Raw genomic sequence first — 56,835 nt, 5'->3', positions numbered from 1 at the left:
TAGGTCGGTTTTGAGACCTAATTAATCGTTCGGTATTAGCTGCTACGGCCGTCTTTATATGTGTAACGGTAGTCAACTTTTACGTTCGCTTGGTAGTGGGTGTCGCCGCTCATGTTAGTGATTTTCTTCACTTCCATATTCGCATCATCAATCTTGAACGAATCGTATTTGGTTGTTTGTTGGAACTGTGGCAGTTTTCTTGAAAGCTCAAAAGGTGTTTTTGCGCTTAACTCATCCATAAGGTTCGTGCCTGCATCGTATGCTTCCGCTTCAGTAACAAATGTATCAGATTTTAGCGTTGTTTCTTGAATCGTTGTTTTAGTTGCTGCAAACGCTGTAGTGCTGAGGACAAGAGTTGACGCAAGTATGATTAATTTTTTCATAGGAGTACCTTACTTTATTGAAGTACCTGTGTTCCGGTACAGAACCAACTTACCAATTAAGTGGTTGGATGAGTGTCAGAGGAAAATACGATTTTGTTAGTGTTCGGTAAGGAGTTTTGAGAAATGTCAGGTATCGGTTGGCGTTATTTTAATCAGCTGTGGCTGGCGAATATTTATGTGTAGCGCATATCAAGCAAGGTGACACTGATATATATCTTCAATACACTGTATGGGTAACCATCGTTAAACATAGGGTAAAAGTATGGCCAATTGGGAAGGGGTAAGTGAGTTTGTTGCCGTGGCGGAGCGTGAAAGCTTTACGGGAGCGGCGCAGAAGCTTGCTACGTCAGTTGCTCAAATCAGCCGAAGAGTGGCTAACTTAGAAGAGCGCCTAGCGGTCAAACTATTGAATCGAACTACACGTAAAGTCTCTCTAACTGAAGCCGGACAACTTTATTACCAACAATGTAAATTATTGGTTGAAGGATTAGAAATTGCTGAGCTTGCTGTTACTCAAATGCAATCCACCCCAAAAGGGCTTTTGAAAGTCACGGCACCAGTGACTTATGGTGAACGTCAACTGGCTCCGATTCTGCATAAGTTTTTAAAACTGTATCCGCAAGTTGAACTAGAACTTATGTTAACAAACCAAAAGCTTGATCTTATCGACTCAGGTGTTGATGTAGCAATTCGTCTCGGTCGATTAGAAGATTCTAGCCTCGTAGCCAAAAAGCTATCTCAACGACAACTTTATGTGTGTGCTAGCCCTGAGTACATCGAACGCTATGGTGAGCCTCATACACTCTCGGAGTTGAGTAACCACCAATGTCTAGTGGGTGGCTTTGAGCATTGGCGTTTTAAAGAAAACAAACGCCCACGAGCAGTGCGAGTTAATGGACGTATCAAGTGCAATAGTGGTTTGGCTTTGCTAGATGCAGCCAAGCAAAGCATCGGTTTAGTGCAATTACCAGAATATTATGTGAGTGAAGACCTTGAGTCTGGTGAGTTGGTTGAAGTGTTATCTGATTATCGTGATGACAAAGAGGGTATCTGGGCACTTTATCCACAGAACCGTAACTTATCTTCTAAGGTGCGCTTGCTGGTGGACTTCCTTTCTGAGCAGTTGGATTAGTTTATGACTTAAAGCTTCCACCGATAAAAAAAACGGACTTCAGAATAGAGATTCTGAAGCCCGATTACTTTAGAGAGGGTAGCTTTGAACGTTGAGGAGTGTTCACCTGCTCGACATTAGACTGTGAAGCGATCCACCAAGTGGTAGAGCTCATTGGCACGACTGTTGAGGTTTTGGCTACCTGCACGGTTTTGATTAGCTAATGAAGCCGATTGTGAGCTTTGATCCGAAATCACCACAATGCGCTGAGATATTTCTTGGCCAACAATATTTTGTTGCTCTGTCGCCGTCGCAATCAGTGAGTTCATGTCCATGATCGTATCAATCGATTCTTGGATCTTCGCCAGTGCTGTGGCTGCGGCATTCGCTTCTTCTACGGTTTGAGCACTTCTATTCTGGCTCGAGTCCATTGCTTTTACGGCTGCGTCTGAGGCGGCTTTTAGTTGCTGAATCATTTTGTGGATGTCACCCGTGCTTTCTTGAGTTCGGCTAGCAAGCTTACGAACCTCATCGGCTACTACCGCAAATCCACGCCCTTGCTCACCTGCACGTGCAGCTTCAATCGCGGCATTCAGGGCTAGCAAATTCGTTTGTTCTGCAATGTCTTGAATGACCGTCAGTGAAGACGAGATGTTTTGTACATCACCTTCTAGTTTTGATACCACAGTGTTTGCTTCTGATACTTCGCTAGCGAGACCAGCAACAGAATTAGCCGCGGCATTAACAATTTGTTGAGCTTCTTTCGCGTTGTTTTCTGCTTGCTTCGCAGAGTCTGCCGCCTGGCTTGCATTGCTTGAGATCTCTTGTGCTGTTGTGGTCATCTCGGTCATTGCCGTTGCAACCTGTTCTGTTTCTTCACGTTGGCCTGTGGCGATCTCATCGACCTGAGCAGCGCGAGAAGACATGCTGCTGGTTTCTGCGACGACTTGCTGACCTACATCGCTCACGCTGCGGATGATGGTTTGTAGGCTAGCAACGAAGGCGTTGAAGTTATCGCTGAGCCTAGTGAACTCAGGGGCTTTGAAGTGTTCCATGCGAGCGGTTAAGTCAGCTTCGCCACTCGCGAATGCACTAATCGAACGGTCAAACTGCTCAAGTGGCTGCATGATGGTACGGTTCACAGCAACAGCAAACGCTGCGACAATAAGGGCAATCAATCCGCAGAAAATCGCGATAGCAGTCAGGGAACTTTGTAGTGCTGCATTTGAGCTCTCTTTCATTTCTGCAATAACAGCGTCGATGTCATCGGTGTAGAAGCCAGTACCAAGCATTAAGTCCCACTGCGGAACAAATACTGAGTAGCTGAGTTTTGGTAACGCGACAGATTGGCCCGGTTTCGGGAAATAGTAAGTCGTAAATTCACCCAATTTTGAGTTCTTGATCAGGTCTCGGATTAGGTAATTACCTTGCTTGTCTTGGAGGTCATAGTAGTTTTTACCAATACCATCGTTACTTTGCCCGACAACGACTCGAACACCTTTCGAGTCATAACCAAAAATATAACCAGACTCTCCATATTCAAGCGTTCTTAATGTTGGCAAAGCTTCTTCTAATGACGCGCCTCTATCCAAAAATGGGCTGATCGAAGAGTAAGCCATTTGTAGGTATGCTTTGAGTTCCTTTTCTTTCATCGCCATCATATTGCTGCGCGTCGATTCTACTTGTTGTGCGGTTAGCTCAGTGCTCTTCATATAAGTCACGCTCATCATCCCAATTGCCATCAGCAACAAAGGAATGAAAGAGAGAATATAAAGGCGGTTTTTGATGGTTAGGGTCATGTCACGCTTCCTGTGTGATTGTCTCATGCAATTTTCAATACATTATTAATGTGGTTTCAAAATGTAAATGGCCTTGTTGTTTAATTGTTACTATAAAACGTTTTTGTTTTATAAATATGATGACGGTTAGGTTTTTTCAGCGCGAAGCCTTGCAACTAGGGGCTTAAAAGCACAATGGAACCATTTGTTTCGACGCTTTTGAATTCGACGTTGCTTTGGTAGAATGCGACGCTTTGTAGCACCCAGCTATGTCTATTCGTTAAGTGAGAAAGATTCATGAACAAAAGCCATGTGACTATTGGTTTAACTAACCCAAAGAGCCCGACAAATGTTGGTGCTGTTATGCGCGCAGCTGGTTGTTATCAAGTCAACGAAGTTAAATACACAGGGCAACGCTACGAAAAAGCCGCTAAATTCCACACTGATACCAAGAGTGCAGCACGCACTATCCCGCTTACAGGTGTCGAGTCGTTTTTAGATAACCTTGACGAAGAAACTAAGATTGTATGTGTGGAGCTGGCTGAAGGTGCAACACCACTGCCGCACTTTAAACACCCTGAAAATGCTATCTATATCTTCGGCCCTGAAGATGGTTCTATTTCTCAAGATGTCGCCGATAGAGCGGATCACGTCGTGTACGTACCAACAGTTGGTTGCATGAACTTGGCTGCGACGGTTAACGTGTTGCTTTATGATCGCCTTGCGAAATCCGATGAAATGGATGAAAGCAACGAGTTAATTAAAAAGAGCCGTGATAATCGTAATCACCTGCTAATCAAAGAAAAGTAATTCTCTGCTTCTAGTGTTATCTATCCCGTACGCAATCGGATATTATCTTGAGTTCATCACCAGATAATTGAAGGGTTAGATAACACCATGGAAGACAAGCAATTACTTGCCGCGCTGCAGCAACACCCTGTCCTCGATCTATATCAGTTATTCCAAGCAGTTGGTCAAAACCGCTCCCTGTACGTATTGTTAGAGAGATTATCTTCCCTTAAAGAACACCACCAACTGAGTACACGTCTCAGTCCTTTTAAGCCTCATATCGAAGGGTTGTTGGCTCAATTTGATAGCACCACACCGGACAGTGACATCCTCAAGGCAGTCGCTCTTCAGTCTGAGATTCAACAACGAGGCCACAGCATGAGTCGTTACATCATGACATCTGACAACCATCGTCATTTTTCTCCAAACGCAGATTTAGTGATGTTTGGTGACTCGATCACCGAGTGGGCTCCGTGGGCAGATATTTTCCGTGATGTCTCAATGGTCAATCGTGGCCTAGCAGGCGATACCACAACGGGGATGTTGCGCCGCATTGATACCACGTTGAATGTGAAGCCAAAGCTGGTGTGCTTTATGGCTGGGATAAACGATTTGGCTCAGGGGTATGATGTTGAACATATCTACCAGAACTACATTGATATGCTTGAAGTGTGGCAAGAAAACGATATTCGAATCTTGGTGCAATCAACGCTTTATGTTGGCTCTAAACTGCAAGGGTTAAACCCGTTAGTGGGACTGCTCAATAGCAAAATAAGCGAGTACTGCGATCAGCAAGGTATCGCGTTCCTAGATGTGAATTCAGTATTGTCGCCGCATGGACTTCTTTCTAATGAATACTCGTGTGATGATTTGCATTTGAATGCCAAGGCTTATCAAGCTTGGGCTGAGGTATTAACACCGATGCTAGATAAGTGCCTCCATGAATAGCTTAATGTCAGTTCGTACATACTGTTGATACTAAAAAGCTCCCTTTATTTGGGAGCTTTTTGAAGTATAGGACGACCAAGCTATTCAGGCTGACACACTTCAATGAGAATGTTGTCGTGTTGAAGGTTTTTAGCTAGCGTGTTCGGTAATGCTTTGTCGGTAAATAGCGTTGTTGCTTCGCGAATATGGCAAAGTGCTATTGATCCTTTGGGTACGAATTTGGTTGAGTCAAGTCCAACGTACATGTGTCGAGCAGACTTCATGACAGTTTGTACTAACTCTGTTTCATTGAGATCATACTCGAGCAGAGTACCGTCGGTATCGAGTGACCCTGCACTGGTTAGTAGATAGTCAAAACGGAACTTCGAGATAAAATCGATAGCCTCTGTGCCGACAATCCCCCCATTTGACGCCTTTACTTTACCGCTTGGTATCAACACATCAAATGATGGATTTGAGTGTAGGATATTCGCAACACGTAAGCTATTCGTAATGACCTGTAAGTTATTCTTCTTTAATAGATGATTAGCGATAGTTTCAGCTGTTGTACCAATAGTGATGAAGATAGTCGAATTATCTGGGACTAACTCAGCAATACATTTCGCAATTGCGTTTTTCTCGTCAGTTTCAGCGCTTCGGCGTAGCTCGTAGTCCAAGTTTGTTTTACTTGCTGGTGAACTTGCACCGCCGTGATGACGAATCAACAGCTTATCATCACTGAGCTTTTTGATGTCTCGGCGAATAGTTTGGGTAGAGACATTTAGGCTTTCCGCTAAATCTTCAACGGTGTAGTAGCCTTCATCGATAACTAACTTTAGTAATTTATCTTGTCTAGGATTAGTCATACTAAACCTTCTTATTATTCATTTATGTGTTTATTCACTGCTGAGCGAGTTGGTATTCCTTCTCGACCACCCAATTTAGTACATTTGATTGCAGCGACAATATTTGAGAATTTGACCGCAGCACGAGTATCCATCTCTTCAGCGACAGCCACTACCAAAGCTCCGTGGAAAGTGTCACCCGCTCCCGTTGTGTCTACAGCATCAATCACTGGGGCTGCTTCATGCTGAAGCTCGTTGTTTTCTAACCAATAACAGCCGTGTTTTCCTACAGTGACGTATACTTTGCCAGAAGTTTCTTGTTTTGCTAAGCGTAATCCTGCTTCAACCTCTGAATTTTTTACAAAAGTAGACAGCCCTTCCTCTGAAAATGCGACATGATCGGCTAATTTGACCAATTCATCGATTGGATCTGGTGATAAATCAGCGTCTAGAACCGACGGTATCCCATGCTCTTTTGCCTTTTCTAATAGGTACTTAGCTCCTTCTGGCCAACGTACGTCACACAGTACTGCATCAAATTGACTAAAATCAACATCCTGCAACACACTAATATCACGGCTTAGCATTGGGTCTTGGTGATTGATGATCATACGTTCACCTTCATCATCAACAAGAACACTAGAGAAAGATGAAGATGCATTGTTTATATGAACAATATGATTTGTTTTAACGCCGTAACTGCTGAGTTCTTCGATCATTGTATTGGCTACACTATCACTCCCAACACGACCTATAAACTCTACTTCATGCCCTAACTTAGAAACGGCGACAGCCGCTGTTGCTGCTGGGCCTCCACCAATTTCAAAGTAGTCCTTTGATACATACTTTCCCCCTGCTGTTGGCAGTTTTTTTATAAGTTGAACACGATCAAGAACAGTAATACCTAGGCAAGCAATTTTCATCTTTCTTCCTTTTAGCCAATACAGCTATCTAAATATAAGTACAGAGTAAATTATATTTCTTGTGCCACCTAATACTTCGATAACGCTCACAAACTTACAATAAACAACAAAAATAGACAAAGTGTGACATGGTCAACAGTTCAAATTGGTCATTTGTTTATAGTTAACCCACTCAAAGTGTGTTGGTATTTATATAAGGAAAGAGTTATGAGTCGTGTTGGTTTTATTGGTCTTGGTCAAATGGGAAGCCCAATGGCTTCAAACATTTTAAAAGGTGACCATGAGGTGAAGGTTTTTGACTTGAATGCAGATGCAGTAAAAGGGCTGGTTGAGTTGGGAGCAACAGCTGCGGAATCAGCACTAGACGCTGCAAAAGATGTCGATTTTATTATCACGATGCTACCGAATGGCGACTTAGTTCGTAATGTACTTTTTGGCGAGCAGGGTATTGCACAAGTAATGACGCCTGAAACTTTGTTGATTGATATGTCTACTATTCATCCATTCCAAACGGACCAACTGGTTTCTGACATGGACCAACGAGGTCTGCAGATGATGGAAGCACCTGTAGGCCGCACTTCAGATCATGCGGTTAAAGGGGAGCTATTGATACTTGCTGGCGGTAGTAAAGCACAAATAGAGAGCGCACAGCCTTTGTTTGATTGCATGGGCTCTGAAACCGTGGATTGCGGCGGTGCGGGTAAAGGTATTCGTGTAAAAATCATTAATAACTACATGAGTATTGCACTTAATGCGTTGTCGGCAGAAGCCGCCACTTTGTCTGAAGCGATTGGCCTTGAATTCGAAACTGCATTGCAAGTGATGAGTGGTACGCCAGCGGGCAAAGGGCACTTTACGACAACTTGGCCAGGAAAAGTACTTGCCGGTGATTTGTCTCCGGCATTCATGGTGGATTTAGCGCATAAAGATCTGGGTATCGCTTTGGACTTAGCCAACCAGGTGAATGTGCCAATGCCTTGTGGTGCTGCATCTCGTGAGCTTTACAGCATTACTCGAGCTGCTGGGCGTGGTCGTCAAGACTGGACATCAGTCTTTGAACAACTTCGTGTCACGTCAGGCTTAGAACCAAAAGTAAAATAATAATTAGAATAGAGACAATAACGTGAAACTAGATGTCGAAAACTGGGGGCAAGTAAATGGTCAAGCGATGCCCGTTAAGCTATTCACCCTGGAAAATAGTCAAGGTATGAAAATACAGCTGACCAATTTTGGCTGCATTGTTACTTCGATAGAAACACCGGATCGAGGAGGCAATAATGCTGACGTGGTATTGGGTTATGAGACCTTAGATAAATACCTTGCTGGTCATCCTTTCTTTGGTGCGGTAGCAGGACGTTTTGCCAATCGCATTAAAGGTGGGCGTTATGATCTTGATGGTGAAGTCTTCCAACTTGATACCAATGAGCAGTCGCTTACACACCTGCATGGTGGCATCCGAGGGTTTGACAAATATGTATGGAACTATGCGATCGAGCAGAAACCCGAGGCGGTTTATATCCATCTAAGCCGAACCTCACCTGATGGTGAAGCTGGTTATGGTGGCACGATGGATGTCACGCATACCATTGGTTTAGATGAATTGAATCAGATTCACTATAACTTCAAAGCAACCACTGACAAGCCTACGGTGGTTAACCTAGTTAATCATGGTTACTACAATCTTGGTGGTCACGATTCGGGCTCAGTCGATAACCATTGTCTCACGTTATTCTCTCAATTTTATACACCGGTGACTGAAGATATGATCCCGACAGGGGAAGTGTTGAGTGTCAAAGGTACGGGTTTAGATTTTACGTCTTCGACGGTCATCGGTGACAACAAAAAGAAAGTGCTCGATGGAGCTTATGACCATAACTTTATTCTCGACCAGTCTAATAATGAAGGTGAGTACCATTATGCTGCGGAGCTTTACGACCCAAAAAGCGGCCGAGTAATGACAGTGTTAACTACGCAACCTGCAGTTCAGTTCTACAACGCTTCGAAGTTATCTAACAATACTTGGTTAGGTCGAAATGGTCATCAATATCAATCATTTGAAGGAGTGTGCTTAGAAACGCAACACTTTCCAGACAGCCCAAATCAGCCACACTTTCCAAGTGTGCGACTAGACCCTGGTGATGTGTTTGAAGAGAAAACACTCCATCGCTTCTCTGTGAATTAAGACCTTCTTTCAATAACCATGTTAGGGCGAACTCTCGCTCTTCATTAGGACACTATTATGGATATGACTGTCATATTGGTTTCCCTGATCATTGCATTAGGGGCCTTTACACAAGGCTTGACCGGATTTGGCCTAGCTCTTGTTTCTGTTCCATTACTCTCGCTTGTTGTCGATGCAAAGATGGCGGTGCCGATTGCGGGGATTTTTGGTTGGTTAGTGACGTTCCCAATTGTGTGGAAAATGCGTCACTCGATTCAGTATAAAGCAGGGCTGATTCTTGTAGCTGGTTCGTTACCTGCATCATTTGTGGGTGCTAAGTTATTGGCTAGCCTGCCATCTCAATATATTTTGATAACCATGGGTATCGTGCTGATTTTATCGAGCGTTCACTCGATGCGTAGCACTAAACCTGCGTTCTCCAAAACTTCAGTGCCTGTCACTATGGGAACTGGCTTTGCTTCTGGGGTACTTGGAGCAAGTGTTGGTGAAGCGGGTCCCCCGGTTATCGCTTATACATCGATGCAGCCTTGGACGGCAGATCAGGCCAAATCGACATTGGTGTTCTTTTTTATGCTGCAGATGATCGGTGCGATAGCCAGTTTTTGGACTGAGGGGCTTATTACATCAGAGGTTGGTAGCTTAGTGGGATCGGCAATGCCTGCATTTTTAGCCGGAATGACTAGCGGAATGGTCGGTTACCATTTTCTACAGAAGTACAAGATCAACTACCACCATATCGTGCATGGCTTATTACTAGTCATTGGCTGTGTATTGGTGATTAAAAATGTCCACTTTTGATTGATAGTGTAACAAGTGGACTTAGCAAGCAGAATTCAAATCCGCTGACTGATAATTTCGGCAGCAATAAAAAATAATAATGAGGAAAATTCATATGAAATGGATCAATACTAAATCCCATAACTCTTGGTTGGAAACTGAAACCGATCGTATTTTTGAATTTGGAAGAAAATCTGTCGTACCTAACGGGTTTGGTTGGGTAGGCAATAACGGTAACATCCGCGATGAAATGGGAACCCGTCTTTGGATTACCGCGCGCATGCTGCACTGTTATTCGCTAGCTGCTTTAATGGGCAAGCCAGGAGCCTATGACCTTGTTGAGCATGGTATTTCTGCCTTAGAAGGTCCACTCAAAGACAATAAACACGGTGGTTGGTACGCGACTATAGATAATGAAGGTGAAGGTATAGTTGATGCGTCTAAGCAAGGGTATCAACACGCATTCGTACTGTTAGCTGCTGCGAGTGCAGCGACAACGGGCCACCCTCGTGCTCAAGCACTATTAGATGAAGCGATAAACGTGTATGAAAATCATTTCTGGTGTGAAGAAAAGCAGATGTGTTTTGAGTCATGGGACGAAACATTCTCTGAGACTGAAGACTACCGTGGTGGCAATGCAGCAATGCACTCGGTTGAAGCATTTCTGATTGTTTACGATGTAACGAAAGATAAAAAGTGGTTAGAACGCGCGCTTAATATTACTGAATTTATGATCAATAAGACGGCAAAAGGCCTTCACTACCGCGTAAACGAACACTTTGATTCGGAGTGGAACCCGCTGCCAGATTATAACAAAGAAACCCCTGCGAGCCATTTCCGAGCTTACGGTGGTACGCCGGGTCACTGGATCGAGTGGGGGCGTTTAATCTGCCACCTTCGTGCTACTTTATTAGAGATTGGTGCGAACACCCCGGACTGGCTGCTTGAGGATGCGATAGGCTTATTCGATGCAACTGTACGTGATGCATGGTCTGTCGATGGTGCACCAGGTTTTGTTTATTCCGTTGATTGGGACGGAAAGCCAGTGGTTCGTGAGCGTATTCGATGGGCACCAGTAGAAGCAATCGGTACAGCTTATGCGCTGTATACAGTGACGGGTGACAAAAAATACGAAGAGTTTTACCAAACTTGGTGGGATTACTGCCGTACATACCTGATTGATTACGAGGGATGCTCATGGTGGCAAGAACTGGACACAAACAATCAAGCTGGGACCAGCAAGGTGTGGGATGGTAAGCAAGATATTTATCATTTAATGCACTGCTTAGTGATCCCTAGGCTTCCATTAACACCTGGCTTAGCACCGGCTCTCGCTGCTGGCTTACTTGACCATGGTGTCAACTAGAGAGAGGTCTAGCGTTTAGGCTTACTAGAGAACTTTTAGAAGGTGATGGCTTTTGGCTGTCACCTTTTTTTTGCTCAAAGACTTTTCACTCATTTTCATTTTACTTGATCATTTAATATGTGGCTTAGGACTCATTTTGTTTATTTTTGTCCGTTTGTGTTGAAAAGTGATACATAACTAACAGAAATGAAAGCTGGTGGCTGATAATTTAACTACAACAACGAACAAACAAATGAATAAAAAAGGAACAACCTAATGCCTTACGTGTCTGGAAAAACAATGATCAAAGAAGCGTGGAACAATGGCTACGCTATCGGTGCATTTACAGCTCATAACTTAGAAACGATTAAAGCGGTATTGCTGGCAGCTCAAGAAGAGCAGTCACCAATCATGGTTCAGATTGGTCAAAAAGCAATTAACGAAATGGGCATGAAACCATTACGTGATGCAGTAGATTCTCTGATCCAACACCATCAAATTTCTGTTCCAATCTGTATTCACTTAGACCACAGCCGCAAATTCGACCAGTGTATGGAAGCGGCGACACGTGACTTCCAATCGTTAATGTTTGACGGTTCAGCGCTTCCATTCGAAGAAAATATCCGTATCACTAAAGCGGTTGTTGATGTTGCTAATGCGTTGGGCCTTGGGGCTGAAGGCGAGATCGGTAAGATTGGTGGAACAGAAGATGACATCACAGTTGACGAAAAAGATGCGATGATCACTACGGTCGAAGAAGCATTAGATTTCTCTGAGCGTACAGGTGTTGATTACTTAGCTGTCTCTATTGGTACTGCTCACGGTGTATATAAAACAACACCAGAGCTTAAGTTTGATCGTTTGTCAGAAATTAAAGAAGCCGTGAAAAAACCAATCGTATTACACGGTGGTTCAGGAGTACCTGATGACCAAGTAATGGAAGCGGTTAAGCGTGGTGTAGCAAAAATAAATGTCGATACTGAATTACGCCAAGGCTTTATCCACGGTGTTCAAGCACATTGGAAAGACAATGAAAAAGACTACATTCTTGCTGACGTTATGAACACTGGTATCTCTTCAATGAAAGAAGTTGTACAACACAAAATTCGTCTGTTTGGTTCAAACGGCAAGGCATAGATTGTCACTTATGTGACATAAACCCTACAAAAACGACACATTATTTATCTGTGTGAAAAATATCACGGTTCTAAATAATTAACTGAGTTATCAATACACACTCAATAAACCGTGTGTCGTTTTATAACTAGACCAATAATAATTATTATGGTGATTCTATGTTAAGAGCCATTGAAAAAGCATTGAATACGATAACAACTCCTCTAGCTAAGTTGCTCCGTCATACGGCCGGTATCTTATTGCTTTTGATGACTGTGATTGTAGTAGCGCAAGTGCTGTTCCGTTATGTATTCAATGTTCCATTAAGTTGGACGGATGAATCTTCTCGATTCCTGATGATCTATATGACTTATCTGTGCCTGCCATTCGTGTACCTAACCGATAAAAATATTGCGATGACTTTTGTGACTGAAATTGTCGAGAAGAAGTCCCCTCGTTTCTTCGCTCTGTTGTCTCTTTTAGGGCATATCGCAGCGATTCTTGTGTTCTCCGTTTGGATTAAATTCGGTTGGACGTTTTTCAACACAGGTTCGGTAATGGCAGACAGTTTGCCTATCCAAATGTACTTCGTGTATATCGCACCGCCGGTCATGATGGTTGTGACTATGTTGTACGCGCTACAAAAAAGTGTTGCTTGCGTGCGCGCCATTCTGGGTGACTTTGAAGATGTATCTCAGACAAGTAAAACCGCAGAGATGCTGGAATCTTGTCGAACTGAAGATGATTCAGCTGATCAAGAAGAACAGTTTGAATTGAAATCTGCGTCATAAGGAGTAGGACATGGTTTCCCCAATTTTCTTAGTATATTTTCTCGCGTTATTGATTGTAGGTGTCCCTGTTCTGTTCACTCTAGGACTGTCACCAATCATCACACTGTTTCAAAATGATCAAATGCTGTTTGCTAACATGCTCTATCAGCGTTTGTATTCGGGGCTAGACAGCTTTTTACTTTTAGCACTACCATTTTTTATGTTAGCTGGCGAATGCATGACGGCCGGTGGCATAACACCACGTATCATTGCTTTCGCTCAAACCATGGTCCAGCACCTTCGTGGTGGCTTAGGGCATGTGGTGATCCTTGCTGCAACTATTTTCGGTGCGCTAACTGGTTCTGCGGTAGCGGCAACGTCTGCGATTGGCGGAATGCTAATTCCAGAAATGAAAAAATATAACTACGACACCGGCTATTCAGCAGCACTGACTGCGGCAGCAACTGTATTAGGCAATATCATCCCGCCTTCTGGCATTATGCTTATCTACGCGTTTGTGATGAACACATCGGTTGCTGCGATGTTCCTAGCGGGTGTGACTCCAGGCATCATTTTCTGTATTGGTTTGATGCTGATGAATCGCTACCAGATTCGGAAGTACCCGGCGGTACAGCCAATGGAGCGTGCACCGGCAATGGAGCGTCATCAAGCGTTCAAACTCGCGATTCTTCCATTGATGACACCGGTTATTATTTTAGGCGGTATTTATGGAGGCATATTCACTCCAACAGAAGCGGCAGCAGTTGCAGTGGCTTATGCTATCTGCGTGTCTCTGTTTATCATTCGAGTAACCAATGTAAAAGCAACATACGCACTGTTTGCTAAAGTCGCGGTAAACGCAGCGTCTATCTTAATTATTGTTGCGGCCGCGAGTGGCTTTGCTTCACTCATCAGCTTGTCTGGTGTATCGAACATGGTTGCAGATTTTATGAACGGTATTACGGACAATCCGTACTTACTCTTCGCAATTATTAACGTTCTATTGTTCGCTATCGGTATGTTCTTAGATGCGGGCCCTGCAATTCTAATTTTCGCTCCGATATTTGCGCCAATTATGATCAGCGCGGGTATCGACCCAGTTCACTTTGGCGTTGTGATGTGTGCAAACCTGTCAATCGGTTTAGCGACACCACCAATGGGCTTGGTTTTGTTTGTCGCATCTGGCGTTTCAAAAGTTTCAGTTTCTGAAATTTCTAAGAAGATAATTCCATTCCTAGTTGTAGAGATGGCTCTTATTTTTGTTATCTCATGCTTCCCTCAATTAGTAATAGGTCTCCCTCAATTATTTGGGATTATGTGATATCCAAGAATAGAACAAACATTTTTAATAAAACTACTAACCAATAACAATATAAATGCAGCGCTTACTGATGCTGTAAATAAACCCTACACTGGTACATATTATGAAGAAAACAATAATCAACTTAGCAACTGCCGCTGCATTATTAACATCAGGTGCAGCATATTCAGCAACTGAATTTAATGTGGTTCACCTTACTTCTCCTGAAAGCTATAACCACCAATCATTATTGGTACTTAAAAATCACCTAGAGACACGTTCAAATGGTGAAATTAAAGTAAAAATTTATGGGTCAGGTCAATTATGTGGTTCAGGTAAAGAGTGTATCGCGGGCGTACAAGCTGGCATGTTTGACTACTTCCCGACGACAGTTTCTGAGATTGCTTATTACTGGAAACCGGCTGAGTCATTTGACCTTCCATACCTACTACCGAATGACCGCGTGGCTGAGTGTGTTTACGGTAATGATAAGTTCATCTCAGACGTTCGCGGTAACGTTCTTAAAAAGGCTCCAAACGTACGCCTGATGATGGTTGCGAACTCTGGTGGCTGGCGTAACTTTGCGACAACGAAGAAGCCAATCAAAACCCCTGAAGATGTAAAAGGCATGAAGATTCGTACGGTTCCTGCAAAAGTACAGCAAGATTTGGTTAAGCAGCTTGACGGCTCACCAACACCAATCGCATGGCCAGAAGTATACACAGCACTATCAACGGGTGTTGTAGAAGGTACTAAGAACGGTATTGTTGATATTATTCAAAGTCGATTCCATGAAAGCCTAGATTACCTAACATTGGACGGTCACGCCTACATGGGCGGTGCATGGCTAATGTCAGATATGAAGTTTAAATCACTTTCTCCTGAATTAAAGAAAGTTGTACTTGATGGTATTCAAGCACAGCAGCAATATCTGATGTCTTACCCTAAACATAATGAATACACGTCTTACGAAGAGTTCAAGAAAGCGGATGGCGAGATCTATAACCCAACCGCTGCGGAAAAACAGGCGTTCAAAGATGCGACTCAACCGGTTGTTGATAACTGGGCAAACAATGCAGATGCTGAAGGCAAACAGTGGCTAGAACGTTTCCAATCTGAAATCCAGACTTGTGAAGCTCAGATCAATGCTTCTTATGAAGTTTCGATGAAGTAACCCCAGTTTAATTTAATAAATATCTTATAGAGCGATACTTGGCTTCTATGTGAAGTATTGCTCTTAAATCATGTCGTTTTAACTGTGAGATTAATATGATCAGAGATAAAGGTAACCTGACAGCCAAAGCAAATAAGATAATTTCAGGTCTTGGTGGTGTCGATAATATCGTCGAAGGGCATATTGATAATTGTGCTACTCGATTACGTATACAAGTGAAAGATATTGAAACAGTTAATGAAAGCTTATTGCGACGACAAGGTGCTCTCGGTTTTATCCGACTACCAGATAATCATATCCAAGTTGTATTTTTGAATGTTCATGTTATTGCCGATGAAATAAGAAAAATATCAGGGCAGTAATACATTAACTAGTTATTAAAAACTAAATAAATAGACAGGCGGTAGTTTAATGCTTATGCCTGGCAGTAAAGTCATACCTAAAATAAGCTCAAAAATAAAAATAGAGCGCCATAAGTAAAAAGGAAGAACAATGAGCGACAACTACGGAATCCCTAAAGTAGGTTTAGGGTTGTGGAAGATTGAAAAAGATCAATGTGCCGAAACGGTTTATAACGCGATTAAAATTGGTTATCGATTACTTGATAGCGCATGTGACTATGGTAACGAGAAAGAAGTGGGCCAGGGTATTAAGCGCGCGATTGAAGATGGCATAGTGAAGCGTGAGGATCTTTGGATAACGTCAAAGCTTTGGAATACCTACCATAAGAAAGAACACGTGCGTCCAGCTTTAGAGCGCACACTTCAAGATCTTGGAGTGGATTACTTAGATTCTTATCTTGTGCATTTTCCAATCGCACAGCCCTATGTTCCATTTGAAACTCGTTACCCGCCAGAGTGGATCTTTGATCCTCAAGCGGATGAGCCGAAGATGATGATTGAGCCAGTGCCTTTGTTCGAAACTTGGCAAGCAATGGAAGAACTGGCTGAAGCCGGGCTAGTAAAGAATATTGGCGTATGTAACTACAATTCAGGTTTGCTTAATGACTTAATGGCTTACGCAAAGATTAAGCCTAGTGAATTACAAATTGAGTCTCACCCATACTTAACGCAAGAGCGTTTGATCAAGCTTGCGAAAGGCTATGGTATCTCGGTAACAACCTTCTCTCCACTTGGCGCTTTATCCTACTTAGAGCTCAATATGGCAGACAAACTGGAATCTGTTTTAGAGCAAGAAGTTGTAGTCAATGCGGCAAAAGAGCATGGAAAAACACCCGCTCAGGTTGCGTTACGTTGGGGAGTGCAGCGTGGTTGCACCATCATACCTAAAAGCTCAAAAGTGGAGCGCTTGAAAGAGAATATTTCTATTTTTGATTTCGAGCTAACTGAGCGCGAAATGGAGTCAATTTCAGCGTTGAACATTAACCGCCGATTCAATGATCCTGGCGATTTCTGCGAAGCTGCGTTTAACCACTTTTCACCAATTTACGATTAAGGGACTAATCATGGGCGTACTAAATAAAATCACAGAAACACTAGAGTTTGAAGTAAGCAATTTTCCAACGATCATTGAAAATGATGGCTCAGTGACAACACTGGCAGAAGCGAAAGCATGGATTGAAGAGCACCGTGAGCACTTGGAAGCGGAGCTGCTTTGCACTGGGGCTATTCTATTTCGTGGTTTCCCTGTTGTGGATGCTGAAAGCTATGATGCATTTTTTGCCTCGTTCGGTTACGAGAATTTTACCTATAAAGAGTCATTGTCGAACGCAGTGCGTATCAACTTTACAGATCTTGTCTTCACAGCTAATGAAGGACCTAAAGAAGTTGCGATTAACTTGCACAACGAAATGGCACAAACACCTATTTATCCAAACCGTATTTCACTATTTTGTGAGAGCCCAGCAGAGCAGGGTGGGGCAACTGTATTATGTCGTTCAGATATGATCTATAACGAGCTAATCAAAGCTGAGCCTGAACTAACAAATAAGCTAGAAGAAGTTGGAATTAAGTACACGACGACTATGCCGGGGGGTGATAGTGCAGAGTCAGCACAAGGTCGTAGTTGGCTAAGTACCCTAAGCGTGGAAAACGAGCAACAAGCTGAAGAGAAATTGAAAGAGCTAGGTTACACGTGGACGTGGCAAGATAATGGTGATTTGCTGGCTCAAACGGGGGCTTTAGCGGGGATCAAAACTGTCGCTGATGGTCGCAAGGTGTTCTTCAATCAAATTATTGCTGCATTCGAGGGTTGGGAAGGCGTTAAAGAGAACCCTGTAAAGGCTTTGTGCTTTGGAGATGATTCTGAAATGCCTAAGTCATTTTTAGAGACGATTTCTAAGATCTCCGAAGAGTTGTCATTTGATCTTAACTGGCAGGCTGGTGATGTAGCGCTAGTTGATAATAACCTTGCTATGCATGGTCGTCGTCCTTTCTCTGGAGATAAAAAACGTAAAGTGATGGTTGTTTTGGGGAAATAACCCTTACTTTACTGAGAGGATTTTAAATAAAAATCGCATGGGTGGGGGCCTATGCGATTTTTTGTATTTGGTGTCATTCTATCTGGATGCATACTTGCTATATGCTAGTATCTCTAGCTGCTTAATCTAGCTTGTGAATCCAAAGGATACTGATTTGAACCTAAGACAGTTGGAAGTCTTTTACGCCATTATGCAGACCGGAACCGTATCTGGAGCCGCGCGCAGTTTGCATGTATCGCAACCTAACGTGACCCGTATTTTGGCGCACACTGAGCAACAACTCGGGTTTGGTTTATTCGAACGAGTTAAAGGGCGCTTAGTACCAACGGTTGAAGCGAAAACCTTGCTGCCGGAAGCGGAAAAGGTCTATCAGCAACTGGGTCAATTTCGTTCTTTGACCAACAAAGTCAAGCAAGGACATCAGCATTTACGCATTGGTGCGCCACCGATTCTGGCGACTAAATTGCTGACTCCGGTGATCGCCCAAATGTCTCGCGAGCAAGAACTCTCTTTTGAACTACTGACAGCCAACCGTGACGAACTATGTGCTGGGCTATTAAAGCATGAGCTTGATATTGCTATAGCGTTTGGCGATGAAACGCCGCCCGCGATATTAAGTGAAGTGTTGTTGGTTCAATCTCTTAAGGTGCTAGCTCCTGCAGGTATGGTTGAATCGTTATCTGAAGCGCCGACCCTCGAAGAACTTATCGAACACCCTTTGCCTATCATTGGGCTTGATAGCAGGGACCCTATTGGTTTGCTTCTCCATCAGAATCTTTCTGCTCGTGATAGCCGATATCATCACCCTATTTCAGTTCGTAGCTACAGCGCAGCGGCAGAGCTCGTCAAGCATCAAGCGGGGTTTGCGATTGTCGACCCTTGGACTGCGGAGCACTATCAAAACGATGAGTCGATTTGTGTGTTGCCATTACAACCGGATATTCAATTTTCGGTTTCGATGCTTTGCGCAGAGCACACCCCTCAGTCGATTTCCTTTAAACAATTTATTGCTTCATTAAAGAGCCATGCTCAACCTATAACCTAAGGTTATAGGGTGTCGATAAATAGGTATTCGGCAGCCTTTAACTTCTTAATTAAAGTAATTCCATATAAGGACTTATTAATTAGGAATGCTCATGTCTATCGCTCAACCTTACCTTCTTTTTCTTGGGGATGTTACTGACCCATTGGCCGCAAAAACAGCCCGTGGTATTCACCAATGGCGACCAGAAATCTGTCTAGGCCAACTGCGTTTAACAGACGAAACTGTTTCTCTTGGCTTAACCGATATGACTTTGCAAGAGGCACAAACGCAGGGTGCTAAAACTCTAGTGATTGGTACTGCGAACCCTGGCGGTGTTATTCCTGATTCATGGCAGCCAACCATATTGGCAGCAGCAGAAATGGGTTTTGAGATTGCATCTGGAATGCACCAACGACTGAGTGAATTTTCACCGCTTGCTGACATGCAACAGCGAGGATTGACTAAGCTTCATGATGTACGCCATTTTGATGGTGACCTGAACGTGGGTAATGGTAAACCTCGTCAAGGTAAGCGTCTTCTAACGGTAGGAACGGATTGCTCAGTAGGGAAAATGTTTTCGGCGTTGGCCATTGAAAAGTCGCTTAAAGAAGCGGGCACATCAGCTCAGTTTAAAGCGACAGGCCAGACGGGTATCTTGATTGAAGGCAGTGGTATTTCGATTGATGCAGTCGTTGCCGATTTTATTTCCGGCGCGGTTGAAGCGATAAGCCCTGAATTTACCGATCACGAGTGGGACATCATTGAAGGCCAAGGTTCGTTGTTCAATCCATCTTTTGCGGGCGTGAGTTTAGGTTTATTACATGGCGCACAAGCTGATGCTTTGGTTTTGTGTCATGAAGTCGGGCGACCACATATTCGCAACCTTCCTCATGCTCAATTGCCAAGCATAGAGCAGACCATTGAAGCGAACTTACAAGCGGCGCGACTGACAAATCCAGATGTGAAGCTGGTGGGTATCTGCCTGAACACATCGGCGATTAGCATTGAAGATGCTGAGATATTGTGCCAAGAATGGACCACACTTTATCAAGTACCAGTGACGGATCCAGTTCGTTTTGGTGTACAACATATTACTGATCATTTGCGACATTCACTTTAACGGTTTCATCATTTCTACGTTTCCATTTGTTAAAGCGAACATCAACCGAGTGAAATTATGAAGATTACAGCAGAACCCATTACTATCGCGATGCAAACGCCTTTTCGCATCTCTCGAGGCAGCCGTACTGAGTGTCACGTTGTTCGTGTTTACATTGAACATGATGGCAAACAAGCGCAAGGCGAGTGTACGCCTTACCCACGCTATGGCGAGTCATCGGAGTCTGTGCTGGCGCAAATCCAACAGGCGTCTAGCGCACTTGAAGCCATGTTTGAGCGAGGCATGACTGATCCCGCAGCGCTAAGAGAGCACCTTCTGTCTTTGTTACCTGGAGGGGCGGCGCGTAATGCTGTCGATTGTGCGCTTTGGGAATTTGAAGCACAGCAAAATGACCAGATGTTCCCAAATAGTTTGTTTGAGTTGCCAGAGCAAATGGTTACCGCAATGACTGTCTCGATAGGCACGCCAGAAGCAATGGCAATACAAGCGCATGATTATGTCGAGAATGGCGCAAAGTTACTGAAAGTAAAGCTGGATGGTGAGCAGGTGATTGAACGTGTTCGTGCGGTACGAGAAGCTGCCGAAGGTGTTCAAATTGTACTTGATGCCAATGAAGCGTGGACAGGGCTCAACCTTGAAGAGCTGTTTAATCAACTGGCTGAGTTTGACATTGTGATGATCGAACAGCCTTTACCACAGCAGCATGATGCCTCGCTGGCACACATCAAGCATCCGATTCCGTTGTGTGCTGATGAAAGCTGCCATACCACTTCACAACTGCCATCGTTGGTAGGTAAGTATGAAATGGTCAACATCAAGCTAGATAAAACGGGCGGTTTAACAGAGGCATTAGCACTCGCAGAAGAAGCCAAAAAGCTCGGTTTCACTCTGATGTCGGGTTGTATGCTCGGGACCTCATTAGCCATGCGTGCTGCACTGCCTATCGCGGTTCAATCTGAAGTTGTCGACCTCGACGGCCCTGTATTACTTGGCCAAGATGTTTCGCCAGCACTGAACTATCGAGATGGGATGATCATTCTTTAACTCGTTGAGTCTCGACCATCAAATTGACGTGATACTGATGAAATCGCATAGGTCAAAGCCTATGCGATTTTTTGTATTGATAGAGTAATCACGTTTCTGTCGGTGACGTCACTTTCTTCTCTCTCAAAACAGACAGTCTAGGGTTTATAAAATAATTGTTATGGTGTTTTATGTGAAATGTTAATGATTACTCTTGTTTTCATAGTTTCTCTAAAACTATTTGAAGTGGCTTTAAGTCAGGTTGACCACCTAACTGATTGAATCATTGACCTTTCCTGTTGGTTTTTTGATGAGAAAAAGGTGGGGCGAGTGAGTAGTCGTGTCTCAGAGGTGATAGATAGTAAGGATCGTTTTGAACGTCCATTTCCGATCAAGATTCCGCGTCGTAAGTGGTTTGGTTGGAAAGGCATTGAACTGCGCTTGGTGTTGGCATTGGCCATGTTATCGATGACCACCATCTTCCTTTCGGTTGTTTCCAGCTTCACCTTTGACAACCTAAATCAAAGGCTTGTCGAATTAAAAGAGAGTGAAATCCCTGCCTTAGATAACGCTGCACGCTTGAACGACATGGTGCGAGTGATTATCACCACCTCATCACAACTCAGTGACGCAGAATCCAATTTAGAGCGCAAACAGGCGATGCTTAAAATTGAAGAGGCTATATCAGTAATGAATAGCGTTATGGTTCAATTCCCTGATTATCACTCCTACTTTAAAGATCTTATCGCCCAAGTTAATAATAGTCTGAGCCTGTTGTATCAAAGTGAGATTGAGTCAGAACAACTCAATCAAGAACTTCGAAATCTACTCGAAGGCTTTTACCCGCTATTGCAGCAAGCCAGTGATTCACTCGATAGCTTGCCTGATTCAGCCAAAGATCAGGTCCAATACTCGCAGTTAAAATCCCTGTTGTACTACCAATTAGGCTTGGTTGAAAAACTGTATAACGACTCGAGCTTTAATGAGTTGGATTACACCAGTTACCGCTTAGAGCAAGTAGGGGAAGAATGGTGGCAGCTTTGGGTAAGTGGCGATTTAAGAAGTGCCTTTCCAGAGCTGGATCATCAGCTCACCGTAATTTACAACCTAGCCTCAAGTGATAGCAGCTTGTATGGGCTGAAAAACAAAGCGCTCGATCACCTCTATCAAGAGCAGTATTTCTTACAAAACAGCCGTGAACATTTGAATCAGTTAACGGTACAAATCGAACGTAACACTAGTCAAGTGAACCGCAATATTGATCAGTCGATTCAGCAGGCGCAACACTCTTTGCAATCCAACCAACGTTTGTCACTTTTTCTCTCTCTTTTTAGTGTGTTAGCTGCCGCGGCTATCTCATGGTTCTATGTGCGCAAGAGTATTTTAGAAAGGCTATTACAGCTTAAAGACAACATGTTCGCGATTTCTACTGGCCATTTAGATACCGAAGTCGCGATTCGTGGCAAAGATGAAGTGACGCAAATGGCTAAGTACTTAAAGGTATTTCAGACCACGGCCAAAGTCGTTAAACAAACCAACCGTAAGTTGGAGGCTGAGGTGGAAGAGCGCACTTTAGCTGAAGCCAAGCTGCGTGTTACCCAAGATGAGCTCATCCAAGCAGGAAAACTGGCCGCGTTGGGGCAATTAAGTGTTGGAATCACTCACGAGATCAATCAACCATTAACTGCGGTAAACAGCCATGTTCGAAGCGCTCAATTGTGGTTAGGTAAGCAAAGACCAGATAGAGCCGAAGATAATCTTCAAAAGATTGAAGTGCTGCTAGATAAGGTGGCGGCAATCACCCGTCACTTGAAAGCCTTCTCACGTAAGAGCGATGGCAAGATTGATAACGTAAAACTGGTAAAGGTGATTAGTGATGCTATCGACTTGTTTGAAACTAGGCAAAGTAGGGTCTCGATTCAGTATTCCCCACAGAGTGACCAAATGGTTCGTGCTAACAGTATTCGCTTGGAGCAGGTACTGGTGAATTTGATCAGCAATGCTTTAGACGCCGTTGAACATAGGGAGCAGCCTCTGCTCAGCATCTCCACCCAAGAGCATCCGAACACTATTCAAATTGCAGTTAAGGACAATGGATTAGGGATACCCGAAGAGGACATCCCTTATCTGTTCGACCCATTTTATACCCGTAAGGCAACAGGTAAGGGGCTCGGGCTCGGTTTGTCTATCGCATACAGCATAATTAAAGACTTTGGCGGCTCGATTCACGTGGAGTCAGTTGAACACCAAGGCACCACCTTTATCGTCACTCTACCAAAAGGCACAGACTCATGAATTCAGAAAAACACATAGTTCTTATCGACGATGAAACAGACGTTGTTGAAGCAGTGAGTGAAATGTTGGAGCTCGAAGGGTTTAGTGTCACTAGCTTTACCGACCCAAACCTTGGCCTTAAATCACTCAAAGCAAACAGTCAGTCGGTGGTGTTGTGTGATGTGAGAATGCCACAAGTAGACGGCTTGACTCTACTTAGCTCAATCCAGCATAGGGCAGCTAACGTTCCTGTGTTGCTGATGAGCGGGCATGGTGATATTCCGATGGCGATAGAGGCGATGAAGTTGGGTGCTTTCGATTTTCTGGAAAAGCCGCTTAATGCCAGAGAGTTGGTGGAGAAGTTAGATTTGGCGTTGACACAATGTCAGCACAACAGCCCTGCAACGTTAGACGACGATCAGGATACAGAACTACCCATTGAATCTGTGGTTATCGGCCAATCCCAAGCGATGGACACCATACGTAAGCAGGTGCTCGCGCTGTCTCATACTGGGGTTGATACCATTATTAATGGTGAGACTGGAACAGGAAAAGAGGTGATTGCTCGTGCGTTGCACCAATTTAGCCGTCGCAAGGCAAAGCCGTTTGTCGCGATAAACTGCGGTGGCATGACCGAGAGTATTATTGAGAGTGAACTCTTTGGTCACGAAGCGGGTTCGTTTACCAGTGCCAACAAAAAACGCATCGGCAAAATAGAACAAGCCAATGGCGGGACTCTGTTTCTCGATGAAATTGAAAGCATGCCGATTGCCGTGCAGATCAAATTGTTACGTGTGATTCAAGAACGAGTGATCGAACGTGTTGGCGGCAACGAACTAATACCTGTCGACATTGTAGTTGTAGCGGCCAGCAAAGCTGATCTCGCGAGCTTGAGTGAATCGGGTGAGTTCAGGGCCGATCTCTTCTATCGCCTTAATATTGCTAGCTTAAACCTTCCCGCATTGCGTCAACGTAAAGAAGACATTCAGGTGTTGTTCCGTCATTTTGTGATTCAAGCGAGCCACAAATACAAGACACGCCCATCAACGATTTACCCTGAGCAGATTCAGCAACTATGTCGACACGAATGGCCCGGTAACGTGCGTGAATTACGCAATGTCGCCGACCGATTTGTACTTGGCATTGTCGGTGATGGCTTCGATCTCCAATCACCAATTTGTGAATCAATAGGAGAAGAGTTCGCCTTTGAAAAACAGATGGAGCAGTACGAAAGGAATGTACTGACTGAAGCGTTGATAGAGAGTGCAGGCAATATCAATGAGGTCTCGAGCAAGCTGAATCTACCACGTAAAACGCTTTATCGAAAAATGAAGAAGCATCAATTGGATAAAGAGAGTTTCAAGGCTTAACTCGCGCAGTTAGTTACCAAGCTGCAAACCAAAGCCAAAAGAGAAAACCGAAAAAAAAAAGCACAAGACAATAATGACCCATTTATCATTTAGTTGAATGACTAACGGTTTCAAGTGATTGTAATAAAAGAGTTTTAATATTTGGCATAAAGCGTGCAATCCCTACATTGTGGCATCAGCCCACATGAGGTCATCTTAGAGAAAATCGGAATGACCGAATTAAGGAAGTTAGAAAAATAATTGCTTGTTGCAAGGAGATACAAACATGAAGCAAATACTGAAAGGCTCGATTGCTCTGATAATTGGCGTTAGCTCAATGACAGCATGGGCAGCTACAGAGTCAGCAAACCTAGGACCTCGTCCCCTCTTTTTAGTCAACAATATGGATGAGAGCCCTTTGAAAACCAAGCTGCTGAGTTGTAGCGAAGGGCCTTTTCATCGCAGCGATTTTTCTATTGGGCACCGCGGAGCTGCAATGCAGTTTCCTGAGCACACTAAGGAATCCTACTTAGCTGCCATTCAGATGGGGGCGGGTGTCGTTGAGTGTGATGTCACTTTTACTAAAGATAAAGCGTTGGTATGCCGTCACTCGCAAAGTGATCTGCACACCACAACAGATGTCTTGGCACACCCTGATCTTGCTAAGAAATGTTCAGTTCCATTTAAACCAGCGAACCCAGCGACAGGTGAAGATGCTCAGGTTGAGTGTCGTACTTCTGATTTCACGTTGGCAGAGTTTAAGACGCTCAAAGGGAAAATGGATGGCGCGAATCCGAAAGCGACCACTGTCGAAGAGTACATGAATGGCACACCGGGTTGGAGAACTGACCTTTACAGCCAAACTGGGACACTGATGACGCACGCAGAAAGTGCAGCACTATTTAAAGAGCACGGCGTGAAGGTAACGCCTGAATTGAAATCAGCAGCGGTCGAAATGCCTTTCAATGGTTTCAGCCAAGAGATGTACGCGCAAAAGTTGGTGGATGAACTCAAAGAGGCGGGTTTCAAGCCTTCGGAGACTTACTTGCAGTCATTTAATCTGGATGATGTGAAGTACTGGATCAAAGAAACACCGAAGTTCGGAAAACAAGCGGTTTATCTTGATGACCGTGTTTATGAGCAAGCGGACTTTGTCGCGTCTGTTGAAAACATGAAAGAGCTGCGCGATGCGGGTGTGAACATCATTGCGCCACCTCTGTTTGCTTTGGTTGAGCTAGGTGAGAACAACGAACTGGTTGCGTCTAACTACGCCAAGCTTGCCAAAGGTGCGGACCTCGACATTATTGCATGGACGCTTGAGCGTTCTGGCCCATTAGCGCAAGGCGGTGGTTGGTATTACAAGAGTGTAAAAGACGGCATCAACAATGATGGCGACATGATGAAAATGCTCGATGTGTTAGCACAAGATGTAGGTGTGATGGGCGTATTCAGCGATTGGCCTGCAACGGTAACTTATTACGCTAACTGCATGGACAGCGACGCCTAAGTTATCTGGATTATTGAAGAATAATAAGAGAAAAAGCAGTGAACCAAAGAGCCTTCGGGCTCTTTTTTTACCACTGAAATTGGTAGGACATAAATGACCCAAACACCTACTTCTAGGTTGGACATGAATGACTCAAAACTTATTGCTGAATTTGGTTTTTCATTTAAGTTGTTGAAATTATTTAAATAAAAATCTGGCACAAAGACTGCAATAGTGAAGGTGACTTTCAACAATAAGTAAAAGTAAGGTTTGAATATGAAAATCAGTGTTAAAGGACTGTTAATCGCTAGCTCATTACTACTTCCTTCAATGGCTATGGCAAGCGACTGCTCTAGCCGTGGTGTGTTAGACGATCGATACTGTGATGAAAACCAAGATTTGGTGGCCGATTCACCAAAGAACCCAGACGAGTGGAATGACCCAAGCACGCTTGTGTTTACTTACACGCCAGTAGAAGACCCTGCGTTGTACAAAGATGCGTTTGCCGACTTCCAAGCTCACCTAAGTAAAATTACAGGTAAGCGAGTGATTTACTACACAGTTCACTCGAACTCAGCGCAAGTAGAAGCGATGCGTTCTGGTCGACTGCACGTTGCTGGTTTCTCTACGGGTCCAACAGGCTACGCAGTTAACCTAGCAGGTTACGTTCCAATTGCAGTGAAAGGTGATGAGTCTGGTTTCCAAGGCTACAACCTGATCACCATTGTGCGCAAAGACAGCGGTATCAATACTATGGCTGATCTAAAAGGCAAAAAGGTTGCACACACTTCTGCATCATCAAACTCTGGCAACCTAGCTCCTCGTGCACTATTCCCTGCTAAAGGGTTAGTGCCAGATGAAGACTACAAAGTACTTTACTCGGGTAAGCATGACCAGTCGATTCTCGGTGTATTCAACGGAGACTATGATGCAGCACCTGTGGCATCTGATGTATACGATCGTATGGTGGCTGCTGGTCGTGTCGACGATTCTGAGCTGAAGATCATCTACCGTAGCCCGCGTTTTCCAACGTCTGCTTTCGGTTACGCTTATAATTTAAAGCCAGAGCTAGTAGAGAAGATCAACGAAGCCTTCTTTAGCTACCGCTTTACTCCAGAGATGAGTGCATCATTCAAAGGTGCAGACCGTTTCTCGCCAATCAGCTACAAAGAAGAGTGGGACGTGATTCGTGACATTGCCCACGCGACAGGTACGGCTTATACCAAAGCAGGTCTGAAAAAACTGGCTGAAAAAGACGCCGCTAAACGTGCAAAGAAAAAAGCCGCTGAGCTAGCGAAACAAGCAAACAACGGTTAATTCTTCTCTCTGTTAAAAGATTAAGTTTTAGAAAGGCTTAGTCCTTTAAAAACACTTACCTCAACTAAAATCTATGCCCTCGCGGGTAGGGCATAGATCATTCTAAAATTCGCACAAGGAAATGCAGTATGGCCGTAGCAAGCTATGAAGGAATAAAGATAAACAACCTTTTCCACGAGTATGTGGCAGGCAAGCCAATCCTTAAAGGCATTAATATAGATATCGATGAGCCGGGTATTATCGCGATCATTGGTCCATCTGGTACTGGTAAAAGTACGCTTCTGCGCTGTATCAACCGACTTAACGATCCAAGCCAAGGCGAAATCATTTTTGATGGCGCAGACCTGACTCAATTAAAAGGCCAAGCACTTCGTAAACAGCGCCGTCATATCGGCATGGTATTTCAAGAGTACAACTTGGTAGAGCGTTTAACGGTTATCGAGAACGTGTTGAGTGGTCGTCTGGGTTACATGACCGCTTGGAATGCGTGGCGTCGTAATTACTCAGCTGAAGATTTAGCAAAAGCTTTTGAACTACTGGAATTTGTTGGTCTGCAAGACTTTGCAAACCAACGTGCAGACAGTTTATCGGGCGGGCAAAGACAGCGTGTCGGTATCGCTCGTGCGGTGATGCAAGACCCTTACATTCTTCTTGCTGACGAACCGACGTCATCACTCGACCCGAAAACCGCGGTTGAGATCATGGAGTTGATGGAAACTTTCGCTGAGCAGAAAAATATTCCTGTATTGGTGAACATTCACGATGTGAACTTAGCCAAGCGTTACGCCAAGCGCATCATCGGTATGTGTAATGGCAAAGTACATTACGACGGTAGCCCTGAAGGTATTTCTGAGGAAGATCTAAAAATCATCTATGGGGGTGAATCATGGCTGGATTAAACCCAAGCTCATCGCCAAGCGTACCGTCAAATCAGGCGTCAGCGAAGCATGAAAACCCATTCAAGGTGTCATGGACCAATCGTGCGATAATCGCCGGGATCGTGGCTTATCTGTTTTACAGCTTCTCGACGCTAGGGCTTACCTTTGAGCGTTTGATTATCGGCTTTGGTGAAAGCGAGCGGTTACTATCTCGAATGTTTCCGCCTGATTTCTCGCGTACCAACCTACTACTGAGTGGGCTAGCGGAAAGCTTACAAATTGCGATTATCTCAAGTTTCTTTGGCATCGTTATTTCACTGTTTCTAGGCTTACTGGCCGCACGAAATATGATGCCTTCAATCGTATCAACGCCCATTCGTGGCTTTATCGCGTTGTGTCGCTCTTTTCACCCAGTGATAATCGCAATCTTGTTTGTGAAAGCAGTAGGTTTTGGTGCTCTGGCTGGGATATTGACCTTGGTATTCGCATCCATTGGTTTCATCGCCAAGCTGTTCGCTGAAGCGATTGAGGAGATCTCTTTTAAACCAGTTGAAGCGATTAAAGTGACCGGTGCGAGCTTCATCAGCGTAATTTTGTATGCGGTAATGCCTCAGGTATTCACGCGTTTTATTGGCTTTGCTAGCTACCAGTTGGATTCAAATTTGCGCAACTCAACCATGGTGGGCATCGTTGGCGCGGGCGGCCTTGGTGGGACGTTATTCTCGGCATTCCAACGCTTTGACTACGACTTTGTCGCTGCTATTTTGATAACGATCATCGCACTGATTCTTGTAGGCGAATTCCTTTCCAACATTGTTAGGAGAATCTTCTAATGACAACTGCATCTATTGATAGAGAGTGGCAGCGTTTTACACCCAACGAACGTGTGGCTCGATTTGCCGTTTACCTTAGCCTTGTGTGTGCCATCGTGTGGTCTTGGCAGACGGTTGAAGTGATTCCTGAGTTCCTATACGACGCGCCAGCACAGTTTGCTGACATGTTTGAGCGCATGGTGCCAATGGACTACGCGTTCTACCCTGAGTCGATCCACGCTGCAATGATTGAAACCTTGCACATCGCGACATTGGGCACACTGTTTACTTTGGTGTTTGCGATTCCTTTGGCGTTGTTGAACGCACCGAACATTACACCTAATAAAGCGTTAAACTGGGTTGCTCAATTCTTCCTTGTGTCTTCACGTTCAGTGAACTCATTGGTTTGGGCACTGTTGTTTATCGCACTGTTTGGCCCCGGTGTTCTCGCAGGCATCATGGCGATTGCCATTCGTAGTATCGGCTTTGTAGGGAAGCTGTTAGCGGAAGCAATTGCCGAAGTGAACATGGGGCCTATCGAAGCACTGCGTGCAACTGGTGCTTCTTGGATGAGTATTTTGCTTAAAGGTTATTGGCCACAAGTGATGCCAGCATTCTACTCAATCGTATTGTTCCGTTGGGACATCAATGTGCGTGAATCTGCGGTATTGGGTTTGGTTGGTGCTGGTGGTATTGGTGTGGTGCTAAACGATGCACAGAACCTTTTTGAGTGGCAAAAAGTTTCGATGGTATTGGTGAGTATTTTTGCTGTGGTTATCGTTGCAGAAGCGGTGGTGATCCACATCCGTAACAAGCTTATTTAGACAGATGGTGCAATGCAGCGTGTTTTGTGTGATGTGTCAAAGTTAAGAGCTTATCTAGCATTTTGAAGCTCAAACGACCCTAGGTACTTCGGTCTACCTAGCGGTCGTTTTTTTATGTCTATTGAGTGACCTGAAACCTTGTTAGAAGGGCGTAACTCGTTTTTAAGGGGCTAGCTTTTAACTGCCAACAGCGCATCCACAAATTCTGCAAACCCATAGCCACCAGGCTGCGACATGACCTTGCTTGGATGATGCTCTAGCTTATCCCAATAATGTTGAATGTTTGCCACGCCAACGGTAAGTGGAAGTGATTCGAACATCTGCTGATCATTCATTGAATCGCCGACATAGCAGGCTTGATTGTGGATTTGTTCGAGCGATAAGCCTTTACTAGTAAGAAATCGGTGCACTGCGCTTTTCTTTGAGTGCTCGCCATACCAAGCGTTGATATGAATCGAACTTGCCGTTGCGTGTGCACCTAAAGCGTGTATTCTTTCGAGTACCGCTTGCACTATTTCAGGATCAACAGGCTTACGGTTTTGCCCGATATCAATCGCGACCTCGCACAAGCGGTAAGATTGATCCAGAGTTAGGGATAGGTCTGGGTAACTCAGCAAGATAGCTTCAACTTGTTGTTTGAGTTTGGCTTGATTCTGGCGTACTTGCTCTAGCGGCGTTTCAGATGAGAGCTGCAATGCATTATCTTGTTTCTCTAGTAAGAAAGCCCCATTTTCTCCAAGCACAGCATCGACAGGCCAAAGCTGCGCAATATGATCACACCAACCTGCACAGGCGCCCGTCACTGCGACCACCTTAATTCCATTATCTCGTAGTTTTTGTAATGCAATTAGGGTTTCTGGAGGCAATGAGCCTTGCCAAGTAAGGGTGTCGTCAACGTCGGTTAATACCCATTCGATACGTTTCCAGTCATTACTTAGTTGGTGTTCCATCCTCAAACTCACTTATTCGGGGTTATTGTGTTGCGTGGAGTGCTCAGTTCGTCGTTGCACGCCTTTCACTTAGTGTCGTCAATTAACGCTTAGTAGTGTTTAGAAAACACAATGCTTAGCAAAATCACCGGCTTCATTGGCAGTCCAGTCACCTTTCGGCTTTTCTTTCATATCGGCACACCAAGCTTCACTGCCCACTTCTGTACAAGCCATTAGTTGAGTTGCCAGAAATACAATTAGCGCGATTTTTTTCATAATAAACACTCCGTTGTGGTCTAAATTTCAGTTTATAACTGTATCAAATACTACAAGTGATTGTTATAGCTGCTAAGAACTTAACGGAGTCAAAAATGATGTGGGTTTGCTCTAAGTTCGAGAGGAGCAAAGAGGGAAGAATTATTTGGCTTTTAGATCGAAAAAGCCAGCAACATGTGCTGGCTTTGAAATTCTTAATAAGCTTCTATTCGTTAGTGCGCTTCAACTACTTATTGAGTTATACCAATTTCATCTCTTGGATGATGTCCGAAGCAATCTCAGGCTTCGTGCTTGTTGGTTTCTCGTGTAGGTCTGCTTTCAATTGTCCCTTACGGTTACTTAGGCCAGCTTCAAGTTTCTTGAGTGCTGAAGCGATGGCTGGATACATAACGTCATCTGTAGCTTTTGCGTTTACACGTACACCTTCGTAGTTGGTGAATACTTCAACCTGATGTTGGCTGTGCTCTTTTGTTATGATGATGTCGCAGCTGATCAGTGATGGAAAATGGTTTGATATCTTCTCGAATTTACCTTCGATGTCTTTACGTGAGTCGTCGTTAATTGATACGTGATGTGTTTGAACGTTTATTTTCATAAATCATACCTTTCCAATGACTGTGTCATTTAAACGTAGCAAACATCGGATAGATTCACCAATAGAGAAAGTACACTTGTGTGATTCACTTCAGTGTTATCAAATAATCTCTTCCTCCTCCCTTGAAAGTCCGATTAACTGATCGCATATTATGTTTCGTGTTTTAAAGACATGTTCAAAAAAACTCCATCCTTGATAATTTGCTCTAACCTACTGCGAATTTCCAGTGAATCTCTCTTTATCGGTTTTATAATTCCGAACTTGTCACTTGGCTAACTTCTTTCGTTTTTGATAAATCAGTTACCGCTAGACTTTTATTTATAGACACTCAACTGCCCCCTCCATATTGAAACTTTCATCAAAGCTCCGACAGATCTGAATAACACACTAACTATTTATTAATTCGTCACTCAATATCACAATGATAAATATAAACCGCTGCAGATTATTGAGGTATTTGTTAGTACGGGGCACCATAACAGCTTCGTTAAATTTGGAACCGTTACCATGAAAATGCCTGTTAAATTGGCTGCCATCGCAGCTTCCATTTCTTTCGCTTTTAATGCTTTGCTGCGCCTGTTGAGTTTCAGAACATCCCAGAGATCATGCAGCAATTTGAAACTGCAGAACTTTACGTTAAGAAGTCGGTCACTTTAGGTCGTTTACCTGCCGAGTCTGAAATTGGCATTGATTTTCCTACTTATGTTTCAGATGGTAAGGGCGGTTACAGCTTAGAGACAAACAACGTCATGACAGATTCTGTTGTTATCGCAAGCATGCCGAAAGCGATTGTTGATGATGTTTTCAACCAATGGCTAGTACCTAAAGATACGTGGATCAGCAGCTACGGATTTTTGCCAACCTCGACCACTGAATTTAAGCCGTTTAAGCGCATTAAAACCATCAAAGCCATTAAGATTGATACAGAAATGCTTGAGCTGTTAGGCAGTGAAGATGGCAACACAGCGATGATCAAAGTGAGCTGGGATGAGAAGGGAATGAAGGTCTATAAGGATGGTTACTTAGCGGATCATGAGTACGGGATTGCCCCTCATGAGATGCAAGAAAACTACGAATTAGCGCCTAAGTAACTCGATTCGATTGCAGAAGGGCGCCTAGCTTATTACTGGGCGCTTTTTTACTGCTCACCAAAATATGACGAAACTCACACTTTTCTGACAATTAATGACTCGTTGTGCTAGTATGCGCCGCTTGTCTTTGTAATTGATAAAAAACGCATTACCAAAACAGACTTTTCTGTTTATCTGCTTGTAATGACCTCATTCAGTTTGGCCTGACTCGGCTGAACATCTGCATTTTGCTCGGACGCAAAGAGAGTAGTGCTCACTACTTCACTATGTACATTTGAGAGCACCATCTATCAAAGGCCTTTTTGAAACAGCCTAAATTAGCGCGAACTTAGTTCAGCGTGAAGGGTTTCGTTTTTCCAAAAATCCCTCTCGGCGGCTAAGTGATCCTTAGTTGCTGACAAATAAGGAGTCTATATGACGACTACGGTATCTACATCCGTACCTACATCTCAAGCTGGTAACAAAGCGCCGATAGAGAAAGAAGTAAACCACCCGTTTCTCTCTTTGGTCATCATGGTAATTGTTGCTGCAATCGCAACCTACTTTATCCCTGCTGGTGAATTTGAGCGAGTGGTCATGAATGGCCGCACGGTTATCGACCCAGACAGCTACACACAATTGACCAGCAACCCAACAACATTAGCCTCTTTTTTCGAATCATTTTTTAAAGGCTTCAAATCCGCTTCTGGCGTGATGGGCGTTGTGGTATTTGTGGGTGGTGCTTTTGGCATTATCAAACACATGGGTTTGTTAGACGCATCCGTTGTTGCGCTAACCACTAAGCTAAAGAAGCAAGGCTTGTACGTAATTGCACCTGTGATCATGACGGCGATCTTCTTCAACGTCACCTTCACCGGTATGCGTGAGCTTGATGTCATTTTTATCTCTTTGATGATTCCTATCTGTATCAAGCTTGGTTATGACGCGATCACTGCCCTTGGCGTTGTTTTACTGGCAAGTTGTGCCGGTTTCGCCGCAGCTTTGGCTAACCCATTTTTTACGGGGATCGCACATACTATAGCTGAACTGCCTATGTATTCAGGCATGTGGTACCGCTTTATTGTTGGTATGTTCATGTTGCTAACGGGTGCGTGGTATGTGCTTAACTACGCGCGCAAAGTTAAGCAAGATCCGGCCAAAGGTTTGTTGCACGGTACGGGTTACCACTACGAATCGAATGTTGAAGCGAAAACACTGACCACACGTGAAAAGCTTGCGGGCATCGCATTCTTGGGCGTGTTCGCATACATGATTTTCGGTACCTTGACGATGGGTTTCGGCTTTACCGAGATTGCGGGTGCATTTGTGGCGATGGCGATTATTCCGGGTTTGGTTGCGGGTTTATCTCCGAACAAGATTTGTGAGTATTGGACCAAAGGTGTTAGCGATGTATTGGTGGCAGTTCTGATCATCTTCTTCGCTCGCTCAGTGTTGACCATTATGGAAGACGCGAAGATTGTTGATTCTATTATCTTCTATCTTGCACAGATTATTTCTGGTAGCTCCAAACTTGTAGCCGCGGCGGGTATCTACTTCTCACAAGCAGCGATTAACCTGTTTATTCCGTCAGGCAGCGGCCAAGCGGTGATCACCATGCCAATCATTATTCCATTGGCGGATATTGGTGAAGTGACTCGTCAAGTTGCGGCACTGGCTTCTCAATTGGGTGATGGTATCTCTAACTATATTTACCCAACTAATGGTGGCTTGTTGGCGGTATTGGCTATTGCAAAAGTACCTTACACCAAGTGGGTTCGTTTCTTCTTACCGTTATTCTTGTTCTGGTCAGTGGGTGCGTTGGTTTCGGTTGTGATCGCTCAAATGATTGAGTTGGGTCCATTCTAAAGCGTCTGCTTTGATCAAAACATCTAACCATATAAAAAGGCAGCGAAATCGCTGTCTTTTTTTCGTTCAATAAGAAGCTACGCTAGAGGGGAGTATCACTCTTCAAACTGATAAGAAGAGGGCACCACTATTACGCCTTGTTTCGATATGTGGAAGCGCTTGGCGTCGGCAAGACTATCTATGCCGATTTGTGTTCCATCTGGCACTTTCACGTTCTTATCGATGATGCAGTTTTGGATATGGCTATTTCGCCCGATCTCTACGTCTTCAAACAGAATACTATCAATCACAATCGCGGCATTGCTGACTTTTACCTTGGGGAAGAAGATAGAGTTTTGCGCCGAACCACCTTCAATCACAACGCCATTGGCGATCATCGAGTTGATGAATATCCCTTGGTTACCTTCGACCGAAGCAATGGTTCGTGCGGGCGGCAGTTGTGGCTCATAGGTGCGAATTGCCCAATCCGGTTGGTATAAATCGATAGGCGAGGACGGTTTCAACAGGTCCATATTCGATTGGTAATAAGAGTCGATAGTACCAACATCTCTCCAGTAAGCATCTTGCGTCACTCGTCCTTCTTCATCACCAAACTTATACGCGTAAACACTGTTGTTGCCGACTAACTTAGGAATAATGTCTTTACCAAAATCGTGGCTTGAGTCTGGATCTTCTGCGTCTGCTAATAACGCCTGTGTCAGTATCTCTTTATCAAAGATGTAAATCCCCATTGAAGCCATGCTTCGGGTTGGCCTACCAGGTACACATGCAGGGTAACGTGGTTTCTCTGTGAAGTTATTGATTTGTAGAGACTCGTCTATCTCCATCACACCAAACTCTTTGGCTTCGTCAATCGAAACCTCCATGCACGCCACGGTTAGGTCTGCCTCGGTCTTTTTGTGCTGCTTGAGCATTGGCGCGTAATCCATGCGATAGATATGGTCGCCGGACAACACCACCACATGCTTGGCTTCACTACGAGAAAGCAGATACAAATTTTGATAGATGGCATCGGCAGTGCCGCTGTACCAGCTATCACCGGTTCGCATTTGTGGGGGAACATTGGTGATGTATTCGCCGAGCTCGGGGTTAAGCACCGACCAACCATCTCTCAAATGTTTTTGCAAAGAATGCGATTTGTACTGAGTCAGCACCAAAATTTGGCGTAGCCCAGAGTGTAAACAGTTCGTGAGAGTGAAATCGATGATTCGATATTTGCCACCAAAGGGGACCGCAGGTTTTGCACGGTTATCGGTGAGGGGAGAAAGCCGAGAGCCAACACCGCCGGCCAGAACGATTGTTAGAGTGTCTTGCATGGTCAGAACCTCAATGTATTTGTGATTATGAACATAGACTTGCAAGCACTAAGCCAAATGTAACTCATTGAATATTAAACGAGGCGAGATTGACTATTGTAGAACCGCACCAAATTGATGCGTGCGGGAAGTTGGCTTGCTCTATTTTGATCCAAAGAGATCCGAGCAAAGTGAAGGGATTAGATTAACAAAATGACGCACGGGAAAGTTGCATTACAAAACTGTCAATAAAATGAAGGAATAAAGTGATCGGGTCGATATAAATTTACATAAATAATCATAACTTTTCACAAATTGATTTCCATCAATAAAGTAGGGTTATTCTATGATACCTTGCACGCAAAATAAGAAATGATTACTCATTCACCAATAAAATGAAGCCCTCAAAAGGAAATTATAATGAAAAAAACAGTATGTGGTATTGCGGTTATTGCGGCTCTTATGTCAACCAATGTTCTTGCTCATAAAGAAGGTGACTTCATCATCCGTGCAGGTGCTGCAACAGTATCTCCAAATGACAGCAGCGGTGCAGTACTTAACAACCCTGACCTTGAGTTTTCAGTAGATTCAGATACTCAGCTTGGCCTTACTTTTGGCTATATGTTTACTGACAATATCAGTTTTGAAGTATTAGCAGCGAGCCCTTTCTCTCACAGTATCTCTGTTAATGGTCTAGGTAAAATTGCTGATACTAAACACCTTCCGCCAACGTTCATGGTTCAATACTACTTCGGTCAAGCGAACAGTGACTTCCGCCCTTACGTAGGTGCAGGTATCAACTACACCGTGTTCTTTGATGAAGGGTTAAATGCTAATGGCAAAAACGCAGGTCTAACGGATGTGTCTTTAGATGACTCTTGGGGTCTAGCTGCAAACATTGGTATGGATTACATGATCAACGAAGATTGGTTCTTAAACGCATCGGTTTGGTACGCAGATATCGGAACAACAGCAACATATAAGACCGCAACAGATACATTCAAAACTGACGTCGATATCGACCCATGGGTATTCATGATCGGCGGTGGTTACAACTTCTAACCCACGATTCGGTTTACTAAAGGCGCTCAAGCATCAGCCACCTTGGGCGTTTAACCAAAACAAAAGCGCCACTACTGAATAAGTAGTGGCGCTTTCTATTTATACTTCACAAATGTATGCGTGATGATTAGCTTCTATGGCTGTTGCTTAGTTGGTGCTAGAGCAATCTCACGGATACATACGTTCTGTGGTTGTTGGTAAGCGAATGATACCGCACGAGCAATATCGTCAGCTGCCAATACGCCGCCCATGTCTTCTTTCCAAGAATCGTAACCGTCTTTGATCTCTTGAGATGTTGTGTGAGACAGAAGCTCAGTTTCTACAGCACCCGGTGCAATTGTAGTAACACGAACATTTGAAGCCGCAACTTCTTCACGAACGTTTTCAGAAATAGCGTGTACCGCGAACTTAGTACCACAGTAAGCTGCGTGGCTTGGGAATGTTTTCTTACCCGCGATAGAGCTGATGTTGATGATAGTACCTGTATTGCGTTCCATCATCGGAGCAAGTACAGATTGCATGCCGTTTAGAAGACCAATTACGTTCACGTCGAACATTGTCTTCCACTCTTGAGCGTCTTGAGTATCGATTTGACCAAGAAGCATTGCACCCGCGTTATTGATAAGAGCATCTACTGGGCCAAACTTTGCTTCACCTTGTGCGATAGCAGCATCGAAAGACGCTTTGTCTGTTACGTCTACTTTAACAGATAGTGAGTTTGGTAGATTCAGTGCTTCAAGGCGATCAACACGACGAGCTAAAAGAAGCAGAGGGTGACCTTCATCGCTTAGACGACGAGCGATTGCTTCACCAATACCAGAGCTTGCACCTGTAATTACGATTAGTTTTTTCATTTTTATTTCCTCTGTACTTTTATTGCGTCGGTTGGCTACGACGTATTGTTTAAGTGCATTCGAATCAAGTGCTTGTTGCCTTGCTTCGTTGCGGTGGAGGTATATTAAGGAAAATAGCATTGTTGATATATAGCGCTTTACTTGAAACACTGTTGTTGTAGTGCAACAATAAAGGCGTGTATCTCGTAAATTCATTAGTAAGCTGGCGGCCATGCTCAATCAAATTAACCTATCTGATATTCGTTCTTTCGTTCTTATCGCACGTTTAGGTAACTTCACTAAAGCGGCGGAGGAGCTTGATGTTTCTCGTTCCCATGTATCACGTCAAGTGAGTAGCCTAGAAAAGCAGATGGGTGTGACACTGTTTATCCGCACCACTCGAACCTTAAGGTTGACTCACGCGGGTCAAGATCTGTACGCGAGGTGTGAGCAAGCCCTCGATAATATAGACCAAGCCTTGATTGCTGCTGTCGATGATATTGAAGAAGTACGTGGTGACATAAAAGTAAACTGTGTAGGCGGTTATCTTGGTGAGGTGATCATCGCGGATCTAGTGAATGAGTTCATGCAGCTCTACCCAGACATCAGCATCAGTCTCGATTTCAGTAGTAACCGAGTCGATCTGATTGAAGACGCATTCGATATCGCTTTTCGTATGGGGAGCCTTGAAGATGCAGGGTTTATTGCGAGAAAGCTCTTGGATATTGAAATGGGAACGCTCGCGAGCCCAGAGTATTTTGCTCGCAAAGGGAAGCCAAACCATCCGAAAGATCTCATCCACCATGATTGCTTAACTGGCTCGGTGCGGAAGTGGAGCTTTCAAGCTTTGGACGACACCAAGAAAACAGTCGATGTGCATGTGACAGGTAGGCTGCAATGTAAAAATGGGCGAGTGTTGGTACAAGGCGCGAAGTCAGGCAACGGAATTATTCGCGTGCCAACCATTTATTGTTTACAAGAACTGAATGACGGGCAACTGTTGCAGGTGTTTGATGAGTGGGTGGTATCTAAAGTGGACTTTTCAGCGATCTACCATCGAGACCGCTATCAACCAAGCCGGATTAGAACCTTTATTGATTTTGTGAAAAGTCGCTTTGAACAAATGTCAGTGAGCTAAGCGTGCTTTCTGGATTTTGCTAATAGTGTGACTGGCTTGAGCTTACATCTCGTCGATTTCGTTTTGTAGGCTTTCTAGCTGATCCAGAATCAGTAAAAACTTTTTACCAAAGGGTGTCACTTGGTATTCGACTCTTGGTGGCAGTTCGTTGAACATCTGCTTATCTAAAATCCCGAACTCGACATTTCGCTTCAAACACTCATTTAATACCTTGGTCGATAACCCTTCGACCGAACGCACCATTTCACCGGGACGGTTGATGCCATTTGCCAGCAATTGGTAAACCGTGAGCGACCATTTACAACCGTAGATGGTCTCTACCATCCGAGCTGAACGCTCTGGTGCTGATTTTCTTGAAAAAAAGTTTTCCTGATTTTTCATAAAGATGTACCAATAAGTACCTACCTAACCGATTTGTACTTACTATTCATAGTGTTAGTTCAAAGCCTAAGATTACCACGTTCACATGACTTAGGAGATAACAAAATGAACTTCACTAAAAATGGTATTGCAGTCGTAATCGGTGGCACAAGCGGTATGGGCTTTGAAACAGCGAAGCAGTTGGTCGCTCAAAACATCCATGTGTTGGTTGTCGGCAATAACCCGACTAAGTTAGATAAAGCGGTATCAGAACTTCAGTCGCTGGGCCACGCTACTGGCTGGCAAGCTAATCTTTATGATGATGCGAGTGTTGCGAATCTTATTACTCATTTAGAGTCACTTGAAGAGGGTATTGGTTACCTTGTTAATGCGGCTGGCTACTTTAACCCTAAAGCGTTTATCGAGCATCAGGAGTCGGATTACGAGCAATACATGCAGCTTAATAAAGCGACTTTCTTCATCACTCAAGCTGTCAGTAAGTTGATGATCAAAAACGGTGGCGGAAACGTGGTAAATGTAGGCTCTATGTGGGCGAAACAAGCTATTAAAGCGACGCCATCTTCTGCGTATTCAATGGCAAAGGCAGGACTACACGCTTTAACACAGCATATGGCGATGGAGCTTGCAGACCACAACATTCGCGTGAATGCGGTGTCTCCAGCCGTCGTTAAAACGCCGATCTACGAATCATTCATTAAGCCAGAAGAAGTGGACCAAGCGCTAGAAGGCTTCAATGCTTTTCACCCAATTGGTCGAGTGGGTCAACCGAAAGACATAGCAAACAGCATCTCTTTCTTATTGTCTGACAGTGCCGATTGGGTAACGGGTGCAATCTGGGATGTTGATGGTGGTGTGATCGCGGGCCGCAATTAATCAAGCCGAGTTTTTAATATGGGGGATGCTTTGTTAGCAATTAGCAATTAGCAATTAGCAACTAGCAGCGAAGTCTCCCCCTCGCTCGTTATTCGCGTAGAATAGACATTAGCAAGACAATAATAATTAAAACAATATTTAGAGTAAGGTCGTCATTATGCTCAACATGGACTTTTCAAAGAGATTGGTTATCGAAACCGATAAACTAGATTGGGTCGCAAGCCCAGCTAAAGGGGTTTGGCGTAAGCCGTTAGAAAGAGAAGAGAAAGAATCAGGTCACACGACTAGCGTGGTGAAGTACGATCCTGAATCTTCGTTTTCTGAGCACCCGCATCCGCAAGGCGAAGAGATCTTCGTATTAGAGGGTGTCTTCTCCGATGAAACCGGAGATTTCCCAGCGGGCACTTATATCCGTAATCCGCCGGGTAGTGCGCACTCGCCATCGAGTAAAGACGGCTGCACGATCTTGGTTAAGCTAAATCAGTTTGATGCGAGAGACTTAACTCAAGTCCGTATCAATACACTAGAAACAGAGTGGCTTCCGGGCATTGGTGGCTTACAAGTCATGCCATTGCATGAGTTTGAGCACGAACATGTCGCTTTAGTGAAGTGGCCTGTCGGCGAGCGCTTTCAGCCACATCGTCACTTTGGTGGTGAAGAGATCTTTGTATTGTCGGGCACTTTCAAAGATGAACACGGCGAGTATCCGAAACACACATGGATGCGCAGCCCTCACATGAGCGAGCATTTCCCTTATGTGGAAGAAGAGACCGTTATCTTAGTGAAAACAGGGCATCTACCGTTGGATTAAAGGAATGCTCAATACGAAGATCAGAAAGCCGCATTGTTTTGAACAAGCGGCTTTTATAGTTTTTATATATGAGATGACTAGTAAGCGACACCAATACGTTGGCGCGGGAACTTGCCAGATTCGAGCTCATCAATCATCGCGATAGCATAGTCGCTGACTGAAATTTTGCTGTTGCCATCTTCGTCGGTGAGCAGTTGGTCGCCACCTGTACGGTAGGTCGATAGTTTCTCGCCAGGGAATATTTCTGCTGCAGGGCTAACGAACGTCCAATTAACTTCGCTGCTCGATTGCTTGAACACTTCAAGAGCTTCGCCTTGTGCTAGTGCTTCGTTTTTGTAATCCGCAGGGAAGTCAGGAACAGTCACTAGCGGTACGTTTGGCGCTACTTCTAATGAGCCTGCTCCGCCAACCCAAAGTAGGCGATCGATACCGATGCTCGGTAACGTTGCCAGCAATTTAGTCGCAGTGTTTTTTACGATGTCGTGATTGCCCAGAGCACGTCCGCCAATCGAAGTAATGACTGCATCAACGCCGGATAGTGCGTTTGCTAGACTTGCGGCTTCATCTTGTAAATCAAATGAACGAACTTCAATGCCTTTGGTTTCCACGCGGCTTGCATCTCTTACAACAGCAACGACCTCGTGACCACGAGATTGAGCTTCTTGAGCGATGTGACTACCAATCCAACCTGATGCACCTAATACTGCAATTTTCATAATGTCTCTCCAATTATCTAATTTATTGAGTCGTTTTCTCGACAGCCATTGCAGTCTAATAGCTCACTAGGTTGCGATAAATATCGCAAAATGATGTAGATTGTATCTATATAGTGATCTAATAAGATTCGATTAGCTGCGAAATAGTTCAAGGAGAGTGTGATGGATAGGTTGACGGCAATGCGTAGCTTTGTCGAAGTTGCGAATTGTGCCAGCTTCACCCAAGCAGCTGAGCATTTGGACATGAGTCGGTTGCAGGTTTCACGTCATGTTCAAGAGATAGAAGGGTGGCTGAAGCAGAGGCTATTACATAGGACGACTCGAAAGGTGAGCTTGACGGCGGCAGGGGAAATCGCTCTGCAGCGCTGTGAGAAAATCCTCCATGAGACCGCTGAGTTAGAAATTACGTCACTCAATCAAACCGATGATCTTTCTGGAACCATTCGAATTGCAGCCCCCATCGGGTTAACTCAGCATATGTTGTTGGATGTGGTCGAGCAGTTCACCGAGCGCCACCCTAATATCACGGTCGAACTGTTTGCCTCAGACCGCTTTACTCAGCTGGTGGATGAGAGGATCGATATTGCACTTCGCTACACTGATCAACCTGATGATAGCTTGATTGCACGAAAGCTAATGGTCATTGATTCAGTGGTGTGTACCTCGCAAGCCTACTTGGACAAACATGGTGAACCTGAAACGGTCGAGGCGCTTCGACAACACAATTGTTTTCGTCACTTGAATGTTTCTAAGTGGGATTTTGTTAAGGACAATCAACACTATTCAGTTGAGGTGTCTGGCACCATCAAGGCTAACGATGTTGGAGTGCTAACTCGCGCTGCACAGCATGGAAAAGGGGTGGTTCGTTTACCTTGTGATTTAGCCAACCCACTGATTGCGAATGGAAAACTGATACGAATATTGGATGAGTTTGTTTCGCCCAGCAGCGTTCTGTGGGCAGTGTATCTGTCTCGCAGTTATCAGCTTCCAGTTGTTCGTCAGTTCATTGATTTTGCGGCACAAGCTTGGGCTAGCGATATCAAGTCCGGTGATGTTTGAAACTTCATAGGCAATGATACATAGCGATAGAAATTTAAAAGCCCATAAATACAAAAATCCGATATCAATGGTGATATCGGATTTGAACTCAATAATTCAGAGTTCCAGCACGCTCTCCTCTCACGAAGTCTTTACATGTAATGGTGTACAGATAATCGGGTATTTATCACCTTTTCGTTGATGTCTGGTAAAGGCTGATACAGGCTTCTCGTAATGTCGGATAATACTTGGTCGTAAACTTGCGACACGACACTAGAGATGTCACTGGTTAATTCGTACATGCTATCTGCCGGTTGGGTCGCTTCGTTACTTGATGCGATCTCTGAGAGTGCATGCATCGCTCGCGTACAAACCGGTGACCCACTACTAAGAGGGCAGATAATCGATAACTGGTTGAGTTTTCTGTGTGTCTGAGAGGCGTAGAATTTGAATCTCAAATAGTCCTCAGGCTTCTCCATATCCGCCTTCTCTATTCCAGGGATAGACATTCGTAATTTGGTCAGGATCTCCATGCAATCTAAGATCTGTTGCCAATTCATGTGGTACTCACGGCTCATGTCTTCACGCTCAGACTTAATTAGCCAGATGATCATTACTTCATCCATCAAGAACATGCTATGGCGAATTGTTTTGCCATGAATCGATTGGTTACGCACCAAGCTACGGTTTTGCCAGTCGCTGTGCATAGCGATAAGTTTAAGGTGATAGATGCGATACATAGGGCGGCTGTCAAACGACACATGGGATTGAAGCAGCTCAGATACCTCAAGTATGTTGTCGTAAATCTCGTTCACTTTACGAATCGAGTCGCTAGACAATTTATACGCCAGAGCGTAATGCGTTGCTGCGCGGTGTTTGCGTGATAACAACAATAATTCTCTAAGCAGAACTAAGGTTTCAAACCTGTGTGATAGCGCTGTTTGTCTCTTCCTTGAGAAATGAAACAGAGCTGCAAGTACTAATAGGGATAAACCCACTGAAATAACTACAAACATATTCAACTCCTAATATTTGTATACCTACTTAGTGGTAGTGCAGACACCGTGCCAAAATAAATAAGTGTTATATTTCATTGATTTATGATTTTTCTCAAATTATGGATGATCAATCATGGTGCATGACTTCACCATTCGAGTGAATGTTTCTCATAATTTGCAGGATTTTTTGAGAGGTGGCGCTTTTCTAACGATAGGTTGGGGGAGGTTTCGGTAAGTAGAGACACTTTGGCGATCCATTTCAGGCTCGTTTCAAGCTACGGAAATTAAAAAGGCCTCACCCTTATATGCTTTAACTCTAAAAGCAGTAAGAGTGAGGCCTTTCAATGTTCACGTCACAGTGTAGTTGACTTAACGACTAAGTGTTTAGCATTGAGGGCTAAACGTTATGCAAGCTTAAGGTCGAACTCGTTGCGGTACATCACCATATCTTCAATGGTCAATACTGGCATGTTGTGCAGTTTACCGAAAGCAACGATCTCTGGCGCTTTTGCCATTGTGCCGTCTGGGTTGGTTACTTCACACAGTACACCTGCCGATTGAAGTCCTGCCATTTGCATCAGATCCACAGTACCTTCTGTGTGGCCGCGGCGAGCAAGTACACCACCTTTACGAGCACGCAGTGGGAATACGTGGCCAGGGCGAGCTAGGTCAGTAGGCTTAGCTGTTGGGTTTGCAGCTGTCTTGATCGTTGTTACACGGTCAGCGGCAGAAACACCTGTTGTAACGCCCACTTTTGCTTCGATGGTTACGGTAAACGCAGTTTGGTTTGCGCTGTTGTTATCAACAACCATAGGTGGAAGTTCAAGTTGGTTCGCTTGCTCGTCTGTGAGACACAGACACACAATACCGCTGCATTCGCGGATCATAAGTGCCATTTGAGCATTAGTTAGGTGTTCTACTGAGTAGATGATGTCGCCTTCGTTCTCGCGATCTTCATCATCGAGTAAAAGTACGCCACGACCTTCGCGTAGGGCTTGCAGTGCGTTTTCAACGCGAGTGATTGGTTCGCCAAATTCGGCAAGTAGTGAAGACTGATTCATGGTTAAACTCCTAAAATATCACCAGAATCAGGGCTGTATGAGGGATCTCAACCGAGCACAACAAAGCCGACTCATTACAAGTTGGCCTTAGCTCATTATGGTTTTATCCAAAACGAAATGCACCCGCCTAAGTTGGAGGCATGAACCCAATAAATAGGTACGCCTTTCCAACTTAAACGAGTGTGTTTTCATTCTCTCTCATCCGGACTATGACCGTCGGCTCTGGCATCTCACCAGATCTGCTGACCTCGACGAATCGAGCGCTCGCGGGCTTATCTTTAGATTTTGCTAAGGACATACCGCCGGTGGGGAATTTCGCCCCGCCCTGAGAATAAAAATTAATAATTTGTTTTGCTTTGAAAGCAGACCAGATGGTAATCCTTTCGATAGTGGATTTAAAGGACTGACAGCAAAGTTTTTCAGATTCTGGCCTTATAATCCGGTAAGTGTTCACTTTATCGGCAGAACACAATACCGTTGTGTTTAGTAAGGCACAGCTGGTCTTTGGTCGGTTTTACTGTCGGTATACGTATAAGTGGATGGCAAAGGTTATTGATGATCAAATCATTGTTCACCGAATCAATGGCAATAATCTCCAATAGCCGAATAATGTTACGTCATGACGTCTTACTGACCATTTTTACATAAAATTGATATTGACGATGCTAAGCTACGATAGCATCCGACCACTTTATCCAAAAGATCTTAGCCATGACTTCTCTGTTCTCTAACAAATCCAAAGGCTTATTACTGCTCGTTTTAAGCTTGTATTCTCTCGTTCCCTTTTTGATCTTTGGATCTCACTTCGACCTTGGAAGTGCTGTATTGCCTTTCTATGGTGCTGTGATGACATTCGTGACTTATTCAGCGGGTAATCAAGGGTTCCTAATCACACTCGCGATTCTCTCTTTGTTGGTGCTGACATTAAAGTTCTCAAAAGCAAAGCTAGTGAGCCTTTGTTTGCAGCTTGGTATTTTATTGGTGTTAAGCTTTGCAGCAAAGACATTCCTTAAATCATCAACGGAGAGTCCACGCCCATATACTGAGTACTTAGTTACCCAAGAAGTGGTTGATATGCCGGAGCTGTTTTATGAACTGCCACTAGAAGAAAAGAACGTGGCCATTGAGTCAGTAGAAGATAAGGTCAGTGAATGGCGAACACGTCATTGGCTTGGCGAAACAGACTATTCATTCCCGTCTGGACACATGATTTTCGTGGGTGTTTGCTTGGCATTCTTTGGTGGGTTGTTCTTAGAAGCGAAGCGTTTTTACCTTGTAGGTGGCATGTTAGCTTGGGCTGGTGGTGTAGCGTATAGCCGCGTTTGGCTTGGTATGCATCGTCCTGAAGACTTAGCGGCATCTATCGCTTTTGCAGGCTTAATCTACCTATTAGTGCCACTGGTGCCAACGCAAAAAATAGAACCGTTATTGCCTAAGTTCCTCAGAACGGATTAAACATTTAAGAAGAGCTTCGTTCTTAAAAGCAACTTAGTTCTTAATAGCAAGTTAGTTCCCCCAAAGCAATTTGGCTTTCGTTTAGCAAGCGGAATCTCTGGCTATTGATTGAGCCCGAGTTCTGCTTGTTTCTTTTTGGTTAGTCCCAAAGAGACGATTCGGTGAGACTCCGTGAGGTAGTATCTCAACTCGTCATCCCTTTCTGGTGTGCTCTCAAAAAGCTGAATCCATTTCATGCCACGTGAAGCAAAGTAGGGCGCGGGTTTATAGCCTGGTTCTTCTTTGAGAAAATCGAAATTCTGATCAGATGCCTTGAAGATAAATGCAGGCTCGTCGTTTGGTCCCCAACCTCCAATCGCAAACACCTTGCCTCCCACTTTCCAAACGTGAGAGTTATTCCACTGCATCACGTAGCTGGTGGCTGCTTGTGATTCACAGAATGCATTGAACTCGTCGTATGTCATAGAACGCCCTTTCATAGTTTGGTGGTGGATCTGTGTGTTTGTTGTTTTATCGATGTTTCTGCTTCTAGCTAGCCAGCTAAGCCTTGCCAAATAGCAGTGAAGCCGCTGATAGAACATAGTAACAAAGAGCCGATACGTATCTTCTCTTTAGGAATGCTTTGCGTCGTCAATAACGCTACCTTGTAACCCAACCAAGCGGCAGGAAGTAGCGGGATTGTGATGATCAAATGGTGCATCGTGAAGAAGCCAATTGGGATCTGTACCAGTAATGAAATGATAGAACTAAACACAAAAAACGCAGATAGGTTACCACGAAGTTGATTGGCATCTTGGTGTTGAAGTAGCAGTGCCATTGGCGGCCCACCAATACCAGAGCTGGTACCGAAGAAGCCTGAGAAGAATCCCGCGATACCCATCTTAGTTGGGGTTGGTTCAAGTCTAAATGGCAGTAGGCTAACAATCACGGCGAATACTACCAATAAGCCCAACCATAGTGACAGTACGCTTGTTGAAACCATTACCAACAAGGCTCCGCCAGCCAGCGAACCTGGGATACGGCCCAGCAATGCGATTTTTAATCCGCCAATAGATATATTCGCTCGATGTTTAAAAGCATTGAATAGCGAGATAAACAGACCAATTAAACAGATAGGTGCAGGTACATAATCTGGAGAGACCAAAAACAGCAGTGGGGCTGCAACAATGGCCAACCCAAAGCCGATTGCGGTTTGCACAAACGAGCCGACAAAAATGAGTGCCATTGCGATAAGGACAGTCTGATCTATGTATTCCATAAGCCTGCGGATTAGTTTTAAAGGAACGAGTGGATACTATAAATTAAAACGAAAAAAATAGTCTTATTATTCAGTGAGGTTTATGCCAGTTTCGCTAGACTATAACGACCAACAAAAAAGCGAGTGAGTATCTCAGGATGCTTCCTTTCAATACTCACTCGCTTTATTGGAACGACTTGTTGTTTACGCTAGTGGGGGAGTCAGCATAAAACGTTAAGCCATTGCCAATTTCAATCGCTCAATCGGCTTGTCATTGATTGGTAAATGGATAAGTGCTGCTGCAAATGCCAATACCACCGTTGACCACCAGATTGGCTCGTAAGAACCGTAGTAATCGTAAATACGACCGCCAACCCAAGCACCTAAGAAGCTACCCACTTGGTGAGTAAAGAACACCAAACCGTACAAAGTTGATAGGTAACGGGCGCCGAAGATCTGACGAACTAAGCCAGAAGTAAGCGGAACTGTACCCAACCAACAGAAGCCAATTGCCGCGCCGAAGATAGCCGCAGTTGATTCAGTCACAGGAAGAGTGACAAATGCACCGATAACCACAGTACGTACTAAGTACAGTGCAGACATAACGTGACGCTTGCTGAACTTGTCGCCCATCACACCCCAAAAGTAAGACCCGAAGATGTTGAAGATGCCAACATAAGCCAGTGCCATCGCAGCGCTGCTCGCCGGTAAGTCTTTGTCTGCTAAGTAACTTGGTAAGTGCGTTGCGATAAACATTACGTGGAAACCACATACGAAGAAGCCTGCGTGAATCAACCAGTAACTTTTGTTCGCAAACGCTTCTGATAGCGCTTCTTTCAGTGTTTGGTTCTCTTCGGCTTGCACTTGTTTGTTTGAGGCTGCTTTTGGCGCTCGCATGAACAGCGCAAAAGAGATCATCAAACAACAAAGTACGCCAAAGACTTGCATCGCACTCTGCCAATCAAACTCGTTCAGCATGTATTGTGCACCCGGAATTACCGCGAACATACCAAATGAACCTGCAGCCGTGGTTAAGCCAAACGCTTTAGCCGCGTGTTCTGCTGGTACAACTTTCGCCACTGCGCCAAGTACGATCACATAACTTGTCGCACTTAAGCCAAGGCCAACGAGTGCACCCAATGAAACGTAAAGCATACTCGATTCGGTAGAAATGGAGGTAAGAAGTAAACCCAAACCGTAAGCACATGCACCAGCGATAATGATGCGTCTTGCTCCCCATTTGTCAGCTGCCATACCAACAAAAGGTTGGAAGACGCCGAACAATAGGTTTTGTAGCGCAATCGCAAAGCTGAAAAACTCGCGACCTGTACCGAAATGTTCTGAAATTGGCATCATGAAAATGCCGAATGATTGTCTGATCCCTAGACTGATAATAAGTGTGCCTATCCCAAGCCATACCAGTAAAGGAAAACGGAAAATGCTCATTCTAATACTCTTAAATTAATGGTGATGATGTGAGTGGTCTTGCGTTGACATGTGTTGGTCAGTCATCTCATGGTGATGTTCGTGCCCAGAATGCTCATGCGCTGACTGCTGGTGGCAGCCACTGCTCACGGCATGCTGAGCCAAGAGATCAATCAATGGCTGACTGTGATGCACAATAACCAAACTAATGACGAGAAATAGCGTCATTCTGGCCAATTGGGCAAAAAGAGATTGTGAAAACATACGGTGTTGACATGCGCTCAATGTTGTAAGAAGTCGCGCATCATAGTGATGAGTAGGTTATGTATCAAATGACCATTTGTGATGTAGTCTATGCGTTTTATGCATAGTTTGTCGCTTGATTGGAATTGGGACAAAACGTGTTCAATAAATGAAAAAACTTGAAGTTCGTTGGTTAATAGAAATAAGTATCTAATTAAGAATGAAAGTCTAAATTCAGGTTTATAACTAGCTGTTTAATTTAAGGTTTCACAAAGCTGTAAAAACTAATATACAAACTAATCACTAAGCAACATTGCTCGTTCACTCGACTTATCTGTCAAACATCGTAAATTTGGGCATAAATCGTTTCAAGACTACTGAAACGCGATGTTAAAAGATTCAGGGAGAGTCATTCACATGGATAAAGATCATAACCTTCGCGAAAACTTACTGGCACTGATCTTAGGTAGCGCACTTGTTTCACTCGGCGTTATCTTTTTCAACCAAGTCGGTTTGCTCACCGGAGGCACGGCTGGTCTAGCGATCTTCATTACCAAAGTAACAGATCTAAGCTTTGGCCAAGTGTTCTTCGCACTTAACTTACCTTTCTATATTTTGTCGGTTGCTCGTATGGGCTGGCGCTTCACCATCAATACGTTTATCGCGGTTTCGATTGTTTCGTTCGCCGTGGATCACTTGTATCACGTGATTCAAATTGCCGAAATTCATGCATTGTATGCAGCTTTACTTGGTGGTGGCTTGATTGGTACTGGCATGCTGGTGATTTTCCGTCACAAGATGAGCTTAGGTGGCTTCAACATTTTGGCGTTGTTCTTACAAGAACGTTTTGGAATTCGAGCAGGTAAAGTTCAGATGGCATTAGACTGCACGATTGTTGTGCTTTCTCTGTTCATTGTTGATGTGTCATTGGTTCTTCTGTCTGTGCTTGGTGCGATAGTCACCAACTTGATTCTAGCAATGAATCATAAACCGGGGCGCTATCAACCTGTGGTAAAAGCGGAAGCAGCATAGTTCGGTTCGCTAAAGCACTAGATTCGCTCAAGCAAAGAGTGATTTGCAGATTATGAAAACAACAAAGCCAGCATCAATTGCTGGCTTTGTTCTATTGAAATAACGGATTCGATGTAACGATTAACACTTGCCGCAGCTGGCGTTCGGCTTAAGCTCGCAATCAATCACATTGCCTTGTTGATCAAGGGACAAGTTACAACACTGTTCGAACAGATTCTTAAGATCAGCACGGCTTTTTTGCACGCGAGATTTAACCGTTGAGTAACTGACATTCTGCGCTTCTGCGATCTCTTTTTGGCTTTGACCTTTGATGTCGACGGCAAGCAGTAGCGATGAACTTTGTTCTGGCAATGCCTGAATAAAGGGTTCGATACACAATGAGAGCTTCTGTTTGAATTCTGAATCGTGGTCTAAATCGGTAAACCACAGATCTTCGGCATCAATCTGGCTGTCACGTTGCTGGCGAGCGTGTTTACGGTAGAAGTCGATGATCGTGTGATTGGCTAATTGGAACAGCCAAGCCTTAACACTGCTCGCATCTTGTACCTTATCTAAGTTCTGATAGGTCTTAATCAAGATATCTTGGAGCAAGTCGTCTACATCCGCTGAATTGTTGACCTTTGAATGCAGGAATGACTTTAATGCTTGCTGATATTCGGCCCAGACTTGTTCGAGCTTCAAAGGTGCCTTATTCAAAGGTGCCCCGTTCAAAGGTGCATTAGTTGCACTGTTCATTTACGCAACACTCGTCTTGTAAGAAATCAATCACACCTTCTAGGCACTCATACTCCGCCACGCAGAATAGAGTTCTTCCTTCTCGTCTTTGGCTGATTAGGCCCGCAGATGCCAAGCTTGATATGTGGTGAGACAAGGTAGAACCGGGAATGCCTAGTTCTTCTTGTAGGCCGCCAACTGCAATGCCTTGGTAGCCAGCTTTAACGACACTCTTATAAATGGTTAGGCGAATAGGGTGCCCCAACTCTTTAAGTGCTTTCGCAACGACTTCTAAGTTCATATTAACTCCTCAAGATTTAATTTCGATATTAGTCGAAATGTATGTCGAATTCAAATTTAAAAACGGTGTCTGTATAAGTCATTGAAAAACCGTGCTTTCGAAAATCATTTCGATTTTCACCGAAATAAAGCTTGATCTGGAGCTGTTTATTTCTATAATTCGAGAATATTCGAAATTAAGGGTTGGTTACTTTTCTCATAGAGCCCGACCTTCAATCCAGTTTGGAGTTAATTATGAGCAATGAAATGTTAACAATGCTAAAAGACGCACTTGATATGTTCGCTTTCTTAGCAGTAGAGCTAATTATCCTTTTCTTAGCGATCAGCTACATTGTTGGGATTCTTCAAGAGTTTCTTACACCAGAAAAGATTCAATCTATCCTGAGCTCACGTAATGGTAAGGGGTATGTGGTTGCTGCACTATTGGGTGCAATTACACCTTTCTGTTCATGTTCGACCATTCCTTTCCTAAAAGGATTGCTGCGTGCAAGAGCGGGTTTCGGTCCAATGATGGTGTTCCTATTCGGTAGCCCACTATTGAACCCAGTGATCATTGGTTTGTTTGTGATTACATTCGGTTGGCAAGTCGCGGTGTTCTACTTCCTTGTAGCAATGACGGTGTCTGTAGTAGCTGGTTACGCACTTGAGAAGCTTGGCTTTGAGCGTTACGTAAAACCTGAAGCGTATGAATCAACAGGTTCAGCTTCAAGCTGTGGCACTAGCTGTGGTGACTCTGCTCCTAAGAAAGCAGCACCGGCTAAAGCAGAATCTTCATGTGGTACAAGTGCATGTGGCGAACCTGCACCCGTAATGGCGAAAGAGGCATCTTGCTGCGATTCTAAAAAAGAAGAGCCACAAGTAACGGTTTCATGCTGTTCAGCGGATGGAAGCGCAACAGCTGAAATCGTAGAGAAGAAAGAACCTAGCCGTTGGGTGAGAATTTGGTTCTCAACTTGGAAAGACTTTAAACAAGTTTTCCCTTACCTAATGATGGGTATCGCGATTGGTTCATTCATCTACGGCTTCATTCCTACAGACCTAATTGCACAGTACGCTGGTGAAGGTATGTGGTATGCAATTCCAGTAGCAGCCGTGATTGGTATTCCATTGTACATTCGTGCTGAAGCGGTAATCCCACTAAGTGCTGCTCTAGTACAGAAAGGCATGGCGTTGGGTTCAGTAATGGCATTGATTATTGGTAGTGCAGGTGCAAGTTTGACGGAAGTTATTCTGCTTAAATCAATCTTCAAGAACCAAATGATTGCAGCGTTCCTATTCGTTATCCTAAGCATGGCGATGGGTGCAGGCTTCCTATACAGCTTCATCTTTGGTTAATCAGGTTTGATTCCGAGATAACATCATCGATACCAAGAGAACGATAATAAAAAAGTGCTCACTTAGTTGAGCTCTTTTTTTGTTTAACTGCTTATTAAATAGGAATATCAGACTGGCTTTGGTAGCGCGGCAGAATTACCGTGTGTAGCGAAAGCATTGGTAGCTAACACATCGCAGTGGTGCCGATTAATCGCATCGCCATAGTTGTTGGTTATACCGGGAAACTGAAAACGATACATCGGAATACCATAACGGCGCTCTCTCTGCTGACCGATTCTATCTTTGCTTGTCCATAGTAGTCGGTTCTTAGCCGTATAAGTCATACCGTGCATTTTATTGAAATACTCTTCATGACTGCGCATTTGCTCGTACAGTTCGATAATGCGTTGTCGAGAGAAGTTCAATGTCGTGCCTGGTTTAAGCTGTGTGCCCCAACCTGTTAATACCTTTTCCATGAAGTCTCGTGTGACAAGGCCGGGGCCAGTGAGCAGTCCTGCACCTTTGCTTCCGCCAGAGGTATTGGCATTACCTACCAAAGTGCCGTGTCGACCGGGCATGTAGGTGGTGTAATACTGAGTTGAAGGGGATAAGCGGGGCATTCTCGCTTTGAAAGCTAATGAACGTTCGTCCTCAGCAAATACACACACGATTTGTTTGACGTTTTTACCCAGTAATTTGTAATCCTTGAACGCGTTCATCCCGCCGGGAACGGGGTCACATGCAAAGATGTTGACGGGAATATGGCTAAGCTTGGGATCTTTGAGCATTCGGTTCGCCAATTCAAAGCAACTCACACCACCTCGACTCCAACCTACGATGTTAACTTGGCTAATAGGCTTAGTTTGGCGTTCAATCGCTATGTTCTGTTGGCGCGCCGCGATACCTTGTTTTAGATCGGCTGCCAGTGCTTGTGAATCTTTCAACCAATCCTGATATTTTTGGTTGGTTGCGAAAGGCCAAGCTGACTTTTCTGGGCGAGATTCACTGAGCAGGCCTTTGGCTCGCTTCATGTAGTCATTCTTATCTTGTTGGCTCCCGCGCAAGATATTCAGCACATGGCGCATGTTGCTGTCGATACCTTTGCCTAGCAACGTTCCCTTAACTCCGGAATACGTGTCATCTTTGCCTTGCTTCAACCATTCGTTTTGATTCCCACTGCCAACTCCATCCACTTGAATGTAGTCAATCATGTCTCTGCCAGTCGTATTCTTCGCTAACGTAGAAATCAACTCACCTGACACATAGTTTTTATGATTGTTGTCTTCTGAGTTTGATCCTGTTCCACAGAAGAATACGGTAAAAATTGACATATATTCCCTTAAATTAATTCACCGAGATTATCGGAAGTATAACTGTAGAATCATAAGCTTGGAGCTGAATCTCTATTAATTGGTAAAGGTCAGACCAACAGGAGCCAGAAATGGAACGAAGCGCAAGTTTTATAAATTGCGTGCTTTGTGGTTTTTTTGAGATGTTGAGATGGGTTACTACCGTCAAGAAATATCAATCTAAGTGTCACAATACTCATCGTTATTTTGTCTAGTATCAAAGAGCGGGCTGATTTTGCCCTAGCGCTAAAATCTAATGCCTACACTTTGTATAGATACGTGCTGTCTAAGGGTTACAACCTAAAGAGCAGATAATTTATAACAGATCGCTTTCGAGCTTAGATTAAGGTTGATAGGAGGAAGTATGTTCGCAATACACAGGGAGTATGAGTTACGGAATCAGCAGCATTTTCATGCACACGTTCAGGTAAAGCCAACAGGGAATCTAGAGTTTGAAATTTTAGAGTCTCATGAACACCACGATACGGATTTTAGTCATTTATCGTTTGAGACTGAACAAGGGAACATCAAAGTGCTTGGGCGAGATGAAAGTGGTCAACAGACGGATTGGCAACTTTTATTGGCAGAGGAAGATGCAAAAGAGCTCAATCATTTGGTGGTGTTGGTATCAGAGCAGTATGAAACGTTAATGCGAGACTTGATGTGACAGGTCCAGTTTGCAATAAGTTGAGCAAATCAAATATCGGTAACCCAAAAATCAAAAGCCCGGCGAGTAACCGGGCTTTGCTAATTATGGCTGTGTCTGATCGGGCTAGAAACCGCGAATATCCAGCTCATTATTGATCAACACAACACACTGAGAAGCAAACAGCATGTTTGGACCTAAGCTGATTTTCTCTGTCCCTAAACGCTTCAAGCTGTTGTAGCTTTTCTTCGGCATAGGGATATGGTCAGTTAGAAGGAAACATGGGTTTTCCGCAATCTCTGCGTCACGGATAAAGTCGCCTTTCTTATCCATCATGTACAGCTGGTGGTCTTCAGCCAGTTCTTTAACCAACTTTTCAAAACTCATAGTACGAACAGTGATGCCCGGTTCAACCTGACGTGTCTGTTCTTTTATCATGCCTTGAGAAGCATCAACCGCTCTTACTACCGCTGATAACAATGCCGATTCATGAAAGCCACCAATGTTAGTGATCTCATTTGAATCGAAAGTGATCGTACGTGAAAAGTCTTTAGTACTTTCTAATACAAGGTGCACGGTGACATTCTCACGGTGTGATTGAGCAACGAAGATCGTGTTCATCAGAGTATGAGCCAGAATCTCAGTATGAGCGTCTTGCCCAACACCTTCTAAGATAAGTTTGCTCTCTGTAGGGGCTGCGCGAGCGCGTAATACAAATGAACGCATGGGATGTACCTTGTCAGTATGTGATAAAGCGAAATAGGCTTAATCAACATGAATTGATGAATAACTAAAAATTATGGCGGTATGTAACTCTTTTCTATTAATGAAGTCAAATGGAGTTATGTATAGTACTGACCACAAGAACTCTACGTATTAAATAGAGAGTGACCACATTACAAGATGGTAAAGGTTGAAGCTAACCAAGGTTTACATAGATAGTATGCGCAAATTATTAGGTGACTTACATAAGGAAGTAGTCGATGAAGTTACAGAAGATTAATAAAGAAGAATATAGAAAGAAGATGAACCTACTGTTGGTTTCATTGGTTGGGTCACTCGCCTTGTTTGCCATTGTATTCGGTAGCGTTCTGATTGAACTTTTTGGTTCAGCTGGCTCCGTTACTGGGGAATCGACGGGTAATTTCCATTTGAATGTACTCGGGGTGATTTTATCAGTCGCCTTGAATGCGTTTATTGCGAGCCGTGTGAAAGGGCATGATTACTTTAAAGAAGCGCTTTATGTGTGGAACCTGAAACAAATTCACAATCAAATCTATCGTAAGCTTAAGCGTATTCAACCAAAAGCTGAGCAAGGCGATCGAGAAGCATTAACTATCCTTTACTTCTATTACACTACGCAAAAACAGGTATACGACCTAGATAACAATACATTGACGATAAAAACGGTTCAGAAATCTCTAGATAACATAGTGGAGCTGAGTGAAAAGTGGAGTATAGAACTGGATATAGAGACATTCTCGAAAGATCTAGTCGCGAAATTCTAAGTCATATGCTCTTGATTGTATGAGCTTTGGCCTATGAAAGAGGGTTTTGACGTAAAAGTAGACGCTTAAGCAATTTTTTTGAATTTTTATCAAAAAAGGGGTTGCCATGTTTTCGATGATCTCTATAATGCCGCCTCACTGACACGGCAGTCGCTACAAGGCTTCAGCGGTAATCAGAAAGACGGAAAGTTCGAAAGAAATTAATTTTGAAAAGTGTTTGACACTTAAGATTAAATCGCTAGAATTCACGTCCGCTTTCAAAGGTTTCTTTGTAAAAAGAAAGTTTCGACAAGCAAAGCTCTTTAACAATTTAAACCTATCAATCTGTGTGGGCACTCGTTGATGAATATCAAAACGTTATTACTTAGGTAGTAACAGTTACTTCGGTAACAAATTGATTTCAATGAACTGAGTGACCAATACGTTTAACTACTTGTAGTTATTCGGCACAGTCAATTCATTACTATTCTGTTGGAATGGTAATAGCTTTAGAATTACATGTTCATGTTTACATGAATATTAGTTTTGAAGTCAGTATTCGTTGAGTCACACCTATTAATTTAGGTAATCAAAACTTTAAATTGAAGAGTTTGATCATGGCTCAGATTGAACGCTGGCGGCAGGCCTAACACATGCAAGTCGAGCGGAAACGACACTAACAATCCTTCGGGTGCGTTAATGGGCGTCGAGCGGCGGACGGGTG

56 protein-coding genes, 1 rRNA gene, 1 pseudogene and 1 riboswitch are annotated in these 56,835 nt (G+C 44.0%); of the genes and pseudogenes, 38 read left to right on the top strand and 20 right to left on the bottom strand.

Annotated elements, in window-relative coordinates; translation table 11 throughout:
• Positions 1–35 precede the first annotated feature (35 nt).
• Positions 36–383, bottom strand: a complete 348-nt coding sequence (locus ATB74_RS21255) for a DUF3316 domain-containing protein (RefSeq protein ID WP_061019657.1) — start codon at positions 381–383, stop codon at positions 36–38.
• Positions 384–645: 262 nt separating this feature from the next.
• On the opposite strand from ATB74_RS21255, the gene ATB74_RS21250 reads away from it, so the two are divergent.
• On the top strand, positions 646–1,515 hold the full coding sequence (locus tag ATB74_RS21250) for a LysR family transcriptional regulator (protein WP_060981068.1): 870 nt from the start codon (positions 646–648) through the stop codon (positions 1,513–1,515).
• A 116-nt stretch (positions 1,516–1,631) separates the two neighbouring features.
• On the opposite strand, the gene ATB74_RS21245 is transcribed toward ATB74_RS21250, so the two are convergent.
• A complete protein-coding gene (locus ATB74_RS21245) occupies positions 1,632–3,293 on the bottom strand; it encodes a methyl-accepting chemotaxis protein (RefSeq protein WP_061019656.1) in 1,662 nt (553 codons plus the stop codon).
• 276 nt (positions 3,294–3,569) lie between these two features.
• On the opposite strand from ATB74_RS21245, the gene ATB74_RS21240 reads away from it, so the two are divergent.
• Positions 3,570–4,082, top strand: a complete 513-nt coding sequence (locus tag ATB74_RS21240) for an RNA methyltransferase (RefSeq protein ID WP_060981070.1) — start codon at positions 3,570–3,572, stop codon at positions 4,080–4,082.
• A gap of 87 nt (positions 4,083–4,169) precedes the next feature.
• Positions 4,170–5,009: an SGNH/GDSL hydrolase family protein gene (locus ATB74_RS21235; protein ID WP_060981071.1), complete on the top strand. Its 840-nt coding sequence runs from the start codon at positions 4,170–4,172 to the stop codon at positions 5,007–5,009.
• A gap of 80 nt (positions 5,010–5,089) precedes the next feature.
• On the opposite strand, the gene ATB74_RS21230 is transcribed toward ATB74_RS21235, so the two are convergent.
• On the bottom strand, positions 5,090–5,854 hold the full coding sequence (locus ATB74_RS21230; RefSeq protein WP_060981072.1) for a DeoR/GlpR family DNA-binding transcription regulator: 765 nt from the start codon (positions 5,852–5,854) through the stop codon (positions 5,090–5,092).
• A gap of 14 nt (positions 5,855–5,868) precedes the next feature.
• On the bottom strand, positions 5,869–6,756 hold the full coding sequence (locus ATB74_RS21225) for a sugar kinase (RefSeq protein WP_061019655.1): 888 nt from the start codon (positions 6,754–6,756) through the stop codon (positions 5,869–5,871).
• Between the two features lie 207 nt (positions 6,757–6,963).
• On the opposite strand from ATB74_RS21225, the gene yihU reads away from it, so the two are divergent.
• The 21 genes from yihU to phnE (ATB74_RS21120) all read left to right on the top strand — a co-directional run bounded on the left by yihU (position 6,964) and on the right by phnE (ATB74_RS21120) (position 29,967).
• A complete protein-coding gene (yihU, locus tag ATB74_RS21220; protein WP_061019654.1) occupies positions 6,964–7,857 on the top strand; it encodes a sulfolactaldehyde 3-reductase in 894 nt (297 codons plus the stop codon).
• 22 nt (positions 7,858–7,879) lie between these two features.
• A complete protein-coding gene (locus ATB74_RS21215) occupies positions 7,880–8,938 on the top strand; it encodes an aldose epimerase family protein (protein WP_061019653.1) in 1,059 nt (352 codons plus the stop codon).
• A 57-nt stretch (positions 8,939–8,995) separates the two neighbouring features.
• Complete coding sequence (locus ATB74_RS21210; protein WP_061019652.1) at positions 8,996–9,736, top strand: sulfite exporter TauE/SafE family protein; 741 nt, start codon at positions 8,996–8,998, stop codon at positions 9,734–9,736.
• Positions 9,737–9,830: 94 nt separating this feature from the next.
• On the top strand, positions 9,831–11,081 hold the full coding sequence (locus ATB74_RS21205) for an AGE family epimerase/isomerase (RefSeq protein WP_061019651.1): 1,251 nt from the start codon (positions 9,831–9,833) through the stop codon (positions 11,079–11,081).
• Between the two features lie 255 nt (positions 11,082–11,336).
• Positions 11,337–12,197 carry a class II fructose-bisphosphate aldolase gene (locus ATB74_RS21200; protein WP_061019650.1) on the top strand — a complete coding sequence of 287 codons (861 nt, stop codon included), beginning with the start codon at positions 11,337–11,339 and terminating at the stop codon, positions 12,195–12,197.
• Positions 12,198–12,355: 158 nt separating this feature from the next.
• Positions 12,356–12,967: a TRAP transporter small permease gene (locus ATB74_RS21195; RefSeq protein ID WP_061019649.1), complete on the top strand. Its 612-nt coding sequence runs from the start codon at positions 12,356–12,358 to the stop codon at positions 12,965–12,967.
• A 10-nt stretch (positions 12,968–12,977) separates the two neighbouring features.
• Positions 12,978–14,267, top strand: coding sequence for a TRAP transporter large permease (locus tag ATB74_RS21190; protein ID WP_060981080.1), 1,290 nt, complete (start codon positions 12,978–12,980; stop codon positions 14,265–14,267).
• 103 nt (positions 14,268–14,370) lie between these two features.
• The gene (gene dctP / locus ATB74_RS21185) at positions 14,371–15,420 is read left to right on the top strand and encodes a TRAP transporter substrate-binding protein DctP (protein WP_060981081.1); all 1,050 of its coding nucleotides are present in this window, start codon (positions 14,371–14,373) and stop codon (positions 15,418–15,420) included.
• A gap of 95 nt (positions 15,421–15,515) precedes the next feature.
• A complete protein-coding gene (locus ATB74_RS21180) occupies positions 15,516–15,782 on the top strand; it encodes a PTS transporter subunit EIIB (RefSeq protein ID WP_060981082.1) in 267 nt (88 codons plus the stop codon).
• A gap of 130 nt (positions 15,783–15,912) precedes the next feature.
• A complete protein-coding gene (locus tag ATB74_RS21175) occupies positions 15,913–16,875 on the top strand; it encodes an aldo/keto reductase (protein ID WP_061019648.1) in 963 nt (320 codons plus the stop codon).
• Positions 16,876–16,885: 10 nt separating this feature from the next.
• Complete coding sequence (locus ATB74_RS21170; RefSeq protein ID WP_061019647.1) at positions 16,886–17,860, top strand: TauD/TfdA family dioxygenase; 975 nt, start codon at positions 16,886–16,888, stop codon at positions 17,858–17,860.
• 154 nt (positions 17,861–18,014) lie between these two features.
• The gene (locus tag ATB74_RS21165) at positions 18,015–18,905 is read left to right on the top strand and encodes a LysR family transcriptional regulator (protein ID WP_061019646.1); all 891 of its coding nucleotides are present in this window, start codon (positions 18,015–18,017) and stop codon (positions 18,903–18,905) included.
• 91 nt (positions 18,906–18,996) lie between these two features.
• Positions 18,997–20,004 (top strand): N-acetyltransferase DgcN, encoded by a 1,008-nt coding sequence (gene dgcN / locus ATB74_RS21160; protein ID WP_061019645.1) that lies wholly within the window; start codon positions 18,997–18,999, stop codon positions 20,002–20,004.
• A gap of 57 nt (positions 20,005–20,061) precedes the next feature.
• Positions 20,062–21,048: an N-acetyl-D-Glu racemase DgcA gene (gene dgcA, locus ATB74_RS21155; RefSeq protein ID WP_061019644.1), complete on the top strand. Its 987-nt coding sequence runs from the start codon at positions 20,062–20,064 to the stop codon at positions 21,046–21,048.
• 300 nt (positions 21,049–21,348) lie between these two features.
• Complete coding sequence (locus ATB74_RS21150) at positions 21,349–23,322, top strand: ATP-binding protein (RefSeq protein ID WP_061019643.1); 1,974 nt, start codon at positions 21,349–21,351, stop codon at positions 23,320–23,322.
• Positions 23,319–24,671: a sigma-54-dependent transcriptional regulator gene (locus ATB74_RS21145; RefSeq protein WP_061019642.1), complete on the top strand. Its 1,353-nt coding sequence runs from the start codon at positions 23,319–23,321 to the stop codon at positions 24,669–24,671. The genes ATB74_RS21150 and ATB74_RS21145 overlap by 4 nt, the downstream gene beginning before the upstream one ends.
• A gap of 265 nt (positions 24,672–24,936) precedes the next feature.
• Positions 24,937–26,157: a glycerophosphodiester phosphodiesterase family protein gene (locus ATB74_RS21140; RefSeq protein ID WP_061019641.1), complete on the top strand. Its 1,221-nt coding sequence runs from the start codon at positions 24,937–24,939 to the stop codon at positions 26,155–26,157.
• 255 nt (positions 26,158–26,412) lie between these two features.
• Positions 26,413–27,453 carry a phosphate/phosphite/phosphonate ABC transporter substrate-binding protein gene (gene phnD, locus ATB74_RS21135; RefSeq protein ID WP_008216587.1) on the top strand — a complete coding sequence of 347 codons (1,041 nt, stop codon included), beginning with the start codon at positions 26,413–26,415 and terminating at the stop codon, positions 27,451–27,453.
• 128 nt (positions 27,454–27,581) lie between these two features.
• The gene (gene phnC / locus ATB74_RS21130) at positions 27,582–28,352 is read left to right on the top strand and encodes a phosphonate ABC transporter ATP-binding protein (RefSeq protein WP_060981091.1); all 771 of its coding nucleotides are present in this window, start codon (positions 27,582–27,584) and stop codon (positions 28,350–28,352) included.
• Positions 28,340–29,164 (top strand): phosphonate ABC transporter, permease protein PhnE, encoded by an 825-nt coding sequence (gene phnE, locus ATB74_RS21125; RefSeq protein ID WP_061019640.1) that lies wholly within the window; start codon positions 28,340–28,342, stop codon positions 29,162–29,164. The genes phnC and phnE (ATB74_RS21125) overlap by 13 nt, the downstream gene beginning before the upstream one ends.
• A complete protein-coding gene (phnE, locus tag ATB74_RS21120; RefSeq protein ID WP_046224807.1) occupies positions 29,164–29,967 on the top strand; it encodes a phosphonate ABC transporter, permease protein PhnE in 804 nt (267 codons plus the stop codon). The genes phnE (ATB74_RS21125) and phnE (ATB74_RS21120) overlap by 1 nt, the downstream gene beginning before the upstream one ends.
• A 170-nt stretch (positions 29,968–30,137) precedes the next feature.
• Here the strand turns inward: phnE (ATB74_RS21120) and ATB74_RS21115 are convergent, their stop codons facing one another.
• From ATB74_RS21115 to hpf, 3 genes are all read right to left on the bottom strand, one after another.
• Positions 30,138–30,917 (bottom strand): HAD-IIB family hydrolase, encoded by a 780-nt coding sequence (locus ATB74_RS21115; RefSeq protein WP_061019639.1) that lies wholly within the window; start codon positions 30,915–30,917, stop codon positions 30,138–30,140.
• A gap of 99 nt (positions 30,918–31,016) precedes the next feature.
• The gene (locus tag ATB74_RS23955) at positions 31,017–31,172 is read right to left on the bottom strand and encodes a DUF3012 domain-containing protein (RefSeq protein WP_081090158.1); all 156 of its coding nucleotides are present in this window, start codon (positions 31,170–31,172) and stop codon (positions 31,017–31,019) included.
• A 238-nt stretch (positions 31,173–31,410) separates the two neighbouring features.
• Complete coding sequence (gene hpf / locus ATB74_RS21110; protein WP_048659022.1) at positions 31,411–31,767, bottom strand: ribosome hibernation-promoting factor, HPF/YfiA family; 357 nt, start codon at positions 31,765–31,767, stop codon at positions 31,411–31,413.
• A gap of 507 nt (positions 31,768–32,274) precedes the next feature.
• Between hpf and ATB74_RS24175 the strand changes: the two are divergent.
• Positions 32,275–32,858: pseudogene (locus ATB74_RS24175) on the top strand (hypothetical protein).
• Between the two features lie 414 nt (positions 32,859–33,272).
• Positions 33,273–34,703, top strand: coding sequence for a YfcC family protein (locus tag ATB74_RS21100; protein ID WP_061019638.1), 1,431 nt, complete (start codon positions 33,273–33,275; stop codon positions 34,701–34,703).
• 95 nt (positions 34,704–34,798) lie between these two features.
• Here the strand turns inward: ATB74_RS21100 and glgC are convergent, their stop codons facing one another.
• Positions 34,799–36,019, bottom strand: a complete 1,221-nt coding sequence (gene glgC / locus ATB74_RS21095; protein WP_061019637.1) for a glucose-1-phosphate adenylyltransferase — start codon at positions 36,017–36,019, stop codon at positions 34,799–34,801.
• A gap of 399 nt (positions 36,020–36,418) precedes the next feature.
• Here glgC and ompW point away from each other — a divergent pair, with 399 nt between their 5' ends.
• Entirely contained in the window at positions 36,419–37,060 is a 642-nt protein-coding gene (ompW, locus tag ATB74_RS21090; RefSeq protein WP_061019636.1) for an outer membrane protein OmpW, read from the top strand.
• 134 nt (positions 37,061–37,194) lie between these two features.
• On the opposite strand, the gene ATB74_RS21085 is transcribed toward ompW, so the two are convergent.
• Positions 37,195–37,914, bottom strand: a complete 720-nt coding sequence (locus tag ATB74_RS21085; protein ID WP_010433036.1) for an SDR family oxidoreductase — start codon at positions 37,912–37,914, stop codon at positions 37,195–37,197.
• 211 nt (positions 37,915–38,125) lie between these two features.
• Here ATB74_RS21085 and ATB74_RS21080 point away from each other — a divergent pair, with 211 nt between their 5' ends.
• A complete protein-coding gene (locus tag ATB74_RS21080; RefSeq protein ID WP_061019635.1) occupies positions 38,126–39,031 on the top strand; it encodes a LysR family transcriptional regulator in 906 nt (301 codons plus the stop codon).
• 42 nt (positions 39,032–39,073) lie between these two features.
• Here ATB74_RS21080 and ATB74_RS21075 read toward each other — a convergent pair whose 3' ends face one another.
• Positions 39,074–39,412, bottom strand: coding sequence for a winged helix-turn-helix transcriptional regulator (locus ATB74_RS21075; protein WP_061019634.1), 339 nt, complete (start codon positions 39,410–39,412; stop codon positions 39,074–39,076).
• 105 nt (positions 39,413–39,517) lie between these two features.
• On the opposite strand from ATB74_RS21075, the gene ATB74_RS21070 reads away from it, so the two are divergent.
• Both ATB74_RS21070 and ATB74_RS21065 read left to right on the top strand, forming a co-directional pair.
• On the top strand, positions 39,518–40,285 hold the full coding sequence (locus ATB74_RS21070; RefSeq protein ID WP_008216568.1) for an SDR family NAD(P)-dependent oxidoreductase: 768 nt from the start codon (positions 39,518–39,520) through the stop codon (positions 40,283–40,285).
• 157 nt (positions 40,286–40,442) lie between these two features.
• The gene (locus ATB74_RS21065) at positions 40,443–41,096 is read left to right on the top strand and encodes a cupin domain-containing protein (protein WP_061019633.1); all 654 of its coding nucleotides are present in this window, start codon (positions 40,443–40,445) and stop codon (positions 41,094–41,096) included.
• A gap of 77 nt (positions 41,097–41,173) precedes the next feature.
• Here the strand turns inward: ATB74_RS21065 and ATB74_RS21060 are convergent, their stop codons facing one another.
• Positions 41,174–41,812 carry an NAD(P)-dependent oxidoreductase gene (locus ATB74_RS21060; RefSeq protein WP_061019632.1) on the bottom strand — a complete coding sequence of 213 codons (639 nt, stop codon included), beginning with the start codon at positions 41,810–41,812 and terminating at the stop codon, positions 41,174–41,176.
• Positions 41,813–41,974: 162 nt separating this feature from the next.
• Here ATB74_RS21060 and ATB74_RS21055 point away from each other — a divergent pair, with 162 nt between their 5' ends.
• Positions 41,975–42,871 carry a LysR family transcriptional regulator gene (locus ATB74_RS21055; RefSeq protein WP_061019631.1) on the top strand — a complete coding sequence of 299 codons (897 nt, stop codon included), beginning with the start codon at positions 41,975–41,977 and terminating at the stop codon, positions 42,869–42,871.
• A 131-nt stretch (positions 42,872–43,002) separates the two neighbouring features.
• Here the strand turns inward: ATB74_RS21055 and ATB74_RS21050 are convergent, their stop codons facing one another.
• Entirely contained in the window at positions 43,003–43,866 is an 864-nt protein-coding gene (locus ATB74_RS21050) for a hypothetical protein (protein WP_061019630.1), read from the bottom strand.
• Between the two features lie 386 nt (positions 43,867–44,252).
• The gene (gene ribB, locus ATB74_RS21045) at positions 44,253–44,909 is read right to left on the bottom strand and encodes a 3,4-dihydroxy-2-butanone-4-phosphate synthase (protein ID WP_008216559.1); all 657 of its coding nucleotides are present in this window, start codon (positions 44,907–44,909) and stop codon (positions 44,253–44,255) included.
• Positions 44,910–45,095: 186 nt separating this feature from the next.
• Positions 45,096–45,246: riboswitch (FMN riboswitch) on the bottom strand.
• Positions 45,247–45,620: 374 nt separating this feature from the next.
• On the opposite strand from ribB, the gene ATB74_RS21040 reads away from it, so the two are divergent.
• Complete coding sequence (locus tag ATB74_RS21040; protein WP_061019629.1) at positions 45,621–46,364, top strand: phosphatase PAP2 family protein; 744 nt, start codon at positions 45,621–45,623, stop codon at positions 46,362–46,364.
• A 101-nt stretch (positions 46,365–46,465) separates the two neighbouring features.
• Here the strand turns inward: ATB74_RS21040 and ATB74_RS21035 are convergent, their stop codons facing one another.
• The 3 genes from ATB74_RS21035 to ATB74_RS21025 form a co-directional block, all read right to left on the bottom strand.
• Entirely contained in the window at positions 46,466–46,828 is a 363-nt protein-coding gene (locus ATB74_RS21035; RefSeq protein WP_061019628.1) for an MmcQ/YjbR family DNA-binding protein, read from the bottom strand.
• Between the two features lie 68 nt (positions 46,829–46,896).
• Positions 46,897–47,622, bottom strand: coding sequence for a sulfite exporter TauE/SafE family protein (locus tag ATB74_RS21030; RefSeq protein ID WP_179946934.1), 726 nt, complete (start codon positions 47,620–47,622; stop codon positions 46,897–46,899).
• A gap of 213 nt (positions 47,623–47,835) precedes the next feature.
• Entirely contained in the window at positions 47,836–49,047 is a 1,212-nt protein-coding gene (locus tag ATB74_RS21025) for an MFS transporter (protein WP_061019626.1), read from the bottom strand.
• 29 nt (positions 49,048–49,076) lie between these two features.
• Here ATB74_RS21025 and ATB74_RS24535 point away from each other — a divergent pair, with 29 nt between their 5' ends.
• Together ATB74_RS24535 and ATB74_RS21020 are read left to right on the top strand one after the other, a co-directional pair.
• The gene (locus ATB74_RS24535) at positions 49,077–49,226 is read left to right on the top strand and encodes a hypothetical protein (RefSeq protein WP_179946933.1); all 150 of its coding nucleotides are present in this window, start codon (positions 49,077–49,079) and stop codon (positions 49,224–49,226) included.
• Between the two features lie 460 nt (positions 49,227–49,686).
• Entirely contained in the window at positions 49,687–50,301 is a 615-nt protein-coding gene (locus ATB74_RS21020; RefSeq protein ID WP_017065874.1) for a YitT family protein, read from the top strand.
• Between the two features lie 120 nt (positions 50,302–50,421).
• Here the strand turns inward: ATB74_RS21020 and sigZ are convergent, their stop codons facing one another.
• On the bottom strand, positions 50,422–51,036 hold the full coding sequence (gene sigZ, locus ATB74_RS21015) for an RNA polymerase sigma factor SigZ (protein WP_061019625.1): 615 nt from the start codon (positions 51,034–51,036) through the stop codon (positions 50,422–50,424).
• Positions 51,020–51,316 carry an ArsR/SmtB family transcription factor gene (locus ATB74_RS21010; RefSeq protein WP_004733042.1) on the bottom strand — a complete coding sequence of 99 codons (297 nt, stop codon included), beginning with the start codon at positions 51,314–51,316 and terminating at the stop codon, positions 51,020–51,022. The genes sigZ and ATB74_RS21010 overlap by 17 nt, the downstream gene beginning before the upstream one ends.
• A 233-nt stretch (positions 51,317–51,549) precedes the next feature.
• Between ATB74_RS21010 and ATB74_RS21005 the strand changes: the two genes are divergently transcribed.
• Complete coding sequence (locus ATB74_RS21005) at positions 51,550–52,650, top strand: permease (protein WP_061019624.1); 1,101 nt, start codon at positions 51,550–51,552, stop codon at positions 52,648–52,650.
• Between the two features lie 107 nt (positions 52,651–52,757).
• On the opposite strand, the gene ATB74_RS21000 is transcribed toward ATB74_RS21005, so the two are convergent.
• Positions 52,758–53,960 carry a hypothetical protein gene (locus tag ATB74_RS21000; RefSeq protein ID WP_061019623.1) on the bottom strand — a complete coding sequence of 401 codons (1,203 nt, stop codon included), beginning with the start codon at positions 53,958–53,960 and terminating at the stop codon, positions 52,758–52,760.
• 382 nt (positions 53,961–54,342) lie between these two features.
• Between ATB74_RS21000 and ATB74_RS20995 the strand changes: the two genes are divergently transcribed.
• Positions 54,343–54,645, top strand: coding sequence for a hypothetical protein (locus ATB74_RS20995; protein WP_061019622.1), 303 nt, complete (start codon positions 54,343–54,345; stop codon positions 54,643–54,645).
• Positions 54,646–54,750: 105 nt separating this feature from the next.
• On the opposite strand, the gene trmY is transcribed toward ATB74_RS20995, so the two are convergent.
• Positions 54,751–55,350, bottom strand: a complete 600-nt coding sequence (gene trmY, locus ATB74_RS20990; protein ID WP_061019621.1) for a tRNA (pseudouridine(54)-N(1))-methyltransferase TrmY — start codon at positions 55,348–55,350, stop codon at positions 54,751–54,753.
• Between the two features lie 257 nt (positions 55,351–55,607).
• Between trmY and ATB74_RS20985 the strand changes: the two genes are divergently transcribed.
• Both ATB74_RS20985 and ATB74_RS20980 read left to right on the top strand, forming a co-directional pair.
• Positions 55,608–56,132 (top strand): DUF3087 family protein, encoded by a 525-nt coding sequence (locus tag ATB74_RS20985; RefSeq protein WP_017103550.1) that lies wholly within the window; start codon positions 55,608–55,610, stop codon positions 56,130–56,132.
• 578 nt (positions 56,133–56,710) lie between these two features.
• Positions 56,711–56,835 (top strand): 16S ribosomal RNA (locus tag ATB74_RS20980); the annotation flags it as partial.

This window comes from Vibrio splendidus (assembly GCF_001557875.1).
In the GTDB taxonomy this organism is placed as follows: Bacteria; Pseudomonadota; Gammaproteobacteria; order Enterobacterales; family Vibrionaceae; genus Vibrio; species Vibrio splendidus_F.
Note: the sequence above shows the minus strand (reverse complement) of the source record. Positions and strands in the feature narration are given on the sequence as shown.

Excerpts from the sequence above, each read along its gene's own strand:
- ATB74_RS21235 (WP_060981071.1), top strand. The coding sequence starts at position 4,170 with ATGGAAGACAAGCAATTACTTGCCGCGCTGCAGCAACACCCTGTCCTC.
- ATB74_RS21240 (WP_060981070.1), top strand. The coding sequence starts at position 3,570 with ATGAACAAAAGCCATGTGACTATTGGTTTAACTAACCCAAAGAGCCCG.
- ATB74_RS21245 (WP_061019656.1), bottom strand. The coding sequence starts at position 3,293 with ATGACCCTAACCATCAAAAACCGCCTTTATATTCTCTCTTTCATTCCT.
- ATB74_RS21195 (WP_061019649.1), top strand. The coding sequence starts at position 12,356 with ATGTTAAGAGCCATTGAAAAAGCATTGAATACGATAACAACTCCTCTA.
- ATB74_RS21030 (WP_179946934.1), bottom strand. The coding sequence starts at position 47,622 with ATGGAATACATAGATCAGACTGTCCTTATCGCAATGGCACTCATTTTT.
- ATB74_RS23955 (WP_081090158.1), bottom strand. The coding sequence starts at position 31,172 with ATGAAAAAAATCGCGCTAATTGTATTTCTGGCAACTCAACTAATGGCT.
- sigZ (WP_061019625.1), bottom strand. The coding sequence starts at position 51,036 with ATGAACAGTGCAACTAATGCACCTTTGAACGGGGCACCTTTGAATAAG.
- ATB74_RS21050 (WP_061019630.1), bottom strand. The coding sequence starts at position 43,866 with ATGTTTGTAGTTATTTCAGTGGGTTTATCCCTATTAGTACTTGCAGCT.
- yihU (WP_061019654.1), top strand. The coding sequence starts at position 6,964 with ATGAGTCGTGTTGGTTTTATTGGTCTTGGTCAAATGGGAAGCCCAATG.
- ATB74_RS21170 (WP_061019647.1), top strand. The coding sequence starts at position 16,886 with ATGGGCGTACTAAATAAAATCACAGAAACACTAGAGTTTGAAGTAAGC.
- ribB (WP_008216559.1), bottom strand. The coding sequence starts at position 44,909 with ATGAATCAGTCTTCACTACTTGCCGAATTTGGCGAACCAATCACTCGC.
- ATB74_RS20985 (WP_017103550.1), top strand. The coding sequence starts at position 55,608 with ATGAAGTTACAGAAGATTAATAAAGAAGAATATAGAAAGAAGATGAAC.
- ATB74_RS21005 (WP_061019624.1), top strand. The coding sequence starts at position 51,550 with ATGAGCAATGAAATGTTAACAATGCTAAAAGACGCACTTGATATGTTC.
- ATB74_RS21205 (WP_061019651.1), top strand. The coding sequence starts at position 9,831 with ATGAAATGGATCAATACTAAATCCCATAACTCTTGGTTGGAAACTGAA.
- trmY (WP_061019621.1), bottom strand. The coding sequence starts at position 55,350 with ATGCGTTCATTTGTATTACGCGCTCGCGCAGCCCCTACAGAGAGCAAA.
- ATB74_RS20995 (WP_061019622.1), top strand. The coding sequence starts at position 54,343 with ATGTTCGCAATACACAGGGAGTATGAGTTACGGAATCAGCAGCATTTT.
- ATB74_RS21025 (WP_061019626.1), bottom strand. The coding sequence starts at position 49,047 with ATGAGCATTTTCCGTTTTCCTTTACTGGTATGGCTTGGGATAGGCACA.
- ATB74_RS21085 (WP_010433036.1), bottom strand. The coding sequence starts at position 37,914 with ATGAAAAAACTAATCGTAATTACAGGTGCAAGCTCTGGTATTGGTGAA.
- phnD (WP_008216587.1), top strand. The coding sequence starts at position 26,413 with ATGAAAATCAGTGTTAAAGGACTGTTAATCGCTAGCTCATTACTACTT.
- ATB74_RS21065 (WP_061019633.1), top strand. The coding sequence starts at position 40,443 with ATGCTCAACATGGACTTTTCAAAGAGATTGGTTATCGAAACCGATAAA.
- ATB74_RS21200 (WP_061019650.1), top strand. The coding sequence starts at position 11,337 with ATGCCTTACGTGTCTGGAAAAACAATGATCAAAGAAGCGTGGAACAAT.
- phnC (WP_060981091.1), top strand. The coding sequence starts at position 27,582 with ATGGCCGTAGCAAGCTATGAAGGAATAAAGATAAACAACCTTTTCCAC.
- ATB74_RS21140 (WP_061019641.1), top strand. The coding sequence starts at position 24,937 with ATGAAGCAAATACTGAAAGGCTCGATTGCTCTGATAATTGGCGTTAGC.
- ATB74_RS21070 (WP_008216568.1), top strand. The coding sequence starts at position 39,518 with ATGAACTTCACTAAAAATGGTATTGCAGTCGTAATCGGTGGCACAAGC.
- ATB74_RS21230 (WP_060981072.1), bottom strand. The coding sequence starts at position 5,854 with ATGACTAATCCTAGACAAGATAAATTACTAAAGTTAGTTATCGATGAA.
- ompW (WP_061019636.1), top strand. The coding sequence starts at position 36,419 with ATGAAAAAAACAGTATGTGGTATTGCGGTTATTGCGGCTCTTATGTCA.
- ATB74_RS21020 (WP_017065874.1), top strand. The coding sequence starts at position 49,687 with ATGGATAAAGATCATAACCTTCGCGAAAACTTACTGGCACTGATCTTA.
- glgC (WP_061019637.1), bottom strand. The coding sequence starts at position 36,019 with ATGCAAGACACTCTAACAATCGTTCTGGCCGGCGGTGTTGGCTCTCGG.
- ATB74_RS21210 (WP_061019652.1), top strand. The coding sequence starts at position 8,996 with ATGGATATGACTGTCATATTGGTTTCCCTGATCATTGCATTAGGGGCC.
- hpf (WP_048659022.1), bottom strand. The coding sequence starts at position 31,767 with ATGAAAATAAACGTTCAAACACATCACGTATCAATTAACGACGACTCA.
- ATB74_RS21000 (WP_061019623.1), bottom strand. The coding sequence starts at position 53,960 with ATGTCAATTTTTACCGTATTCTTCTGTGGAACAGGATCAAACTCAGAA.
- ATB74_RS21180 (WP_060981082.1), top strand. The coding sequence starts at position 15,516 with ATGATCAGAGATAAAGGTAACCTGACAGCCAAAGCAAATAAGATAATT.
- ATB74_RS21190 (WP_060981080.1), top strand. The coding sequence starts at position 12,978 with ATGGTTTCCCCAATTTTCTTAGTATATTTTCTCGCGTTATTGATTGTA.
- dgcN (WP_061019645.1), top strand. The coding sequence starts at position 18,997 with ATGTCTATCGCTCAACCTTACCTTCTTTTTCTTGGGGATGTTACTGAC.
- ATB74_RS21250 (WP_060981068.1), top strand. The coding sequence starts at position 646 with ATGGCCAATTGGGAAGGGGTAAGTGAGTTTGTTGCCGTGGCGGAGCGT.
- ATB74_RS21080 (WP_061019635.1), top strand. The coding sequence starts at position 38,126 with ATGCTCAATCAAATTAACCTATCTGATATTCGTTCTTTCGTTCTTATC.
- ATB74_RS21075 (WP_061019634.1), bottom strand. The coding sequence starts at position 39,412 with ATGAAAAATCAGGAAAACTTTTTTTCAAGAAAATCAGCACCAGAGCGT.
- ATB74_RS21040 (WP_061019629.1), top strand. The coding sequence starts at position 45,621 with ATGACTTCTCTGTTCTCTAACAAATCCAAAGGCTTATTACTGCTCGTT.
- dgcA (WP_061019644.1), top strand. The coding sequence starts at position 20,062 with ATGAAGATTACAGCAGAACCCATTACTATCGCGATGCAAACGCCTTTT.
- ATB74_RS21060 (WP_061019632.1), bottom strand. The coding sequence starts at position 41,812 with ATGAAAATTGCAGTATTAGGTGCATCAGGTTGGATTGGTAGTCACATC.
- ATB74_RS21115 (WP_061019639.1), bottom strand. The coding sequence starts at position 30,917 with ATGGAACACCAACTAAGTAATGACTGGAAACGTATCGAATGGGTATTA.
- ATB74_RS21225 (WP_061019655.1), bottom strand. The coding sequence starts at position 6,756 with ATGAAAATTGCTTGCCTAGGTATTACTGTTCTTGATCGTGTTCAACTT.
- ATB74_RS21100 (WP_061019638.1), top strand. The coding sequence starts at position 33,273 with ATGACGACTACGGTATCTACATCCGTACCTACATCTCAAGCTGGTAAC.
- phnE (WP_046224807.1), top strand. The coding sequence starts at position 29,164 with ATGACAACTGCATCTATTGATAGAGAGTGGCAGCGTTTTACACCCAAC.
- ATB74_RS21145 (WP_061019642.1), top strand. The coding sequence starts at position 23,319 with ATGAATTCAGAAAAACACATAGTTCTTATCGACGATGAAACAGACGTT.
- ATB74_RS21175 (WP_061019648.1), top strand. The coding sequence starts at position 15,913 with ATGAGCGACAACTACGGAATCCCTAAAGTAGGTTTAGGGTTGTGGAAG.
- ATB74_RS21255 (WP_061019657.1), bottom strand. The coding sequence starts at position 383 with ATGAAAAAATTAATCATACTTGCGTCAACTCTTGTCCTCAGCACTACA.
- dctP (WP_060981081.1), top strand. The coding sequence starts at position 14,371 with ATGAAGAAAACAATAATCAACTTAGCAACTGCCGCTGCATTATTAACA.
- ATB74_RS21010 (WP_004733042.1), bottom strand. The coding sequence starts at position 51,316 with ATGAACTTAGAAGTCGTTGCGAAAGCACTTAAAGAGTTGGGGCACCCT.
- ATB74_RS21055 (WP_061019631.1), top strand. The coding sequence starts at position 41,975 with ATGGATAGGTTGACGGCAATGCGTAGCTTTGTCGAAGTTGCGAATTGT.
- phnE (WP_061019640.1), top strand. The coding sequence starts at position 28,340 with ATGGCTGGATTAAACCCAAGCTCATCGCCAAGCGTACCGTCAAATCAG.
- ATB74_RS21035 (WP_061019628.1), bottom strand. The coding sequence starts at position 46,828 with ATGACATACGACGAGTTCAATGCATTCTGTGAATCACAAGCAGCCACC.